General features: G+C 35.6%; 49 protein-coding genes (2 of these 49 running past the window's edge). 29 read left to right on the top strand and 20 right to left on the bottom strand.

Translation table 11 applies throughout. The features are described from left to right. From SJY30_RS15170 to SJY30_RS15090, 17 genes are all read left to right on the top strand, one after another. A protein-coding gene (locus SJY30_RS15170; protein ID WP_036157390.1) for a MoxR family ATPase crosses the window boundary here: on the top strand, positions 1-872 show its 3' portion. 130 nt of this gene lie to the left of the window's left edge; 872 of the gene's 1,002 nt are visible here — the last part of the coding sequence; its start codon lies beyond the left edge, outside the window; it ends in the stop codon at positions 870-872. Positions 873-1,010: 138 nt separating this feature from the next. Further along, positions 1,011-1,877: a DUF58 domain-containing protein gene (locus tag SJY30_RS15165; protein WP_036157393.1), complete on the top strand. Its 867-nt coding sequence runs from the start codon at positions 1,011-1,013 to the stop codon at positions 1,875-1,877. Between the two features lie 5 nt (positions 1,878-1,882). After that, positions 1,883-3,544 (top strand): hypothetical protein, encoded by a 1,662-nt coding sequence (locus SJY30_RS15160; protein WP_396632975.1) that lies wholly within the window; start codon positions 1,883-1,885, stop codon positions 3,542-3,544. After that, positions 3,545-4,543 (top strand): vWA domain-containing protein, encoded by a 999-nt coding sequence (locus tag SJY30_RS15155; protein ID WP_396632974.1) that lies wholly within the window; start codon positions 3,545-3,547, stop codon positions 4,541-4,543. It abuts the gene before it with no gap. Position 4,544: 1 nt separating this feature from the next. Continuing rightward, positions 4,545-5,591, top strand: coding sequence for a VWA domain-containing protein (locus SJY30_RS15150; RefSeq protein WP_396632973.1), 1,047 nt, complete (start codon positions 4,545-4,547; stop codon positions 5,589-5,591). Continuing rightward, positions 5,584-6,423, top strand: coding sequence for a tetratricopeptide repeat protein (locus SJY30_RS15145; protein WP_396632972.1), 840 nt, complete (start codon positions 5,584-5,586; stop codon positions 6,421-6,423). The genes SJY30_RS15150 and SJY30_RS15145 overlap by 8 nt, the downstream gene beginning before the upstream one ends. A gap of 59 nt (positions 6,424-6,482) precedes the next feature. Further along, a complete protein-coding gene (locus SJY30_RS15140) occupies positions 6,483-8,207 on the top strand; it encodes a BatD family protein (protein ID WP_396635337.1) in 1,725 nt (574 codons plus the stop codon). Positions 8,208-8,209: 2 nt separating this feature from the next. Next, the gene (locus SJY30_RS15135) at positions 8,210-8,971 is read left to right on the top strand and encodes a tetratricopeptide repeat protein (RefSeq protein WP_396632971.1); all 762 of its coding nucleotides are present in this window, start codon (positions 8,210-8,212) and stop codon (positions 8,969-8,971) included. Between the two features lie 56 nt (positions 8,972-9,027). Then, positions 9,028-9,321, top strand: a complete 294-nt coding sequence (locus SJY30_RS15130; protein WP_396632970.1) for a hypothetical protein — start codon at positions 9,028-9,030, stop codon at positions 9,319-9,321. A 68-nt stretch (positions 9,322-9,389) separates the two neighbouring features. Continuing rightward, complete coding sequence (locus tag SJY30_RS15125) at positions 9,390-10,979, top strand: SulP family inorganic anion transporter (RefSeq protein WP_396632969.1); 1,590 nt, start codon at positions 9,390-9,392, stop codon at positions 10,977-10,979. Between the two features lie 85 nt (positions 10,980-11,064). Then, complete coding sequence (locus SJY30_RS15120; protein ID WP_396632968.1) at positions 11,065-11,694, top strand: carbonic anhydrase family protein; 630 nt, start codon at positions 11,065-11,067, stop codon at positions 11,692-11,694. Between the two features lie 250 nt (positions 11,695-11,944). After that, complete coding sequence (gene pheS, locus SJY30_RS15115) at positions 11,945-12,964, top strand: phenylalanine--tRNA ligase subunit alpha (protein WP_396632967.1); 1,020 nt, start codon at positions 11,945-11,947, stop codon at positions 12,962-12,964. 9 nt (positions 12,965-12,973) lie between these two features. Beyond that, positions 12,974-13,369, top strand: coding sequence for a hypothetical protein (locus SJY30_RS15110; RefSeq protein WP_396632966.1), 396 nt, complete (start codon positions 12,974-12,976; stop codon positions 13,367-13,369). A 241-nt stretch (positions 13,370-13,610) separates the two neighbouring features. Beyond that, positions 13,611-14,102, top strand: a complete 492-nt coding sequence (locus SJY30_RS15105; protein ID WP_396632965.1) for a GbsR/MarR family transcriptional regulator — start codon at positions 13,611-13,613, stop codon at positions 14,100-14,102. Positions 14,103-14,189: 87 nt separating this feature from the next. Continuing rightward, entirely contained in the window at positions 14,190-15,278 is a 1,089-nt protein-coding gene (locus SJY30_RS15100; RefSeq protein WP_396632964.1) for an efflux RND transporter periplasmic adaptor subunit, read from the top strand. Between the two features lie 33 nt (positions 15,279-15,311). Beyond that, a complete protein-coding gene (locus SJY30_RS15095) occupies positions 15,312-18,449 on the top strand; it encodes an efflux RND transporter permease subunit (RefSeq protein ID WP_396632963.1) in 3,138 nt (1,045 codons plus the stop codon). 16 nt (positions 18,450-18,465) lie between these two features. Further along, the gene (locus tag SJY30_RS15090; RefSeq protein ID WP_396632962.1) at positions 18,466-19,869 is read left to right on the top strand and encodes a TolC family protein; all 1,404 of its coding nucleotides are present in this window, start codon (positions 18,466-18,468) and stop codon (positions 19,867-19,869) included. A gap of 95 nt (positions 19,870-19,964) precedes the next feature. Here the strand turns inward: SJY30_RS15090 and SJY30_RS15085 are convergent, their stop codons facing one another. After that, positions 19,965-20,432, bottom strand: a complete 468-nt coding sequence (locus SJY30_RS15085; RefSeq protein WP_396632961.1) for a CYTH domain-containing protein — start codon at positions 20,430-20,432, stop codon at positions 19,965-19,967. Positions 20,433-20,484: 52 nt separating this feature from the next. On the opposite strand from SJY30_RS15085, the gene dinB reads away from it, so the two are divergent. Together dinB and SJY30_RS15075 are read left to right on the top strand one after the other, a co-directional pair. Continuing rightward, on the top strand, positions 20,485-21,588 hold the full coding sequence (dinB, locus tag SJY30_RS15080; RefSeq protein WP_396632960.1) for a DNA polymerase IV: 1,104 nt from the start codon (positions 20,485-20,487) through the stop codon (positions 21,586-21,588). A gap of 322 nt (positions 21,589-21,910) precedes the next feature. After that, the gene (locus SJY30_RS15075) at positions 21,911-22,435 is read left to right on the top strand and encodes a PAS domain-containing protein (protein ID WP_396632959.1); all 525 of its coding nucleotides are present in this window, start codon (positions 21,911-21,913) and stop codon (positions 22,433-22,435) included. 72 nt (positions 22,436-22,507) lie between these two features. On the opposite strand, the gene pyk is transcribed toward SJY30_RS15075, so the two are convergent. The 5 genes from pyk to SJY30_RS15050 form a co-directional block, all read right to left on the bottom strand. Then, positions 22,508-23,950: a pyruvate kinase gene (pyk, locus tag SJY30_RS15070; RefSeq protein WP_396632958.1), complete on the bottom strand. Its 1,443-nt coding sequence runs from the start codon at positions 23,948-23,950 to the stop codon at positions 22,508-22,510. A gap of 2 nt (positions 23,951-23,952) precedes the next feature. Beyond that, the gene (locus SJY30_RS15065) at positions 23,953-24,417 is read right to left on the bottom strand and encodes an IPExxxVDY family protein (protein ID WP_396632957.1); all 465 of its coding nucleotides are present in this window, start codon (positions 24,415-24,417) and stop codon (positions 23,953-23,955) included. Positions 24,418-24,532: 115 nt separating this feature from the next. Further along, positions 24,533-25,267, bottom strand: a complete 735-nt coding sequence (rnc, locus tag SJY30_RS15060) for a ribonuclease III (protein WP_396632956.1) — start codon at positions 25,265-25,267, stop codon at positions 24,533-24,535. A gap of 8 nt (positions 25,268-25,275) precedes the next feature. After that, on the bottom strand, positions 25,276-26,526 hold the full coding sequence (gene fabF / locus SJY30_RS15055; RefSeq protein WP_396632955.1) for a beta-ketoacyl-ACP synthase II: 1,251 nt from the start codon (positions 26,524-26,526) through the stop codon (positions 25,276-25,278). A 106-nt stretch (positions 26,527-26,632) separates the two neighbouring features. After that, positions 26,633-26,866 (bottom strand): acyl carrier protein, encoded by a 234-nt coding sequence (locus SJY30_RS15050; protein WP_008269813.1) that lies wholly within the window; start codon positions 26,864-26,866, stop codon positions 26,633-26,635. Between the two features lie 289 nt (positions 26,867-27,155). Here SJY30_RS15050 and SJY30_RS15045 point away from each other — a divergent pair, with 289 nt between their 5' ends. From SJY30_RS15045 to SJY30_RS15030, 4 genes are all read left to right on the top strand, one after another. Then, a complete protein-coding gene (locus tag SJY30_RS15045; RefSeq protein WP_396632954.1) occupies positions 27,156-27,731 on the top strand; it encodes a phosphoribosylglycinamide formyltransferase in 576 nt (191 codons plus the stop codon). Next, entirely contained in the window at positions 27,731-28,366 is a 636-nt protein-coding gene (locus tag SJY30_RS15040) for a viroplasmin family protein (RefSeq protein ID WP_396632953.1), read from the top strand. The genes SJY30_RS15045 and SJY30_RS15040 overlap by 1 nt, the downstream gene beginning before the upstream one ends. Before the next feature lie 114 nt (positions 28,367-28,480). Next, positions 28,481-29,407, top strand: coding sequence for a PfkB family carbohydrate kinase (locus SJY30_RS15035; RefSeq protein ID WP_300024097.1), 927 nt, complete (start codon positions 28,481-28,483; stop codon positions 29,405-29,407). Positions 29,408-29,454: 47 nt separating this feature from the next. Further along, positions 29,455-31,353 (top strand): amidophosphoribosyltransferase, encoded by a 1,899-nt coding sequence (locus SJY30_RS15030; protein ID WP_300024100.1) that lies wholly within the window; start codon positions 29,455-29,457, stop codon positions 31,351-31,353. 864 nt (positions 31,354-32,217) lie between these two features. Here SJY30_RS15030 and SJY30_RS15025 read toward each other — a convergent pair. Further along, positions 32,218-32,826, bottom strand: a complete 609-nt coding sequence (locus SJY30_RS15025; protein ID WP_396632952.1) for a superoxide dismutase — start codon at positions 32,824-32,826, stop codon at positions 32,218-32,220. Positions 32,827-32,945: 119 nt separating this feature from the next. On the opposite strand from SJY30_RS15025, the gene SJY30_RS15020 reads away from it, so the two are divergent. The 4 genes from SJY30_RS15020 (at position 32,946) to SJY30_RS15005 (ending at position 41,511) form a co-directional block, all read left to right on the top strand. After that, on the top strand, positions 32,946-36,041 hold the full coding sequence (locus tag SJY30_RS15020) for a UvrD-helicase domain-containing protein (RefSeq protein WP_396632951.1): 3,096 nt from the start codon (positions 32,946-32,948) through the stop codon (positions 36,039-36,041). A gap of 6 nt (positions 36,042-36,047) precedes the next feature. Next, positions 36,048-37,241 (top strand): glycine C-acetyltransferase, encoded by a 1,194-nt coding sequence (gene kbl / locus SJY30_RS15015; protein ID WP_396632950.1) that lies wholly within the window; start codon positions 36,048-36,050, stop codon positions 37,239-37,241. A 113-nt stretch (positions 37,242-37,354) separates the two neighbouring features. Beyond that, positions 37,355-38,698 carry an OmpA family protein gene (locus tag SJY30_RS15010; protein WP_396632949.1) on the top strand — a complete coding sequence of 448 codons (1,344 nt, stop codon included), beginning with the start codon at positions 37,355-37,357 and terminating at the stop codon, positions 38,696-38,698. Between the two features lie 71 nt (positions 38,699-38,769). Beyond that, positions 38,770-41,511, top strand: a complete 2,742-nt coding sequence (locus SJY30_RS15005) for a PD-(D/E)XK nuclease family protein (protein WP_396632948.1) — start codon at positions 38,770-38,772, stop codon at positions 41,509-41,511. 2 nt (positions 41,512-41,513) lie between these two features. On the opposite strand, the gene SJY30_RS15000 is transcribed toward SJY30_RS15005, so the two are convergent. After that, positions 41,514-42,224, bottom strand: a complete 711-nt coding sequence (locus SJY30_RS15000) for an SDR family oxidoreductase (RefSeq protein WP_396632947.1) — start codon at positions 42,222-42,224, stop codon at positions 41,514-41,516. A gap of 116 nt (positions 42,225-42,340) precedes the next feature. Between SJY30_RS15000 and SJY30_RS14995 the strand changes: the two genes are divergently transcribed. Next, positions 42,341-43,681, top strand: coding sequence for a sugar porter family MFS transporter (locus SJY30_RS14995; protein WP_396632946.1), 1,341 nt, complete (start codon positions 42,341-42,343; stop codon positions 43,679-43,681). A 1-nt stretch (position 43,682) separates the two neighbouring features. On the opposite strand, the gene SJY30_RS14990 is transcribed toward SJY30_RS14995, so the two are convergent. The 12 genes from SJY30_RS14990 to SJY30_RS14935 all read right to left on the bottom strand — a co-directional run bounded on the left by SJY30_RS14990 (position 43,683) and on the right by SJY30_RS14935 (position 54,999). Continuing rightward, the gene (locus SJY30_RS14990; RefSeq protein ID WP_396632945.1) at positions 43,683-44,765 is read right to left on the bottom strand and encodes a Fic family protein; all 1,083 of its coding nucleotides are present in this window, start codon (positions 44,763-44,765) and stop codon (positions 43,683-43,685) included. A 322-nt stretch (positions 44,766-45,087) separates the two neighbouring features. Next, positions 45,088-45,999: a helix-turn-helix domain-containing protein gene (locus SJY30_RS14985; RefSeq protein WP_396632944.1), complete on the bottom strand. Its 912-nt coding sequence runs from the start codon at positions 45,997-45,999 to the stop codon at positions 45,088-45,090. Position 46,000: 1 nt separating this feature from the next. Beyond that, entirely contained in the window at positions 46,001-46,513 is a 513-nt protein-coding gene (locus SJY30_RS14980; protein ID WP_396632943.1) for a hypothetical protein, read from the bottom strand. Between the two features lie 41 nt (positions 46,514-46,554). Further along, a complete protein-coding gene (locus SJY30_RS14975) occupies positions 46,555-47,505 on the bottom strand; it encodes an SDR family oxidoreductase (RefSeq protein WP_396632942.1) in 951 nt (316 codons plus the stop codon). A 263-nt stretch (positions 47,506-47,768) separates the two neighbouring features. After that, positions 47,769-48,341 (bottom strand): hypothetical protein, encoded by a 573-nt coding sequence (locus tag SJY30_RS14970; RefSeq protein WP_396632941.1) that lies wholly within the window; start codon positions 48,339-48,341, stop codon positions 47,769-47,771. Between the two features lie 53 nt (positions 48,342-48,394). After that, the gene (locus tag SJY30_RS14965) at positions 48,395-48,931 is read right to left on the bottom strand and encodes a hypothetical protein (RefSeq protein WP_396632940.1); all 537 of its coding nucleotides are present in this window, start codon (positions 48,929-48,931) and stop codon (positions 48,395-48,397) included. Between the two features lie 87 nt (positions 48,932-49,018). Beyond that, complete coding sequence (locus tag SJY30_RS14960; RefSeq protein WP_396632939.1) at positions 49,019-50,863, bottom strand: hypothetical protein; 1,845 nt, start codon at positions 50,861-50,863, stop codon at positions 49,019-49,021. A gap of 239 nt (positions 50,864-51,102) precedes the next feature. After that, a complete protein-coding gene (locus SJY30_RS14955; RefSeq protein WP_396632938.1) occupies positions 51,103-51,459 on the bottom strand; it encodes a hypothetical protein in 357 nt (118 codons plus the stop codon). 242 nt (positions 51,460-51,701) lie between these two features. Then, positions 51,702-52,232 carry a nuclear transport factor 2 family protein gene (locus SJY30_RS14950; RefSeq protein ID WP_396632937.1) on the bottom strand — a complete coding sequence of 177 codons (531 nt, stop codon included), beginning with the start codon at positions 52,230-52,232 and terminating at the stop codon, positions 51,702-51,704. Positions 52,233-52,540: 308 nt separating this feature from the next. Further along, entirely contained in the window at positions 52,541-53,422 is an 882-nt protein-coding gene (locus SJY30_RS14945) for a PhzF family phenazine biosynthesis protein (RefSeq protein WP_396632936.1), read from the bottom strand. Between the two features lie 55 nt (positions 53,423-53,477). Further along, entirely contained in the window at positions 53,478-54,023 is a 546-nt protein-coding gene (locus SJY30_RS14940; RefSeq protein ID WP_396632935.1) for a sigma-70 family RNA polymerase sigma factor, read from the bottom strand. A gap of 241 nt (positions 54,024-54,264) precedes the next feature. Further along, on the bottom strand, positions 54,265-54,999 hold the full coding sequence (locus tag SJY30_RS14935) for a flavodoxin family protein (protein WP_396632934.1): 735 nt from the start codon (positions 54,997-54,999) through the stop codon (positions 54,265-54,267). Between the two features lie 834 nt (positions 55,000-55,833). On the opposite strand from SJY30_RS14935, the gene SJY30_RS14930 reads away from it, so the two are divergent. Next, positions 55,834-57,671, top strand: partial view of a SusC/RagA family TonB-linked outer membrane protein gene (locus tag SJY30_RS14930; protein ID WP_396632933.1) — the 5' portion only. Its footprint extends 1,252 nt past the window's final position; only the first 1,838 of its 3,090 coding nucleotides appear in the window; it begins with the start codon at positions 55,834-55,836; the stop codon falls past the right edge of the window.

The following is a 57,671-nucleotide window of genomic DNA, read 5'->3' as shown; positions in this document are numbered from 1 at the left end:
TATTGATCGGACTCTTAGGCCAAGGTCATATATTGCTGGAAGGTGTACCTGGTTTGGCAAAAACCTTAGCGATAAACACTCTTTCTAAAGCTGTAAAAGGTAGTTTCAGCAGAATTCAGTTTACACCAGATTTACTTCCGGCAGATGTTGTGGGTACATTGATCTACAACATGAAACTTAACGATTTCTCTATAAAGAAAGGTCCAATATTCGCAAACTTTGTTCTTGCAGATGAGATTAACCGTGCACCTGCCAAAGTACAATCTGCACTTTTAGAGGCAATGCAAGAAAAGCAAGTGACCATTGGTGACGAAACTTTTATTCTTGACAAACCTTTCTTGGTAATGGCAACACAAAACCCTGTTGAACAAGAAGGTACCTATCCGTTACCTGAAGCACAAGTGGATCGTTTTATGCTGAAGACCGTTATAGATTATCCAAAAATAAACGAGGAGCAGTTGATTATGCGCCAAAATTTAAAAGGTAGCTACGAAACTGTAAACGCCGTTGTATCCATAGAACAAATACTTAGCGCACAGAAAGCTGTTCGTGAAGTTTACATGGATGAAAAAATTGAAAAATATATTCTTGACCTTGTTTTTGCTACAAGATATCCTGAGAAATATAACTTAGAAAGCTTAAAACCATTGATCAGCTTTGGCGCATCGCCAAGGGGTAGTATCAACTTAGGTACCGCTGCCAAATGTTATGCTTTCATAAAAAGAAGAGGTTATGTTGTACCAGAAGATGTACGTGCCGTTGTTCTAGATGTTTTAAGACACAGAATAGGTATTACATATGAGGCAGAAGCAGAGAATATTACTTCTGTTGATATCATCAACAAAATTGTAAACGAGATAGAAGTACCTTAAACGCCCACTAATCTCCAAAGAGGGGAATATTTACTCATTTATTCTTAGGGGTGTAATAAAGAACAATGCTTAAAATTACCGTTTCACATATATTTTTAACCGCAATCAAATCTCCTATAGGGGCTAGAGCGCTGTATTATGGATACTAAAGAGCTACTCAAAAAAGTACGGAAAATTGAAATAAAGACAAGACGTCTTTCCGACCATATATTTGGTGGGGAATACCACTCTACTTTTAAGGGTCGTGGTATGACTTTTAGTGAAGTACGACAGTATCAATTTGGCGATGATGTTAGAAATATAGACTGGAACGTTACCGCCCGTTATAACGAACCTTATATAAAGGTTTTTGAGGAGGAACGAGAATTGACCATGATGCTAATGGTAGATATTAGCGGCTCTGAATTATTCGGCACCACTAATCAGTTTAAAAATGAAATCGTTACTGAAATATCGGCTACACTTGCTTTTAGTGCCTTACAAAACAATGATAAAGTAGGTGTTATTCTGTTCTCTGACCAAATAGAACTTTTTATTCCTCCTAAAAAAGGAAAGACCCACGTTCTACGTATCATTAGAGAATTATTGGAATTTAAACCAAAAAGCAACAAAACAGATATTGCTCAAGCCATGAAATTTTTGAGTAGTGTCATGAAAAAGAAAGCTATTGTTTTTGTTTTATCTGATTTTATTGACGACGGATATGAAAAAACACTCAAGATTACGGGTAGCAAGCATGATTTAACCGGAATTCGTGTTTATGACGAACGTGAAGAATCTATACCAAATTTGGGTATGGTACAGGTAGAGGATGCTGAAACAGGAAAATTACAATTGGTAAACACCAAGTCTAAAAAAGTACGTAACGCTTATGCTGAATATCATAAAAACCGTGTTACTTACTTTAAGGAGTCTTTTACAAAATCTGGATGCGGAGTTTTAGATTGTAGGGTAGATGAAAGCTATGTAAAGAAATTATTGGGCTATTTTAAAAGAAGAGGTTGATACGAATGATTATTACTAATAAAACAAATGAAAAATGTGTTTCGTGGTGTAAACGAATTTCACCTCTATTCGTATTCCTACTATTCATCTTTGAACTTTCTGCACAAGAAACACCAAACATTACAACTGAGGTTGATACAACTTTTATAAAAATTGGTGAGCAGGTTCAATGGAAAGTTACTGTGAATATCGACTCCACAGATTTTGTTATTTTCCCTGAAGGGCAAACGTTTTCTCCTCTAGAAACTGTAGAGGCTTTTGCTACGGACAGCACTAGAAAAAAAGATAGACTAACGCTTCAAAAAATATACGCCCTTACCCAGTTTGATTCTGGAGCTTACAAATTACCTGCACAAAGAATCGATATTAACGGAGTAGGTTTTATGACAGATTCCTCAATGATCAATGTAGCTACTGTACCTGTAGATACATTGAATCAGAAAATGTATGATATTAAACCCTTAATCAATGTAGATAAAAGCAATTATGCTCTTTGGAAGTACTTGCTAATAGGTCTGTTGGTATTATTAATTTTTGGTGGACTCCTTTATTGGTTTGTATTCCGAAAAAAGCCACTTACCGAAGAAGAAAAAGTAGCACTTTTACCACCATATGACAGAGCGTTACTAGAATTAAAACGATTAGAAAATTCTAGATACCTAATACAAGACGAATACAAAGAGTACTATTCTGAATTGACCACCATTGTACGTTCATACTTAGAGGAAGATGCTCACGTAACCGCAATGGAAAGTACTACCGGACAACTCATTGAAAAATTAGAGCTTTTAAAGGATGCCGGCGAGTTAAATTTAGAAGACGATACTATAAAGCAGTTTCAACAAATACTACAGACGGCAGATTTAGTGAAATTCGCTAAGAACAAACCTTCTACCTCAGTTGCTGAACATGATAGAAAGCTGGTTGAACAGATTGTTGAAAAAACGCACGAAGCGCTACCAGAACCCACAGAAGAAGAGTTATTAGAACAAGCGGAATACCAAGAAGAACTTGAACGTAAGGCAAAAAAGAAGAAAATTAAAATAGCGGTAATTTCCACTGTTGCACTAATTTTAATTGGCATTACCATTGCAGGAGTTAAATTCGGATTCGGCTATTTAAAAGACACCGTTTTAGGCCACCCTACCAAAGAACTTTTAGAGAGCGAATGGGTTCGTAGCAGCTACGGTTTTCCACCAATACAGTTAGAGTCTCCGCAAGTTTTGGTACGACAAGAAATAAAACTACCTCCAGAAGCCAAAGCTACCATAGAAGACGTGCAGGCCTTTGAGTACAGAAGTCCTATCGCGCTATTTAACATGGGCACCACTAGTATTACGTTAGCACAAAAAGAAACAGAGCCAGAGTTTGACAAGACCATTGAAAAAATTCTATCCAATTTTGAGGATCAGGGAGCAAAAAACATTATCACCAAGCAAGAAGAATTTAGTACCATAAGCGGTGTTAAAGGAGTGAAAGTTTTTGGTAGTGGCAATTTTCCAATGCCTGGGTCAGAAGAGTTATTAGAAGGAGAATATACAGTACTACTTTTTGGAGGTAAAGGATTTCAACAATACGTAATTCTTACTTGGCTTAAAGACGACACGTACGCACAAGAAATAGTTGACCGAATCTTAGCATCGGTAGAAGTAAAAACAGAAGCATAAATGTTAGAGAATATATCATTTGCAAATCCTGATTTCTTTTGGCTGTTCTTATTACTGCCATTGGCAATTGTGTGGTATATCTTTAAACAAAAAGAGCAAACCGCATCATTACGTATATCAAGTGTAAAAGGGTTTAGCTACAATAGCATTTTACCTAAATTTAAACCTGCGTTATTCATTCTACGCTTGTTGGCTTTGGCTGCAATTATCACAGCTCTGGCAAGACCACAGACAGAAGATATTTCTACCCGCTCTAAAACTACAAAGGGTATAGATATTGTCATGGCCATAGATGTTTCTTCTAGTATGCTGGCAAGAGATTTAAAACCAAACCGACTTTCTGCACTTAAAGACGTGGCGGCAGATTTTATTAAAAATAGACCTAATGATCGTATAGGTATTGTTGCTTATGCAGGTGAAGGTTATACCAAAACACCTATAACCACAGACAAAGCTATTGTACTTAATGCGCTTTCAGAAATCTCATACGGACAATTAGATGACGGTACTGCCATTGGTATGGGACTAGCAACTTCCGTAAACCGCTTAAAAGACAGTAAGGCAAAAAGTAAAATCATCATATTATTGACCGATGGGGTAAATAATTCTGGTTTTATAGAACCGCAAACCGCATCTGACCTGGCACTAGAATTCGGTATTAAAACCTACACTATTGGTCTTGGTACAAATGGCAATGCCCTTTCACCTGTTTCATACAATCCTGATGGTTCTTTTAGATTTGGAATGAGACAGGTAGAAATAGACGAAGAGTTATTAAAAGATATTGCCAATACAACCGGAGGTAGATATTTTAGAGCTACCGATAATGAGTCTTTAGAGGAAATCTACGAAGAGATCAACAAACTAGAAAAAACCGAGGTAGAAGAATTTAAATACTACCGCTACGAAGAAAAATTTAGAATTTGGATATTGTTAGCAGGAGGATTGCTTTTGTTAGAATGGATTTTAAGAAACACGCTTTTTAGAAGCTTTGTATAATATGATACAGTACGACGAAAAAATATATTTTTATTTACTCTTTATCATACCGGTGATAATAGTGCTGTTCCTTTTGTTATTGATATGGAAAAAAAGAACGCAAAAGAAATTTGCAGATGCTGACCTTTTAAAAAGGTTAACACCTAACCGTTCCTATAACAAAGGGGGTTTAAAACTGGTCGTTTTCATACTTGCATTGGCATTATTGATTATAGGTTTGGTCAACCCAAAAATTGGAACAAAATTAGAAACAGTAAAGAGAGAAGGTGTAGATATCGTATTTGCGGTAGATGTTAGTAAAAGTATGCTAGCGGAAGATATTGCACCTAACAGAATTGAGAAAGCCAAAAGATTAGTTTCTGAAATTATAAATCAATTGGCAAGTGACCGTATAGGAATTATAGCCTACGCCGGTCAAGCATACCCACAACTACCCATTACAACTGATTACGGCGCAGCAAAAATGTTCTTACAAGGTATGAATACAGACATGCTTACGTCTCAAGGTACCGCTATTGATCAAGCTATTGAATTGGCTACTACATATTATGACGATGTAGAGCAGACCAACCGTGTATTGTTCATTATTTCTGATGGGGAAGACCATTCTGAAGGGTCTACATTAGATGCCGTAGAAGATGCCGTTGATGAAGGTATTATCATTTATACTATTGGTGTAGGTAAGGAAAAAGGAGCACCAATACCTATCAAAAGAAACGGAATTTTAGAAAGCCTGAAAAAAGATAGTCAAGGTGAAACCGTAATCACAAGATTAAACGAAAGTGTTTTAGCGGATATTGCAAGTGAAGGAAATGGTGAATATATAGATGGCTCTAACACAGATACCGCAGTAGAGTATATAAAAGAAGAATTGTTGAAAATGGACAAGAAGGAATTTGAAGCCAAACAATTCGCAGAATATAAAGATCAGTTTCAGTGGTTTATTGGCGGGGCATTGTTGCTTCTCTTTTTAGATATTTTTATCTTGGACCGCAAGACAAGCTGGTTAAAGAAACTCAATTTGTTCAATGAGAAAAGAAATGAATAAAATAAGCACAGTACTATTATTGTTTTTTGTTTGCTTGTCATCTTTTGCTCAAGAGGTTGACGAGAAAGAAAAAGAGAAAGCCCTAAGGTCATCTACGAACTATACATGGGATGCCAATAAGGCATTATCAGAAGATGATTTTATTGCGGCAGAGGTGGATTATAGAAAAGCAATTTCCAAAAGTGCTGATAATAGTGCAGCTCCTTATAATTTAGGGAATGCATATTACCAAAATGAAACGTATAATGAAGCCTTTGGCAGGTTCAAGGAAGCCGGGGAAGCTTCTACCTCTAAAGCTGACAAGCATAAGGCTTACCATAATATGGGTAATGTTTTTATGAAGCGTAAAGATTATGCAAAAGCGGTTGAAGCCTATAAAGAGGCCTTACGCAATAATCCTACCGACGAAGAAACCCGTTACAATTTAGCTTTGGCCAAAGAGCTTTTGAAAAAAGACAAAGACGATAAGGATAAAGACAAAGACGACAAGGACGAAAACAAAGACCAAGATCAAAAGGACGAAGGGGAAAACGAGGATAAAAAAGATCAAGGCGAAGACGGTGACAAGGGAGACGAAGGTGATAAAGATGAGGAGAAAAAAGACGATGGTAAAGATGGTGAAGGTGATAATGAATCTGACCAAAAGAAAAAACCTGAACAAGGAGAAGGAGATAACGAGCAAAATCAACAACAACCTAAACCTAATCAACTATCTAAGCAGCAGGTAGAGAATTTATTGAGAGCCATGCAAAATGCAGAGAAAAAGGTTCAAGATAAAATAGATGCCAAAAAGGTAAAAGGTGCTAAAATTAAAACCGAAAAAGATTGGTAGACTTTAAATCCATAACAAAACTTGGGTTAGTATTAACCGTTTTTCTATCATCTATATGGATGATGGGCCAAAATAACAACGGAGTAACTTTTGAAATGAAACTGAGCAAACCAAAGCTTGGCCTAAACGAAAGATTACGTGTTGATTTTGTCATGAACCGTGATGGCGATAATTTTAGTCCGCCAGATTTCAACGGATTCAAAGTAGTTATGGGACCTTCTCAATCTATTAGTTCTTCATGGATCAATGGTGTAAGAAGCTATTCTAAATCATATTCCTATACACTGGCACCGACTGCAAAAGGTAAATTTTCTATAAAACAGGCTTCTATTGTTATTGATAGTGAGACCTATAAATCTCTAGCGCAAGATGTTGTAGTTACTGCAGCCGTTGACAAACCTAGTGATCAAATGACCGCAGATGATGTAGCCGATGAAAATCTACATTTGGTTGCCGAGGTTTCAAAAACTAATCCGTATTTGAACGAAGCTATAACCGTCATTTATAAACTATATGTGAGTCCAAATATCAGCGTATCCAATTACCAGCCTTTAGATAACCCTACCTATAATAATTTTTGGAGTCAAGATATTAAGGTAAACGGGCTTAGCGCACAAAATGGCACTTATAAAGGAAAGCCATACAGGTATGCTATCTTAAAACGCGTTGTTCTTTACCCACAAAAATCTGGGAAATTAAATATTGAACCCCTTTCTCTTGATGTTACGGTAGACGTACCTACCGGAAGAAGAGATTTCTTTGGTCAAAAAATGTATGCCCAAACAAACAAAACCGTTTCTGCCGGTAATAGAACGATTAATGTAAAGCCTTTGCCATTAGATAACCAGCCTGCAGATTTTAATGGTGCCGTTGGTGATTTTGATTTTGCAGTAACCACAAGTAAGACGAGCTTGAATGCAACAGAATCTTTGCAAGCTACCGTAGAGGTAAGCGGTAAAGGAAATTTGAAATTATTTAAACTACCGGAACTTGAATTACCAAGCGCATTGGAGGTTTATGAACCTGAGTTCACAGAAGGCGTAAGAACCAATTTGGCAGGTATGCAGGGTAAGGTGAGCAATCAATATACCATTGTACCTTCTTTTAGAGGAAAGTACCCAATCTCACCTTTGAGCTTTAGTTATTTTAATCCGTCCACCGGAAAATATACCACGTTAACATCCGATGAAATCGTTATTAATGTCTTAGAAGGTCCGTTAAACGCATCATCCAGTACCAATGTAAGTTCCAATAGTAACAAACAAGCTGTGGTAAGTAGCGGCAATGAATTCAACTTTATAAAATTAAAACCTAATTTAACAGGTAAAACAATTTCATATTTCTTTGGCTCAACATCCTTTTATATATGGTTATTATGCCCTTTACTTCTTATTCCTATAGCAATAATCTTTAGAAAGAAAAGAGATGCCATTGCAGGTGATGTAGTAGGCAATAAAATTAGAAAGGCAAACAAGCTTGCACGAAAATATTTATCTGCAGCAAAAAAACAATTAGGTAATAAAGATTCTTTTTACGTAGCACTTGATCGCGCACTTCATAACTATTTAAAAGCAAAATTAAAGATTGAAACCTCTGAGTTCAGCAAAGATAAAATTACAGAATTACTCACAGCGAAACAGGTAGACGAGACTACCGTAGAAAGTTTTATTGCACTTTTAAAGAATTGCGAAGCGGCTAGATATAGCCCTTTCTCTAATGTACAAATGCAAGCCGACTATGACAAAGCTAGTGAGGTGATCTCTATAATGGATAAACAATTATAAGTATGTTCAAAAAGCTAGTTACCCTTATCGGCCTTTTTATGGTGCTAATGTGTACCGCTCAGAACGAACAATTGTTTGATAAGGCAACAGAATCCTATAACGCGGGCGAATACGAAAAAGCTACCGAGTATTATTTGAATATACTTGAAAATGGAAAACATTCGTCTGCCTTATACTACAATCTCGGCAACTCGTATTACAAGCAAAATAGAATAGCCGAAAGTATTTATTACTATGAAAAAGCACTGCTTTTATCTCCTAATGACCAAGAGATAAAAACAAACCTAAGCTACGCCCAGAACATGACTATCGATGCCATAGATATTATGCCAGAAACCGGTCTATCTAAATTATACAAGAACATTACCGGCAAATTAACTTTTGATGAATGGGCATATATCGCTGTAGCTTTTATGTTTCTTTTTGTGCTATTGTACATTCTGTTCTATAACTCTGATTATTCTTCAAGAAAGAGGTTGACGTTTATTGGAAGCATTTTAGCTTTATTCTTTTGTATTTTATCTGTTACGTTCGCATATGTACAACGTAACGATTTTGATAAACACAGGCCTGCTATAATTTTTGCGGAAGAAAGTACTGTAAAATCAGAACCGAATAGTAATAGCGAAGAAATATTCGTAATTCATGCAGGAACCAAGGTCAATGTAACGGATGATTTGAATAATTGGAAAAAAATTAAACTTACAGACGGTAAATCGGGATGGATAAAAGAACAAAATCTAAAATTATTAAAGGATTTTTAGCCAATAATTAAGGTTTATTAACTATTTCCGATATCTTTAACCGCATAGTATTTAATATGATATCGGTAGCCCGCGTAACTTTAATTTTATTATGGCTTTTTGCAGTTACTGCTCCAAGCATAATAACGCTATGCGATATTGACAACCCAATTGTAATCACCAATCTTAGCGAAGAAGAACAAGAGTCTGGAAAAAAATCATTTGGCGAAGAAAAATTCGTAAAAGAAAATTCTTTGTTATTCTCCATTGTTTCCGCCTTTGAAAATACTATCATCGACAATACTAATAAGTTGGGCCATCTAGACCTGTATTTAGAAGTATTATCCCCTCCCCCAGATGAAAATGCCTAATAATCCATATTTTCTAATTAACTAAACTAAATGTCCTAAATTGATTAGGACCAAATAATTTTATACACATGTTTAAACATATCAAAAGCGATATTCCATCGAGTATCGTTGTATTTTTCGTCGCATTACCATTATGTCTAGGTATAGCTTTAGCTAGTGGCGCACCCTTGTTTTCTGGATTAATTGCCGGTATTATAGGTGGTATCGTTTTAGGTGCCATGAGTGGCTCAAAAATTGGCGTAAGTGGTCCTGCAGCAGGTTTGGCCGCTATTGTTTTGACCGCCATTGGCACACTGGGTGGTTATGAAAACTTTTTAGTCGCTGTTGTACTAGGTGGTATCATACAAATTGTATTTGGAGTTTTAAAAGCCGGAGTTATTGGCTATTACTTTCCTTCTTCTGTAATTAAGGGAATGCTTACCGGTATCGGTATTATTATTATCCTCAAGCAAATACCCCATTTTTTTGGATACGACTCCGATCCTGAAGGTGATTGGGCATTTTTTCAGGTAGATGGTGAAAATACTTTTTCAGAAATTCTAAATACCGTAAATAATATAAGCCCGGGCGCAACGCTTATCGCTATTATAGGCTTGGCTATACTTTTACTATGGGACAAGGTACTTTCTAAAAAAGGAAAAATATTTCAGTTAATACAAGGCCCGTTGGTCGCAGTTGTTACAGGTATTTTATTTTATGTTTTTACACAAGGCCATGAAGTATTGGGTATATCTGCCGACCATTTGGTAAAAGTACCTGTACCAGATGACCTATCTTCTTTTATCGGCCAGTTCAGCTTTCCAAATTTTGGTGCAATTACAAATCCGCAGGTATGGATTACAGGGTTCACCATTGCATTGGTAGCAAGTCTTGAAACGTTACTTTGTGTAGAAGCTACAGACAAGTTGGATCCTCATAAAAACGTAACTCCTACAAACAGGGAATTATTGGCCCAAGGTGTAGGTAACATTATTTCTGGTATGATAGGTGGTCTTCCTATTACACAAGTTATAGTTAGAAGTTCTGCCAATATACAATCTGGTGGTAGAACAAAATTATCTGCCATAATCCACGGATTCTTATTATTGATTTCCGTTATACTTATACCAACTTTATTGAATATGATTCCGTTATCGGTTTTAGCCGCTATTCTATTTATTGTAGGGTATAAACTAGCAAAGCCAGCTTTATTCATTAAAATGTACAAGCTTGGCTGGAAACAATCCATTCCATTTTTTGTTACCGTTTTAGGTATTGTCTTTACTGATCTTTTAATCGGTATTAGCTTGGGTCTGGCTGTGGGCATCATAGTTATTCTTCTAAAAAACTACCAAAACTCACACTTTCTACATATTGAAGACAAAAGTGATGGTAAACATAAAATTAAAATGACTTTAGCTGAAGAGGTAACCTTCATAAACAAAGGTGCTATTTTAAAAGAATTAGATAGTTTACCGAACGACACTCATTTAACCATAGATATTTTAAAGACAAAATACTTAGATTATGATATTATTGAAATTTTAGAAGACTTTAGCTTAAAAGCCAAAGAAAGAAATATTGACATTAAAATAATTTCAAATAGAGGTGTAGTTGAAAACCCACCTAGTTACATAGAATTTTTTCAACAACCAGAAAAGACAAGTCTAAGTTTATAAAACAAAATTTTATTTATGAGACCTTAAGCATTTGTAAAACATTTATTGCTGCTTAAGAATCATTTTAAAGATAAATACAATATATATGAAAGCACATACTAAAGAAACCCAGGCAACAATGACCCCTTCTAAATCATTGGATTTTTTAAAAGAAGGAAATAAAAGATTTCAAAATAACCTTAAAGCTAACAGAAATCTTTTAGAGCAGGTTAACGACACCAGCGACGGTCAATTTCCGTTTGCAACGATCTTAAGCTGTATAGACTCAAGGGTCTCTGCAGAACTGGTTTTTGACCAAGGACTGGGTGATATTTTTAGCGTTAGAATTGCAGGTAATTTCGTTAATGAAGATATACTTGGCAGCATGGAGTTTGGCTGTAAATTGGCAGGCACTAAGTTAATAGTGGTTTTGGGCCATACTAGTTGTGGTGCCATTAAAGGTGCATGTGACCATGCAAGATTAGGTAATCTAACTGCTTTGATCAACAAAATAGAGCCAGCGGTAGATGCAGTTAAAGAACCTACGGATGAAAGCCAAAGAAATTCTAAGAATCTAGAGTTTGTAGATAGGGTATCAGCGAAAAATGTTGAAATGACCATAGAAAATATTAGAAAGAAAAGTTCGGTTTTGGCTGAAATGGAAGAAAATGGAGAAATTATGATTGTAGGCGCTATGTACGATATTGCATCTGGCGGTGTTGAATTCTATAGCTAAAATAAAATTATTTACACAGTTAAAAACCGGCACATTCAGCCGGTTTTTTAATTTTAAAACACACTATAAATAGTTAATACTTCCTTAGATTTCATTCTTGATATTATCGATAAAATAGTTCACCAGCCCTATTTTTCTTTTTACACGCTACCTAGTAAAACATAATTTATACTTGCATCTCCATCAAAACCAACAAAAACATATCATACCTGTTTTAAAAGTTTTAAATTTGTGCCTTTAATCAACATTCATGATTGATAAGATAAAAGAAGAAATAGCTACAGTAGCATCGTTCACAGCTGACAACTTGGAAGCCGTTGAAACGTTCCGTATTAAATATTTAGGTAAAAAAGGTATTCTTAACGACTTCTTTGCGGAGTTTAAAAATGTACCAAACGAGCAAAAGAAAGAGTTCGGTCAAACTATTAACCAACTTAAAAATGCAGCTACAGAAAAAGTAGAATCTTTAAAACAAACTTTAGAAAGTAACCAGACTGAAGAAAAGGTTTATGGAGATTTAACCAGACCTGGAAATCCTATTGAGCTAGGTTCACGTCATCCTATTTCTATAGTAAAGAATAAGATTATCGATATTTTTTCGAGAATCGGTTTCAATGTATCCGAAGGACCGGAGATTGAAGATGATTGGCATAATTTTACGGCGTTGAACTTACCAGAATATCATCCTGCAAGAGATATGCAAGATACGTTCTTTGTTCAAACAGATCCAGATATACTTTTACGTACACACACTTCTTCTGTGCAAGTGCGTTATATGGAAAACAATCAACCTCCTATTCGTACTATATCTCCAGGTAGGGTATATAGAAACGAAGCTATTTCAGCAAGATCTCATTGTTTCTTTCATCAAGTAGAGGGTTTATATATTGATAAAGATGTTTCTTTTGCCGATTTGAAACAAACCCTACAATACTTCACAGCAGAGCTTTTTGGAAAATCTAAAATTAGACTAAGACCTTCTTACTTTCCTTTTACAGAACCAAGTGCAGAAGTCGATGTTTACTGGGGACTAGAAACGGAAACAGACTATAAAATCACTAAAGGTACTGGTTGGTTAGAGATTGGTGGGTGTGGTATGGTAGATCCAAATGTGCTTACTAATTGTGGCCTAGATCCTGAAATTTATTCTGGCTTTGCTTTTGGTGTCGGTATTGATCGTATTGCTATGCTACTACATCAAATAACAGATATTCGTTTGTTAAGTGAAAATGATTTGCGCTTTTTAGAGCAATTTAAAAGTGCCCTTTAACAATATTTCGTGAAAAAAGATATTGAAATACCCGTTGTAAAAGATGTATATGTTGCCATTATTCGTGAATGGAACGAAGAATTTTTGGACAAAGATTGGAATGCATACATCATTAACGATAGAGATACTACGATTGAAATGACCATGGCCGTATCAAAAGGTTATGACGGTGAACGTAAAACTTCTATTATGAGACATGGTATTGGTATTTTAGAGCCAAAATCCTTTAAAAAAATTGAAGTGGTTCAAGATGACGTGTTAACCTTAAACAATGAATTTTTTATTACCTTCTATGCCGATAACAAATTGTATGACAAACGATTTGTCTTCGAAAAGAATACAGTAAAAGAATCTAACCTTACCACTATTCCTCTAATCGAAAAAGAAGGGATTTACGCAAAATAATCATTTACCATCACTGAAAGTGCTACCTATTTACCGATTAAGGTAATTAGTATCTTATTTAATTGTATCAATCTACATTTTTCTTCTTGATTGTACATCATGTTAATTATCTGTATAACAGTATTCTAAATATTCTTTTCTAATATACTAACATAAACTTAACAAGCTTTAACAAAATTTAAGTTCTTTAAGTTTGCTTACAACCGAACTAACCGTACTTTTGTATCTTCAAAAAAGTTACATGAGTAAAGAAGAGATAAAAAATAAGCTAATTGAGGAGTTCGGAGTTCATTTCGAGTCTGAATATGATCTTCCACCATTGGCCGCAAGAATATTCGCAAATTTAGTTCTCACAGATGAAGATGGTCTAACGTTCGAAGATTGTATAAATAAAAGAGGGGCCAGCAAAAGTTCTATATCAACCTCATTAAATCTTTTATTGCAGATGGATTTCGTAAAATACTTTACAAAATCAGGCGACAGAAAAAGATATTTCAAAGTGGCTGAAAAAAATACATTCTTTATCAAGAAGCTAAATCGTTCTTTAAAAAAACTGGAAAGAGAAAGTGTAATGATTCGTAAGATTTCAGAGTACAACGAACAATTTCGTCCAGAAAGACATGAGGAAAATAAAAATAAGATTACCGTATACAGAAAGTGTATCGATAGCATGTCTGACAATTTGAAAACAACAATTGCTGAATTAAAATTACAACAGAAACAACAAGAATAATTTCTTGTGCCATTTTGGTTCGTTTTTAACAGAACATTCTGAAATAACAAGAAAACAACTATTTAAACAAGTTAACATCCAATTACAATGAAAAAGTTATCAATTATAGGAATACTAAGTGTTATACTCCTTATGAGTTCCTGCTTTGGAACATCAGAAAAACCTGTACCAGGGGCAGCGGCACCACCGCCACCAAGTTTAGCAATTACGACACTTACACCTAAAACGGTTACCATATATAACGAGTTTTCTACCACCCTAGAAGGTAAACAGAATGTAGAAATTTGGCCAAAGGTTTCTGGTTTCGTGCAAAAGGTATTTGTAGAAGAAGGGCAAAAAATTAAAAAGGGTCAGCTGCTTTTTAAATTAGAGACGCAAACTTTAAACCAAGATGCTAACGCTGCAAAAGCTTCTGTTAATGTAGCGCAAGTGGAAGTTGATAAGTTAAAGCCTTTGGTAGATAAGAATATCATTAGCCCAGTGCAATTAGAAACTGCGAAAGCACAACTTGCACAAGCACAAGCAAATTACCAAAGTGTTACCTCTAACATTGGTTATTCTAGAATAACGAGTCCGGTTGATGGATACATTGGCGAAATACCTTTTAAAGTGGGTGCATTGGTAAGTTCAAATATGGGCAAACCTTTAACTACCGTTTCTGATATCAGCGAAGTTCGTGCCTATTTTTCATTGAACGAGAAAGAGCTTTTAAAATTAAACGAGTCTATGCCAAAAAGCGACAATAACTTAATGGACCTTGACAATGCCCCCAAGGTAAATCTTATTATGATCAACGGAGAAGAATACTCAGAGCCTGGAAAAATTGCTATGATCAATACCATTATCAATAGCACCACTGGTAGTGTTACCGCAAGGGCCGACTTTGATAACAAGAACAATTTACTAAGTAGTGGTAGTACAGGTAAAATAAAGTTACCCATTGTATATGACAATGCTTTTGAAATACCACAAACCGCTACCGTAGACCTACAAGGCAAGAAACTTGTCTACGCATTAAAAGATGATAATACGGTCACCACTATACCATTAAAAATAGTTGCCAACACACAACAAGGTTTTCTTGTACAAAATGGGATTGAACCAGGTACAAAAATTGTTATTGAAGGTGTTTCCAAATTAAAAGACGGCATGACCATTGACCCGGTCAAAAAATAATCCGCCATATAAATAACGTATAAAAAAAGAACAATGTTTCAAAGATTTATAGATCGACCCGTACTCTCTACGGTAATCTCGATCATTATAGTCATACTCGGTATTTTAGGTTTAACCACCTTACCTATAGAAGAATATCCAGAAATTGCGCCACCAACGGTACAAGTAACCAGTACCTATACCGGTGCAAATGCAGAGACGGTATTAAAGAGTGTCGTTATACCTTTAGAGGAACAGATCAACGGTGTTGAGAATATGTTATATATGACATCTACCGCAAGTAACGACGGTGCTTCTACCATTAATGTCTTCTTTAAATTAGGTACAGACCCAGATATTGCAGCGGTAAACGTTCAAAACAGGGTTGCAAGGGCAAATAGTGTATTACCCCAAACCGTAGTTCAGACCGGTGTAATTACCCAAAAATCTCAAACCAGTGCATTACTTTTCTTCTCATTATTTTCTGATAATGATGAGTATGACGCAACATTCGTAGAGAACTATGCCAGAATTAATCTTGTACCCAAACTACAACGTATAGAGGGTGTTGGTAATGTTACCGTATTCGGCGCTAAAGATTATTCGATGCGTATTTGGTTGAACCCTGAGAAAATGGCAGCCTACAAGCTTATGCCTTCTGATATTCAAGCAGCATTACGTGAACAAAACCTTGAAGCGGCAACTGGTAAAATCGGCGAGAATGCCGACGGGGTCTATGAGTATGTTTTAAAATACAAAGGCCGTCTTTCTAAAGAGGCAGAATATGAAGATATTATTATTAGAGCTCAAGAAAATGGTCAATTTCTACGTCTTAAAGATGTTGCAGAAGTTGAATTAGGTGCTTTTAATTACGGTACCAAAAACGAAGGTATGGGTAAACCTGGTACCGCAGTTGGTATTTTTCAAACTTCTGGGTCTAATGCAAACGCTATTATTGATGAAATACAAACTATTCTTGATGAGAGTAAAGCAGATTTTCCCAAAGGTTTAGATTATGTTATTCCTTATAACACTAAAGATTTCTTAAGCGCTTCTATTGAGCACGTTATACAGACATTGATTGAGGCATTCCTATTAGTTTTCTTAGTGGTTTTCATCTTTTTACAAGATTTTAGATCTACATTAATTCCTGCTATAGCCGTACCGGTGGCTATTGTTGGTACGTTTTTCTTTTTGTCACTTTTTGGTTACTCGATTAATATGTTGACCTTATTCGCGATGATTCTCGCCATTGGTATCGTAGTTGATGATGCCATTGTAGTAGTCGAAGCGGTACACGCAAAAATGGAGGACGGTGCCACCAATGCTAAAACAGCAACCAAATCGGCCATGTCAGAAATATCAGGTGCCATTATTTCTATCACTTTGGTGATGTCGGCAGTATTTATACCGGTATCTTTCATTAGCGGGTCTTCTGGTGTGTTCTATCAGCAATTTGGTATTACATTGGCCATTGCTATTCTTATTTCTGCAGTGAACGCATTAACATTGAGTCCGGCTTTGGCTGCACTTTTATTAAAGCCACACTATACATCCGAAGGAAAGAAAAAAGGTATTACCAAACGTTTTTTTTCTGCTTTTAATACCGGTTTTGATGCCGTAACCGACAAGTATGTAGGTTCAGTTAAATTCATAGCCAAAAGAAAATGGCTTACATGGATCTCTATTGCCGTGTTTGGTGTCATAGCATATTTGTTGTTCCAATCTACACCTACCGGATTTATTCCGAATGAAGATAAAGCAATTGTATTTGCCGATGTTACCATGCCCCCCGGTACTACTTTAGAACAGACTCAGAAAACGGTTAAAAAATTAGATTCTATTTATCAATCTATGGATATCATAGAGGCTAGAATGAATATTACAGGTTTCAGTATTTTAAATAGTGTAAACGGTGGCTCTTATGGTTTTTCTGTACTTCGCCTTAAAGATTGGGGCGAAAGAAAGGGAGAAGGAGAATCTGTACAAGAAGTTGTTGGTAGTTTATTCGCTAAAACAGCCGGATTGAAAGATGCTAAAATATTCTTTTTTACGCCGCCAAGTGTGCGTGGTTTTGGTAACTCTACCGGATTTGAAATGAATTTACAAAGTAAAGATGCGGATGATTGGCAAACTGTGAACAAAGTGACTAATGACTTTTTGGCCGCTATAAACGATAGACCAGAGGTACAGTATGCCATTACGAACTTCAACGCCAATTTCCCTCAATATGAGTTGGAGATTGATGCGGAAAAAACCAAAATGGCCGGCTTAGCGGTTACAGATATCTTCAGTGCAATGCAAGGATATTACGGTGGATTATATACTACGGATTTTAACAAATTTGGGAAACAATACCGTGTAATGATCCAAGCAAAACCAGAGGATAGAGCAGACGAAAATTCATTGAACCATATTTTTGTTACAAATGCAAATAGGGAATCTGTGGCTGTGTCACAATTTGTATCGCTCAATAAAATTTATGGTCCAGAAGTAGTAAGCAGATTTAACTTATTAAGTTCTGTAAAAGTTAACGGCGCCATGAACCCCGGGTATTCGACTGGTGATGCGATCAAAGCCATTGAAGAGGTCGCTGCAGAGGTTTTACCTAATAACTATACGTATGAATACTCTGGTTTGACCAAAGAGGAAAACAGTGCGGGTAGCCAAACGATTATCATTTTCATGTTGAGTTTAGTATTTGTTTACTTCTTGTTGAGTGCCCAATATGAATCATATATTCTACCATTATCAATCTTACTTTCATTACCTATAGGTATTGCAGGTGCTATTGGTTTTGTTAGCTTGGCAGGTCTAGAAAATAATATCTATTTCCAAATTGCATTGATCATGCTTATTGGCCTACTTTCTAAAAATGCCATTCTTATCGTAGAGTTAGCATTGCAGCGTAGAAGAGATGGTATGTCTATTATTGACTCGGCCATAGATGGTGCAAAAGCACGACTTAGACCTATACTAATGACCTCTTTTGCCTTTATTCTTGGTTTAATGCCATTGGCATTGTCAACAGGTATTGGAGCAGTAGGCAACCGGTCTATTGGTATGAGTGCCGTTGGTGGTATGTTAATAGGTACCATTTTTGGGGTATTCGTTATACCGGCACTATATGTTATTTTCCAAACTATTCAAGAGCGTATTACAGGTACGCCACAAGATGTTATCGAAGAATAAAAGAACTATAGAAATCATGAACAAATTAGTAACTAATAAACTTCTACTGGTAGCGATACTTCCGCTTTTTTTGCAGTCTTGTTTTACTGCAAAAACGTACGAACGCCCCAGTCTAGAAACAGAAAATCTGTACAGAACAGATAACTTGCCAAAAGACAGTGTCTCTTTTGCGTCAATTTCATACAAGGATCTTTTTACAGATACCTACTTAAAAACCTATATTGAAAGAGGACTGCAAAACAATCTTGATATTAGAATTGCCTTGCAGAATATCGCTGCCGCAGAAGCATATGTAAAACAGGGTAAGGCAGGTTATCTGCCCACCTTGAACGGTGCTGCTAGCGCTACAAGAACTGCCAGAACCAGTGAAAACGGACAGTTTGGTAGTTTTTTCACAGAACCTTTCAATCAATTTGAAATGTCGGGCTCCGTTTCATGGGAAGCCGATATTTGGGGCAAAATAAGAAGTACAAAGCGTGCTAGTGATGCAAGCTACCTACAGACGGTAGCTGCCCATAGGGCGGTAAAAACAAGGTTGGTCGCACAAATTGCCACTACCTATTATCAATTATTGGCTTTAGATAAACAGATTGCGGTAACCGAAGAAACTATTGAGACACGTTCCAAGAGTTTAGAAACCATTACTGCATTAAAGGAAGCAGGGCAAGAAAACCAAGTTGGGGTAGACCAAACTGCAGCACAATTGTATAGTGCGCAAAGTCAATTATTAGATCTTAAGAATCTACAATACCAAGCTGAGAATACATTGAGTATTTTGCTAAGTGAAGAACCGAAAGATTATACTCGCGGCACGTTAGATGAGCAGACACTACCTAGTGATTTAAAACTTGGTGTACCTGCTTTATTATTGAGCAATAGGCCAGATTTAATGCAAGCTGAATATAGCCTGGTAAATAGTTTTGAACTCACCAATGTTGCCCGAAGTAATTTTTATCCTTCAATTACACTTTCTGCCCAAGGTGGCTTTCAAAGTTTAGAAATTGATAATTGGATAGATTCTAGTTCTATTTTCGCAAATTTAATAGGTGGCTTAACTCAACCTATTTTTAATGGTAGAAATATAAGAACTGCTTACGAGGTTGCCAAAGCACAACAGGAACAAACGTTATTAAACTTTAAAAAAATACTATTAACCGCTGGTAAAGAAGTCTCTGAAGCTTTATATGATTACAATATTTCTGTTGAAAAAGAAGTGTTCGTGAGTAAACAAGTGGTTGCCCTAAAAAGAGCTGAAACCAATTCTGAAGAATTATTGAACAGTGGTTATCTAACTTATTTAGATCTTTTAACGGCTAGAGAAAATTCTTTGAACGCCGAACTCAACTTAGTGGACAATAAATTTTCTCAACTATCGGCTACTGTTGAGCTTTATCGTTCTCTTGGTGGCGGCTGGCAATAGCACTTTTAAAAATCAGTACTTATTATAAAAGGGTCGATATTTATATATCGACCCTTTTGTAATACTAAATATCACTACCAATTAGAAGGTAGATTTTACCAGTTTTTATACGGATTTCCGCTTAGTTGAGAATTGTAATATTTAATCTCGCCTGTTACCTCAGCACCCAACCAAATAGGTTTCTTAAACGCTTCATTTTCATCGTTAAGTTCTATTTCGGCGATAGTCAATCCTATATTATCACCAAAGAATTCATCAACTTCATAAACATGGTTTCCAACGGTAATTTCATATCTAAATTTATCTAGAATTCCTTTTTCACATAATTTCAAAAGAGCATCGGCTTCTTCTACAGTAATTTCTTTTTCCCATTCAAACCTAGAAGTGCCAGAGGTATTCGATTTTCCTTTTACGGTTAAGAAACCAGTATCTCCTTTAATTCTAACCCTAACCGTTCTACTAGGATCCGTATTTAAAAAACCTTGAACAATGCGTGTTTTAGATGTTGCTTCAGACTTATAATCGACTGATTTCACCAAAAATTTACGCTCTATTTCTATCATATGAATGGTTAAAACTACTATCTAAAAACTAAGATAAGTCTTAAATTTGCTTATGCCCAATGAAATGCCCCTTCGAAAAATTATTCATGTTGATATGGATGCTTTTTATGCATCTGTTGAAGAGTTGGATAATCCCGATTTAAAAGGGAAACCCCTGGCAGTAGGTGGCAGTGAAAAAAGAGGTGTAGTATCCGCAGCCAATTATGAAGCTCGCAAGTTTGGGGTACGAAGTGCCATGAGCGGATTTCAAGCTAAAAAAAACTGCCCACACTTGACCTTTGTTAAACCTAGGTTTGAACGGTACAAGGAAATTTCAAAACAAATACGAGCTATTTTCTTTGAGTATACAGATTTGGTTGAGCCTCTATCTTTAGATGAAGCTTATCTTGATGTTACGGTCAATAAAAAAGGAAATCCCTCGGCTACTATGTTGGCCACTGAAATACGACAAAGTATATTAGAGAAAACAGGCTTAAATGCATCCGCAGGTATATCAATCAATAAGTTTATTGCTAAAGTTGCCAGCGATATCAATAAACCAAACGGACAAAAAACAGTAAACCCGGAAGAGGTAATTCCTTTCTTAGAAGAATTAGATATACGTAAGTTCTATGGTGTAGGTAAAGTAACTGCCGAAAAAATGTATAAGCTGGGTATTTTTACCGGTAGTGACCTAAAATCAAAATCAATCGAATTTCTAGCAGAGCATTTTGGTAAGAGCGGTCCTTACTATTACCACGTAGTTCGTGGTATTCATAATAGCAAAGTTAAACCACATCGCATACCAAAATCAGTTGGTGCAGAACGTACTTTCAATGAAAACCTCAGCAGCGAGGTTTTTATGCTAGAGCGTTTAGAGCATATTGCAAAAGAACTTGAAAGAAGATTGACGAAATCTAAGGTAGCAGGTAAAACTATAACGCTGAAAATAAAATACAGCGATTTCACCTTGAACACAAGAAGTAAAACAATGCCCTATTTTATTGCCGATAAAGACCTTATATTAGAAACTGCAAGAGACCTTTTGTATCAAGAGGAGCTACAAAACTCGGTTAGACTATTAGGAATCTCATTATCTAATTTAAATACAGAAGATAAGAAAACTAAAAAAGTTGATGATAAATCAATTTTGGTACAATTAAAATTTGATTTTTAATTACTGTCATACATAAGTAAAACAATTTCTTTAATCCAGCTTGTTATACCCATATTAAGTCTTTTGTGCACGATAAAATTGGCATATCTACAAACTAAAAATGACTTTCGCATACACGTATTTCTTATAAAATGATACATTTTTGGAGAAAAACAACCTCATTAATGTTCAACATTTTCATTCCATTTTAATACTATAGTTATTATAATTTAAACATTTTTACTAATCCTCTCTTAAAATTATAGCCCTTTAAAGTAATTTTTTAGCTTTATAACAAATTGCTACGAAAAAGAAAATTTAATTAAAATCTAAACTACAGAGAATGATAGATTTAAAAGATTACGACAATGCTGTAATCAAGTTTAGAAAAAGCTTGAACTTTGCTATGTTACCCGTTCTTTCTTGGGACTTCTATTCTTCTAGTTACGAAGAAATAAAACAAACCGAAGAAGATGCCGCTACCTTATTAAGGTTGGTTTCTTCCAATTCTTGGAATATTGACACCGAAATTCTTGACACTAAATTAAAGGCCGATAAGAATGTTGTGGTTGTCACAGACGCCAAATTGAATATTGTTTTTGCCACCCAAAATATGTGGAACATGAGTCAATACCACCCAGAAGAAATTATAGGTAAAAATCCAAAAATGTTTCAGGGCAATTTGACAAACACCTCAACTTTAAAGATCGTCTCAGATGCTGTTAAAGAGAAGAGACCTTTTGAAGTTACCGTTGTAAATTATAAAAAAGATGGGTCTACTTATAAGTGCTGGATTCAAGGACAGCCAATTTTTAACAAGAAAGGCGATGTTGTCAATTTTATAGCTTTTGAAAAAGAGGTTGCTTAATCTACATATTATAAATATAAAAAAGGGTCGCTAAATAGCGACCCTTTTTTTCTTCTATATATTAAAACACGATTAGATATCGCCAGACTCTATTTCGCTTACCCTTAATGTATTCACCATACCTTTATCTTTAATAGGCATTGCGGCAAGACTAATGATCATATCACCTACCTGTAGATAACCTTTATTGAAAGCTATGCGGTTTACATCATCTACCGTATCATCAGTAGATACAAATTTATCATAGTAGAAAGCTTTTACGCCCCAAAGTAAATTCAATTGTGTAAGTATTCTTCTGTTCGAAGTAAATACTAGAATATGTGCACTTGGTCTCCAAGCTGAAATTTGAAAAGCAGTATAGCCACTGTTCGTTAAAGTAGAAATCGCTTTTGCCTTAATATCGTTTGCCATTGTAGCTGCATGATAACAAATCGACTTGGTAATAAATCTTTTTGTACGAATATGTGGTGGATCATGCGGTACGTGAATTAAGTCTGATCCCTCTACACTTTCTAAAATGCTCGACATTTTTTCAATAACCTGTACAGGATAATTACCAACAGAGGTTTCCCCAGATAACATTACCGCATCTGCACCATCCATTACTGAATTTGCAACATCATTTACTTCTGCTCTTGTTGGCGTAAGACTAGTGATCATTGTCTCCATCATTTGAGTAGCAATAATTACCGGTATTCTAGCTTTTTTAGCTCTTAGTACCAATTGCTTTTGAATCAATGGAACCTCTTGAGCAGGAACTTCAACACCCAAATCTCCACGAGCTACCATTAAGCCATCACAATACGCAACAATTTTATCTATATTCTCTACAGCCTCTGGCTTTTCTATTTTAGCAATGATCGGAATTTTATGCTCAGAATGCTTATTGATGATATTTTGAAGATCAATTAAATCTTGACTGAAACGAACAAAAGAAAGTGCGATCCAATCTACCTCTAAAGAAATAGCGAATTCAGCATCTTTAATATCCTTCGGAGTAAGTGCCGGTAAAGAGATATTAGTATTCGGTAAGTTTACACCCTTCTTAGATTTCAACGGACCACCTTGTATTACTTTGGCAAGAACCTCATCTTCTCCATTTGTTTTTACAACCTCGAACATTAATTTACCATCATCTAAAAGAATACGCTCCCCAGCTTTTACATCTCTCGGGAATTCTTTGTAATTCATGTAAACTCGTTCGGCAGAACCTTCAAAAGGCTCACCAGTTACAAATGTTATTTCATCACCTGGGCTAACTACAACGTCACCTGCCATTACGCCTACACGTAATTTTGGTCCTTGTAAATCTGCTAAAATAGATGTGTACGTATCCATTTCATCATTTAGCTCACGTATCATAGTTACGCGTTCTTTTACGTCATCGTAATCTGCATGAGAAAAGTTAATTCTGAATACATCTACTCCTGCATCAATCATGCTCCTGAGTACCTCTTTCTTGCTAGTTGCAGGACCTAATGTCGCTACAATTTTCGTCTTTTTTACAGTTGGCATATTTAAAAAATTAGATTGTTCTTTGATTTTAGTTTGTCAGTACTTATTTCATATGCTGCCATAACCCTGGGCAACATTAATATGTTCTTTATTAAGGCGTTGATATCAACATCCTTCTCTGTTTCTATTTTTAATAGATAGTCAACATCCTTATACTCAGGTATGAGCCTAGGCATTTTATATGTTGTTTCATTCTTAAATAAATCGTCATGGACTATGAGCTCTTTTTCAGTACTATGATTGGCAATCAATACCCAATACATATCATTATACTCATCTTCCCAATCAAAAATGGGAAACGATTTATTCTCGTCAAGAATAAAATTTTTTTTTGCTCTTACAAATTTTGCCTTAATAGTTTTATTTAAGCCGTAGGCCAATGCAAAATCTTCCAAGGTAGTGTGTAAAGCTATAAGGCTAAAAGATTCATCATAAAAATCATCATTTATTTTATAAGTCGTAGCCATACTTCAACAAAAGGGTAAATATAGAACTTCTAAGCTATAAAGCCTAGTTAGATAAATTGATAAAAACACATTAAAAGTTATTAAAATGTTAGCTTTTTATCATTTTGTTAAGTGATTAGTTCCCCATTTTATCCTGCAGGGCAAAAAAGGCTCTTTTTGAGGCTCTTTCTTCAGCTTTCTTTTTTGAGGTAGCCCTTGCCTTTGCAACGACATCGCCCCCTATTGAAAGTTTAACGGCAAAATGCTTTAAAGGATCATTGCCCGTGTCTTCGTAAACATCAAAATCAAAAGATTTCTTTTTCTTCTGACACCATTCGATTACCAAGCTTTTATAGCTTATAACCCTACCTTCTAATTGCTCAATATCAACATAAGGATCTACGACTCGCTTATAGATGAATTTTTCGCAATATTTATAACCGCGATCCAAATAAATGGCCCCTACCAAGGCTTCAAATACATTACCATGTATATTTTGACCAAAGTGAGATTTAGGAATCCTACTTTCCACAAAATTAATCAACCCAAGGTCTTTGCCCAATTCATTTAAGTGCTCTCTACTTACAATTTTAGATCGCATTTTAGTAAGGTAACCCTCATCACCCTCTGGCACTTCATTATAAAGGTGTTTAGATATTATGGTACCTAGCATAGAATCTCCTAAAAATTCTAAGCGTTCATAATTCATTGCATTACCCTCTTCATCTTTTTTATTCATCGACCTATGAAGAAAGGCTTTTTTGTAAAAAGATAAAGTTTTGGGCTTAAAACCTAAGATTTTGGTTATTCCCAAAAAAAAATCCCCATCCTCTTTTGGATGGGAATTAAATAAGTTTGCGGGAAACGACATAAAACTAATTAATCGATTTTCTTAAAAACCACACATGCATTATGTCCTCCAAAACCGAATGTGTTGCTCATAGCAACCTTTACATCTCGTTTTTGAGCTTTGTTCAATGTAAGGTTTAAACTAGGGTCTATATTTTCGTCTACCGTTGTATGGTTAATTGTTGGTGGTACCATACCATGCTCCATTGCCAATATCGATGCAATTGCCTCGATAGCGCCCGCCGCACCTAATAAGTGACCGGTCATAGACTTGGTAGAATTGATATTTATTTTCTTTGCATGGTCACCAAATACCTTAGTAATTGCCTTAAGTTCAGCAACATCACCTAAAGGTGTAGAAGTACCATGTGTATTAATGGCATCTACGTCTTCAATTGACATTCCTGCATCTCTTAAACAGTTTTCCATTACCCTGACTACACCAATACCATCTGGGTGTGGTGCCGTCATATGGTAAGCATCACTTGACATACCGCCACCTGCTACTTCTGCATATATCTTTGCTCCTCTAGCAACAGCATGCTCATATTCTTCAAGAACCAAAGCTCCTGCTCCTTCTCCTAAAACAAAACCGTCTCTGGTCGCATCAAAAGGTCTTGAAGCCGTTTCTGGGCTATCGTTTCTTGTAGATAATGCATGCATTGCTCCAAAACCACCCATACCAGCAATAGTCACAGCTGCTTCACTACCACCTGTTACAATAACATCGCAATGACCTAATCGTATATAGTTCAAGGCATCTATCATTGCATTGGCCGAAGAGGCACATGCTGAAACCGTTGTATAGTTAGGCCCCATAAAACCATGTTTTATAGATATGTTACCCGGTGCTATATCGGCAATCATCTTTGGTATAAAGAATGGATTGAATCTTGGTGTACCGTCACCGTTGGCAAAATTCATGACCTCGTTCTGGAAAGTTTCCAATCCTCCGATGCCTGCTCCCCAAATTACACCAACACGAAATTTATCTACTTTTTCTAAATCTAATTTAGAATCAAGAATAGCTTCATCAGAAGATACAAGTGCATACTGTGCAAATCTATCTAACTTACGGCCTTCTTTTCTTTCAAAGTGATCTTCGGTCTTGTAATTCTTTAGCTCACATGCGAATTTTACCTTGAATTTTTCTGTATCGTAATAAGTAATTGGAGCTGAGCCACTTTTACCGTTGACTAGTGCATTCCAATACTCTTCAATATTATTACCTATTGGGGTAAGTGCCCCCAAACCTGTAACTACAACTCGCTTTAACTGCATTTAACTTTTATTTGTTTAAATCTAAACCAAGCGTAAATTAAAAAAAATTATCCATGCGGAGCGTTTACCACATGGATAATTTGAATTCTATTTAAGAAAACATGCTTTACTTCGCTTCTTCTATATAGCTGATCGCTTGACCAACAGTTGCGATATTCTCAGCTTGATCGTCTGGAATTTGAATATCAAATTCTTTTTCGAACTCCATTATCAACTCTACTGTGTCTAATGAATCTGCGCCTAAATCGTTAGTAAAGCTAGCCTCGGTTACCACTTCGTTCTCATCAACTCCTAATTTATCAACGATGATAGCTTTAACTCTTGATGCAATGTCTGACATAATAATATTTGTTTTAAAAATTTAAATTGAAGGCAAAAATAAAAAACTTTGGTTTAATTACACTAATTGTCGTTAAAATGTATGGTAATTTAATAAAATTAAAGACATGTGCTGTAATTTTACCATATTAATATTTTGTTTCGGTAACGTTGATAAAAGGTATTGAAAAGTAGTGAGGTATTAGAACTGTAAATGATAATCGTTTTTTTCTAAATTCTGACAAGCTTTAAATTTGCTTTATTTGCCGAACTTAATTTTATTGTACGCTCTCTAAAAAAGACCACTTCTATTGAAAACCAAAAAAATTATTCTTTTTGCCTCAGGTTCTGGATCTAATGTTGAAAACATTGCCAACTATTTTAAACTCCGCAAAGATGTTACTATATGCTGTGTATTAACTAACAAAAGCGATGCCAAAGTCATTGAACGCTGTAACAGACTTGAAATAAACGCTCTATTTTTTAACAGACAGGCATTCTCTAAAAGCGACTTTATTCTAAATATGTTGCAATCTTTAGAACCCGACCTTATAGTGTTGGCCGGCTTTTTATGGAAAATTCCTGAATCTATCACCAAAGCTTTCCCTAAGCAGATCATAAATATACATCCTGCGTTATTACCTAAATATGGCGGTAAGGGTATGTACGGCATGAACGTTCATAACGCAGTTAAGGAACATAAAGAGACTGAAACCGGTATTACTATACATTATGTAAATGCACATTATGATGAAGGTGCTATAATTAAACAGGCAAAAGCGAACATTGATCAAGACGACACCGCAAATGATATTGCCGCTAAAGTCCACCAATTAGAATATGAATACTTCCCAAAAGTTATTGACGAAATTTTATCGAAACAATAATGGCGAAAAAGGGAAAATTCTATGTGGTTTGGAAAGGCAAAAAGCCAGGTATTTTTGATTCTTGGAAAGAATGCAAAAAATCTATTTCAAATTATGCCGGTGCAGAATATAAATCTTTTGAATCTTTTGAGGTCGCCAAAAAAGCCTACAATGGCAATTATGCCGATTTCAAAGGAAATAAAAAAACAACTTCTACCTTATCTAAAGAAGAACTGGCAAAAATAGGTTTACCAAATTACCATTCTATTTCTGTTGATGCGGCATCTAGTGGAAATCCCGGAGTTATGGAATACCAAGGTGTTGATACCAAAACGGGCAAAAAATTGTTCAAACAAGGTCCCTTTACTCAAGGCACCAACAATATCGGTGAATTTTTAGCTTTGGTTCACGGACTAGCGTTTTTAAAAGAGCGTAATAGCGACCGTATCATATACACAGATTCTAGAACCGCCATGAGTTGGGTTAGAAAAAAGAAATGCAACACTAAACTGACATCATCTGCCAAAAACAAAAACCTTTTTGAACTTATAGCGAGAGCTGAAGATTGGTTAAAGAAAAATAAATACACTACGGTTATCGTAAAATGGGAAACAAAGGCTTGGGGAGAAATTCCTGCTGATTTTGGTAGGAAATAATTGGCATTTTATATCAACAATTCGCCTTTGATAACTATTACAATTTGTATTTGAAAAACCATTTTAATTAGCCCCTCAAAATCGTATATTTGCAGCTTAAATTTTTACAATTTTATGGGCAAGCTTTTAATAGTAGGTACTGTCGCTTTTGACGCCATCGAAACTCCTTTTGGCAAAACAGATAAAATTTTGGGCGGCGCAGCTACCTATATTGGATTAGCAGCATCTCAATTTGAGGTTGATTCAGCCATCATTTCTATAGTTGGCGATGATCTACCTCAAGAATACCTAGACCTTTTAACCGATAGAAATATTGACATTTCTGCATTAGAAATCGTAAAAGGCGGTAAAACGTTCTTCTGGAGCGGTAAATACCATAACGATCTAAATTCTAGAGATACGTTAGCTACAGAACTAAACACTTTAGAAGACTTTAACCCTGTTGTTCCTGAAAATTACAATGATGCCGATGTAGTAATGCTAGGTAATCTTCACCCAATTGTACAATTAGGTGTCATCAACCAAATGAAAAAACGACCGAAATTAATCATATTGGACACCATGAATTTTTGGATGGACAATGCGCTGAATGATTTAATGGAAGTTATTAAACATATAGATGTATTAACTATTAATGATGAAGAGGCCAGACAATTGACCGGTGAATACTCTTTAGTTAAAGCTGCGCAAAAGATTTTTACCATGGGTCCTAAATATGTGGTGATTAAAAAAGGGGAACACGGCGCTTTATTATTTAATGAAGACCAAATCTTTTTTGCACCGGCATTACCTTTAGAAGAAGTATTTGACCCTACAGGCGCTGGTGATACATTTGCCGGTGGCTTTTCAGGATACCTGGCGGCAACCAACGATAGTTCTTTTGAGAATATGAAGAAAGCTATCATTCACGGATCTAACTTAGCATCTTTCAGTGTTGAGAAATTTGGAACAGAAAGAATGATCGATTTAGATCGAAAAGAAATTAGAGAAAGACTGCATCAGTTTAAAAAACTGACTCAGTTCGACATAGAATTACAATAATCCCCCTAGCCCCAAAATATTTTGGGGTTTTTTTAATACCAAAAACAATGAGTGACGCAATTAAGCATGAGTGTGGTATTTCTGTAATACGGTTGTTAAAACCTTTAGAGTATTACAAGGAAAAGTATGGAACAGCATTTTATGGTGTAAATAAAATGTATCTAATGATGGAAAAACAGCACAATCGTGGTCAAGATGGTGCAGGTTTTGCCAGTATTAAATTAGATGTAAAAGCAGGGGAACGCTACATGAGCCGCGTACGTTCTTGTCAGCAACAACCTATACAGGATATTTTTGCCCAAATCAACGATCGTATTAACGCAGAACTTAAAGAGCACCCTGAATACGAAGATGATGTTGCATTGCAAAAAAAGCACATACCATATATAGGAGAACTACTTTTAGGGCATGTACGTTACGGTACTTTTGGCAAAAATAGTATTGAAAGTGTTCACCCGTTCTTGAGACAGAACAACTGGATGCATCGTAACCTTATCGTTGCCGGTAACTTCAACATGACCAATGTTCATGAGCTATTCGACAATTTGGTTCAGTTAGGGCAGCACCCAAAAGAAATGGCCGACACCGTTACCGTAATGGAGAAAATAGGTCATTTTCTTGATGACGCTGTTGCTAAATTATACAAGCAAATAAAAAAAGAAGGATACACCAAACAAGAAGCTTCCCCACTTATTGCAGAACGCTTAAAGGTGTATAAAATATTAAAGAGAGCCGCCAAAAATTTTGATGGTGGTTATGCCATGGCTGGCTTATTAGGTCATGGTGATGCTTTTGTATTAAGAGATCCTAGTGGAATCAGACCTGCATATTATTATAGGGATGATGAAGTAGTTGTTGTAGCATCAGAGCGACCGGCAATACAAACGGTATTCAACGTACCTTATGATGAAGTAAAAGAATTAGACCCTGGTGCAGCTATCATCATTAAAAAGAACGGTACAAGTGCCATCAAGCAAATACAAGAACCTAAAGAACGTAAAGCTTGTTCTTTTGAGCGTATTTATTTCTCTAGGGGTAGCGATAAAGAAATCTACCAAGAGCGTAAAGCCTTAGGCAAATTGGTTTTTCCACAGATATTGGAATCTATTAATGAGGACATTAAGAATACTGTATTCTCTTATATACCAAATACAGCAGAAACTTCTTTCTACGGTATGGTTAAGGAAGCTCAAAATTATCTGAACAAGAAAAAAGAAGAGCAAATTTTGGCTTTGGGTACAGGTATTACCGGCGATCAACTTCATGAAATCTTAGATGTTAGACCTAGAATAGAGAAAGTGGCCATTAAAGATGCCAAGCTTAGAACATTCATTACCCAAGATAGCAGTAGAGATGATCTTGTAGCCCATGTATATGATATTTCTTATGGTTCAGTTAAAGAGGGCGACAATCTAGTTATCATAGACGATAGTATTGTTCGTGGCACCACACTAAAAAAGAGTATTCTAAGAATATTGGATAGGTTATCGCCTAAGAAAATTATCGTAGTATCATCTGCACCGCAAATTAGGTATCCAGATTGTTATGGTATCGATATGGCTAAACTAGAAGACTTTATTGCTTTTAAAGCAGCATTGGCTTTACACGAGGATAATAATACTATGCACATTGTAGAAGAAATCTATAAGAAGTGCTTGACGCAAGTTGATAGTCATGATGACGATGTGATCAACTACGTTAAAGAATTCTATGCTCCTTTTACAGCGAAAGAAATTTCCAAGAAAACAGGAGAGCTACTAAGTCCTGAAGGGATAAAAGCAGAAGTTTCTATTATTTATCAGACTATTGAAAACCTTCACGAGGCATGCCCTAAGAATTTAGGAGATTGGTATTTTACCGGAAACTACCCAACACCAGGTGGAAATAGAGTGGTAAATAGAGCATTCATCAACTTCTACGAAGGAAACAATGAACGTGCATATTAAATAATATTTCGATGAAATACACTCGTTTTGTGTATTTCATCGACAAATATGGTATTTTATCGACTGAATGGTCGTATTGACTTAACCCTAGTTACTTTTAAAGCTACCATAGCATAAGTAGGTTAAGTTCATGGTAAGATTTGGGGCAAAAAAGGTGGAGACTTCTCCGCCTTTTTTATTTTCATACTTTTCATCCTATAAGAGCTGTAATACAATTCTTAACAAAACTCCCTTTAACGTTTTAACGAGACGTTCAACCATTACCTTTCTAAAACATTAATAAGCGCATTACCTTTACAGAACCATAGCATAAGTAGGTTAAGTTCATGGTAAGATTTGGGGAAAAAGGCGGAGCATTGCTCCGTCTTTTTATTTTACGGTCATTTCTAACTTTCCTATTCCTATAAAAATATCCTCAATTATTAATTCTAGTAGTACAACCTAAGTTTGTGAATTACAACGATTAGCTTTTAGTATGACAGTATATGCCTATATATTTACAGAACCATAGCATAAGTAGGTTAAGTTCATGGTAAGATTTGGGGAAAAGACGGAGCAATGCTCCGTCTTTTTATTTTATACCAATTGGCTTATAATACAGCGAGTTACCCCTTATAATACACCCCCAGCAAAACATCTTCCAAGAAATAAAAGTTTATTTTTTTCTTAAAAATCCTTTTTTTATTTACTCAATACCAGTAATTTAGTATCGCCATAGCATAAGTAGGTTAAGTTTATGGTAAGATTTGGGACGAAAAGGGTGGAGACTTCTCCGCCCTTTTCTATTTTAAAAACAAAAAAACCACCCATGAAAATTTCATAAGTGGTTTCTTACAAGTTAGTTAAGAATAATTCTATCCTTTCTTATTTGTTACTTGCGTATCTTTTTGATACTTCATCCCAATTAATGATATTGAAAAATGCTTCAATATAATCTGGTCTCTTATTTTGGTAATTCAAATAATATGCGTGTTCCCAAACGTCTAAACCTAATATTGGCTGACCTCCACATTCAACACCTGGCATTAACGGGTTGTCTTGATTTGGTGTAGAACATACTTCTACTTTACCACCCTTATGAACACACAACCATGCCCAACCAGAACCAAATCTAGTTCCTGCAGCAGTTGTAAACTTACTTTTGAATTCTTCAAAAGAACCAAAAGCGCTATCAATTGCAGTTGCTAATTCACCACTTGGCTTTCCGCCTCCGTTTGGTGATAAGATTGTCCAGAATAAAGAGTGATTGTAAAATCCCCCACCATTATTTCTAACAGCACCGTTACTCATATCCAAACCAGTTAGTATATCTTCTATAGACTTCCCATCAAGGTCTGTACCTTCTATAGCAGTATTTAACTTCGTTGTATATCCGTTATGATGTTTTGTATGATGTATTTCCATTGTCCTTGCATCGAAATGAGGCTCAAGAGCATCATAAGCGTAAGGCAATTTTGGTAGTTCAAAAGCCATAATTTATGTGTTTTTAGATTAATATTAATAGTATTTCAAAGTTACGGATTTTAACATTTATATTCACGTAATAATTTGTTAAGAACTGTACAGGAATCCTTAATTTGCAGTAAAAATCTGTGTCAAGTAATTCTTTTACCATATACAATGCTTCTGCGGGATCGGGCAAAACCTATGCCCTTGCCAAGGTATATTTAAAAATAATACTGGCTTCTCCTCAGAATTTTAGAAAAATATTGGCTATCACATTTACCAATAAAGCGGTAAACGAGATGAAACATAGAATTTTGAACAGCTTGTTCGAATTTGCCAATACCACTACACTTGAAGGCGCCAATCCGTTATTCATAGACATCATTAACGAAACTGACCATACGTTTGAAGAATTACCTGCATTAAGTAAGCTTCGATTAAAACAAATTTTACACAACTACGCTTTTTTCGATATTTCAACCATTGATAAGTTTACACACCGCCTAATTAGAACATTTGCGAAAGATTTAAAGATTCCGCAAAACTTTGAAGTGGTGCTTGACGTAGACCTACTTTTACAAGAAGCCGTTGAGCGGGTAATCAGTAAAGCCGGTGAAGACCCTGAGTTTACCAAGGTACTTTTAGATTTTGCTCTAGAAAAAATTGAGGACGACAGAAGTTGGGATATTGGCTTCGATCTTTTAAAAATAGGTAAACTAATATTCGATGAAAATAATGCCGAACACCTAAAGCAACTGAAAGATGTTGAATTAGCTGACTTCTTAAAATTACAAGGTCATCTAAAAAAACAAACCAAAAACCTAGAGAAGCGTATCGTTGAAATTGCAACTGCAGCTATCGACACTATTACTGCATCAGGCTTAGACCAAAAAGATTTCCCTAGAGAGACATTACCTAAACACTTTAAGAGAATTATTGCCGGCAACTTTACACCTACACAGTTATACAATAATAAACTAGAGGATAATTTAATTGAAGGTAAAGTAGTAAAAGCTACCGTTAAACATGCGCCAGAAGATTTGGCTCCACGACTTCTTCAGCATTACCAAGCCATAAAGCAACTGATTTACAAAAGGGGGTTGTATGCAAACATCAATAGAAACATTATTCCCTTTGCACTGTTAAATGCAATTCAAAAAGAGCTAAAGATTATTCAAGAAGAAAAAGACCAATTGTCAATTTCTGAATTTAACACCTTAATTGCAAAAGAAGTAAAAAATCAACCCGCTCCGTTTATTTATGAAAGACTTGGGGAAAAATACCGCCATTACTTCATAGACGAATTTCAAGACACCTCACAAATGCAATGGGAAAACCTCATTCCTTTAATAGGGAGTGCCATGGAAGGTGAAGATGAATTAGGCAGCACTGGATCTTTATTTTTGGTAGGTGACCCTAAACAAGCCATTTATAGATGGCGCGGTGGTAAAGCCGAACAGTTTCTAGAATTGGCCACACAACAAACACACCCGTTTACCATACAATCAGACCTGGTAACCTTACCAAAGAATTATAGAAGTTATGCGGAAGTCATCAACTTCAACAACAACTTCTTTCAAAGCATAAGTCCGTTTTTAGAGAATGATATCTATCAAGAATTCTTTAAAATTGGAAATACACAAGAAACCAACCATAAAGAAGGTGGCTATGTTCATATCTCATTGTTAGAAGAAGACAATGATGAGGAGTACGCAGCTAGTACATTAGCAACTATTCAACAATGTCTGGACCAAGGCTATACCTATAGTGATATCTGTATTATCATAAGAAAGAAAAAGCATGGTCTTCTGTTGGCAGATTTTTTAATGCAGCATAACATACCTGTTGTTTCCTCAGATTCTTTATTGTTAAGCGAAAGTACCAAAGCAAATTTCTTGGTACAGCTAATAAGATATATGGTTCAACCCACAGAACAAGAGATACAATATGAGATTTTGAATTTCTTGTCTGAAGGAAAAAAAGATAAACATGCGTATATCTATGAGAATCTAGGCAAGCTAGACGCCCACCTATTAGAAACTTATGGCTTTGATGCCTCTAAGCTAAGACAAACTTCGGTTTTTGACGGATTGGCATATGCCATAAAAACCTTTGACCTTATCCCAACTTCAGACGCGCACCTTTCCGCTTTTATGGATCTTATTTTTGACGTTGAGCAGAAATATGGGTCAGACATGCAGTCTTTCTTGGATTATTGGGACAAGAAAGGTAATTCGGCAAGCATAAGTACACCAGAAAATATGGAATCGGTACAGATTATGACCATCCATAAATCGAAAGGTTTGGAATTTCCGGTGGTTATCTTCCCGTATGCAGATTCTAATGTGTACGAAGAAATCGACCCAAAATTATGGCTTCCGGTAAACAAAGAGGAATTCCTTGGCTTTTCAGAAGTGCTTATCAATAAAAAGCAAGAAGTTCAACAATACGGCGAATTAGAATCTCTACTCTATGAAATTGATCATCAGAAATTACAGCTAGATGCCTTCAATCTTTTATACGTAGTACTTACCAGAGCGGTTAAAGCTTTGTTCATTATAAGCGCCAACAAACTAGATAAAAAAGGGGAACACAATACCAATTACTATTCTGGTCTGTTCATTCATTTCTTAAAGAGCATTGGTGCATATCAACAAGATAAACTATCGTATGATTTTGGTGAACTAATGCCACAAACCATTAAAGAACAAACTAATACCGATCAACTAACTATACCTTATATATATACCAATAAAGATAGACCCGATTTTAAGATACTTGCCTTGGCAGGTACTTTATGGGACGAAGGGTTAGACGTTGCCATAAACCAAGGTAATATCATACATTATATATTAGGGGCTATTTACACGACTTCCAATTTAGATAGAGCCGTACAAATGGCACTGCAAAAAGGATTAATCAAAGAGCAAGAAGTAAACGGGATAAAGGAAATTGTAAAAAAGGTCATCTTTCACAAAGATTTGACGCAATTTTACCAAAATGATGTAGAGGTACTAAATGAACGCGACTTGTTATTAGCGGATGGAACCGTTCAAAGACCGGACAGGGTAGTTTTAAAAAACAACCATGCCACAATTATAGATTATAAAACAGGTGAACAGAATGCTAAATACAAACATCAAATAAATGCATATGCCCAAAGTTTTTCAAATATGGGCTATACGATCGATCACAAAATCATCGTATACATTAATACAGAAATAGAATTAGATTATATATAAAGGAATATGTACGGAAAAATCAAAGAGCATTTACAGCAAGAAATCGAGAACATTAAAAATGACGGACTCTTTAAAGAGGAGCGTATTATTGTTTCTCCTCAAGATGCCGTTATTAAACTTGATACAGGGCAAGAGGTCATAAACTTTTGTGCCAATAATTATCTGGGACTTTCATCTCACCCAGAAGTTATTCAAGCTGCTAAAGATGCTATGGATACGCATGGCTTTGGCATGTCTTCTGTTCGATTTATTTGTGGTACACAAGATATACACAAAACCCTAGAGCAAAAGATCGCACATTTCTATGGTACGGAAGACACCATATTATATGCAGCAGCCTTTGATGCCAATGGTGGGGTTTTTGAGCCTTTGCTTACTGCCGAAGATGCTATTATTTCAGATTCTTTAAATCACGCCTCTATTATTGACGGTGTTCGTCTATGTAAAGCAAAGCGTTACCGTTATGCCAACAGCGATATGGCAGATTTGGAAGCACAACTGATCAAAGCAAATGAAGACGGAGCACGTTTTAAAATCATTGTTACAGATGGTGTATTCTCTATGGACGGTATTGTAGCTCCGTTAGATAAAATATGTGATCTAGCCGATAAGTATGATGCTTTAGTGATGATCGATGAATGCCATGCCACCGGATTTATCGGTGAAAAAGGAAAAGGAACCCTAGAGGAAAAAGGAGTAATGGGCAGAATTGATATCATTACCGGAACCCTAGGTAAGGCATTAGGTGGCGCCATGGGCGGATACACTACCGGTAAAAAAGAAATTATCACCTTATTAAGACAGCGCTCTAGACCTTACTTATTCTCCAACTCCTTAGCACCAGCTATTGTTGGCGCATCGATAAAGGTATTTGACATGCTTGAAAACGACACTTCTTTACGAGATAAGTTGCAAGAAAATACTGCATACTTTAAAGAAGGTATTAAAAATGCCGGTTTCGATATTGTTGACGGAGACTCTGCCATTGTGCCCGTAATGCTATACGACGCAAAACTATCACAAGAAATGGCTAACAAATTGTTGGAAAAGGGGATTTACGTTATCGGATTTTTCTATCCAGTGGTACCAAAAGATAAGGCGCGTATTAGAGTTCAGTTATCGGCAGCACATTCTAAAAAACATTTAGATGCTGCTATAAAGGCGTTTACCGAAGTCGGAAAAGATTTAAAAATCGTTTAAATGCAGTATTTAATCTATTAAATGCGCTAAAAAAAATAGGAAATTGATTTTGTTAATAATATTTAACAAGTTACATTTGCAGCTAATAAACACTTAAACTTAAAATTTAATACATGAAACATCTTAGCAAATTATTGGCGGTTGCCCTACTTGTAGTAGGTATCAACAGCATACAAGCGCAAGACGAGAATAACCCTTGGCAAGTGCAATTTGGGGTTAATGCCATTGACGTATATCCAACTGGGGATGTAAGTTCTTTCGGTAATGAATTCTTCAATGTGAACGATCACTGGAACATTTTACCTTCTATTTCTTATGTAGGAGTATCTAAATCAATTGGAGATGGTTTCTCTGTTGGTGCAAGAGGTTCTCTTAACAAAATCAGCAAATTAGGTGATACTAGCGTTGACGATTTATCTCACTACGCTATAGATGGTACAATAAAATATGATTTAATCAAAAGACAAACTGTTCTTGATCCTTTCGTAGAGATCGGTGGTGGTTACACTTGGGTTGATGAAATCGGTGCTGGTACTGTAAACGGTGGTCTTGGTTTGAACATTTGGTTCTCTGAGAACTTAGGTCTTACATTACAATCTACTTACAAGCATGCTTTCGAAGATTACGGTGTAAAACATTTCCAACACTTAGCTGGTATCTCAGTTAAATTTGGTGGTACTGATACTGACGGTGATGGTATCTACGATAAAGATGATGCTTGTCCAGAAGTTGCTGGTCTTGAAGCATTCAACGGTTGTCCTGATTCTGACGGTGATGGCATCGAAGACAGCAAAGATGCTTGTCCTAACGAAGCTGGTTCTAAAGAAATGAACGGATGTCCTGATGCTGACGGTGACGGTGTTGCCGATAAAGATGATGCTTGTCCTAACGAAGCTGGTCTTCCTGCTTTAGCTGGTTGTCCTGATGCTGATGGTGACGGTGTTGCTGATAAAGATGACGCTTGTCCTTCTGAGGCTGGTCCTGCTGAAAACAAAGGTTGTCCTTGGGCTGATAAAGACAGCGATGGTGTACTTGATAAAGATGATCAATGTCCAGATGTTGCTGGTACAGTAGCTAACGCTGGTTGTCCTGAAGTAACTGAAGAAGTTCAAAAGCAATTGAACGATTACGCTAGAACTATCTTATTTGATACTGGTAAATCTTCTATCAAAGCTGAGTCTACTTCTGTAATGGTTGATATTATCACAATCCTTAAAGAATACCCTAACGCTAAGTTTACTGTTGAAGGTCATACTGATAGCGTAGGTAGCGAAAAATTAAACCAAAGCCTTTCTGAGTCAAGAGCTCTTTCTGTAAAAGAATTCTTAGTAGACAAAGGAATCGAAGAGTTTAGATTATCTGCTGTAGGTTACGGTGAGTCTAAGCCAATGGCTACAAACAATACAAGAGCTGGTAGAGCTCAAAACAGAAGGGTAGAAATTAACTTAGTAAAATAAGTTAGAAAAAACCTAAGTGTTTTAATAAATAAAAGCTCCGCAATATTGCGGAGCTTTTTTATTTTTACACCATGCAGAGCTTTATAAAAGATGTAGTACAAGAAGTAATAAAGAATAACCCAGATACTGGTAACGTAGTTTTTATACTACCCAGTAAACGTGCAGGTGTTTTTCTCAAAAAAATACTAGCACAATCTCTAACCAAAACAGTACTAGCCCCAGAAATCTACAGTATTGAAGATTTCATTGAAAAGGCCTCTAACCTAGTTACCGCAAATACGACCACACAATTATTTGAACTCTATAACGCTTATTTGAAAGTGGGCGATTATGAAAAGGAATCCTTTGATTCTTTTTTAAAATGGGGACAAATACTTTTACAGGATTTTAATGAAGTAGACCGTTACTTAGTTGACGCATCTACACTTTACCAAAATGTTGCCGCTATACAAGAGGTCAACCACTGGTCATTGAACCCTGATAATTCTGAGATGATAGAAAACTATCTTCATTTCTGGAGATATTTAGAAGGTATATACAATCAATTCAATAACAGCTTACTTGAACAAGGTTTAGGGCACCAAGGTCTTATTTACAAGACTTCTGTTTCCGAATTGCCCAACTACCTCAACAATACTAATAAGAAACATATATTCTTAGGTTTCAATGCACTTAATACCGCAGAGAGTATACTGATCCAAACCATTCTTGAAAAAACAGATGCTTCTATTTATTGGGATATTGATCCTTACTTTTTAAAAGACAATATTCATGATGCTGGTTTCTTTATAAGAAACTATCAAAGCACATGGAACGTTTTAAAAGGAAAACCTCTTGCGGGACTTACGAATTACTACAACACCGAAAAAAACATTGAGATAATCGGTGTACCTAAAAATATCTCGCAAGTAAATTATGTGGGCGATTTGCTATATAAAATTCAGAACGAATCTCCAGACTCTTTACGTAACGCCGCCATTGTTCTGGGTAATGAAGAATTACTGAACCCGCTATTGAATTCTATTCCTGATAATATTCCGGCTACGAACATTACTATGGGGCAAAAGCTAGAGTCTACTACATTGGCCAGCTTTTTCACCAACCTTATTGAGTTTCACGAACAAAAAACCGAAAAAGGATGGTTCTACAAGCATTTACTAAATCTTTTGACACATTCATATGCCGTATTGTTATTTGATGCCAACGAGGTCTCAACAGAGCGTTTAGTTTCAAAAATCAAAATAAATAATTGGTCATATATTACAAATACCCAAATACGTGAGCTATTACCGGAACATGCGGCTATTCATTTACTTTTTGAAGATGTAAAGGATAATCCGAATAAGCTTATAGATAACTTTCTAGCACTTATTCAATCTATCAGAACTATAGAAGTTGTAAAACAGAACTCTCTTTTATTAGAACAGCTTTATAAATTCTTTACGCTATTTAATCAGCTAAAAGATTTATGTACAAGTTTTACGTACATCAACACTCTTAAAAGTCTTAAACATTTATTTAGCCAATTATTGAGTTCAGAAACTTTAGATTTTCAAGGAAACCCTATTGAAGGCATTCAAATTATGGGAATGTTAGAAAGTAGACTGTTAGATTTTGAAACTATTATCATCACTTCTGTAAACGAGGGCGTATTACCATCGGGGAAATCCAATAATTCGTTTATTCCGTTCGACCTAAAAATTAAAAACGGATTACCAACCTATAAAGAGAAAGACGCGGTTTATACCTATCACTTCTACCGTCTGTTACAACGTGCTAAAAACGTGTATGTTCTTTACAATACGGAACCAGATGCCTTGGAAGGTGGCGAACGTAGTAGGTTAATTACGCAGCTGCTAACCGACGATAATAGAACCGACATTAAGTCTTTTATTGCGACGCCAACCATTCAGCCCATTACCAAAGAAATAGAGCAGGTTGAAAAGACAAGTAGCTTAGTAGCTCTTATCCAAGAGAAAGCTAAAAAAGGGTTCTCACCAAGTTCATTGAGCAATTACATTAGAAACCCAATAGATTTTTACAAGCAGAACTTATTAAATATCAATGAGGTTATGCAAGTAGAGGAAACGTTGGCACCCAATACCTTTGGCACCATTGTACATGATAGTTTAGAAGAACTATACACCCCGCTTGTTGGCAAAACACTTACTGAAGAATCATTAAACGACATACGAAAGAACGTATCTACTTCCGTAGCCCGAAATTTTGAAAAAACATATAAGGAAGGAAATATCAGTTCAGGTAAAAACTATATTTCTTTTCATGTTATTCTAAAATATATACAAACATTTATTGATGCTGAAATAACCGTTATAAAAGATCATAGCATAAAAATCATTGCCCTAGAACAAGAACTATCCGTACCGCTCACAGTACCAGGTTTAGATTTCCCTATTATTTTAAAAGGAAAGTTAGATCGTGTAGATGAATACGATGGAATAACACGCATCATAGATTACAAAACCGGAAAAGTAGAACGCCGTAATGTTGAAGTGATGGATTGGGACATATTGACCGATGAATATCAATTTAGCAAAGCGTTTCAACTACTTTGCTACGGATTGATGTTTTTTAAGACCCATCCCGCAGAAAACCTATCTATACAGGCCGGAATTATATCCCTTAAGAATTTTGCTGACGGAACTTTGCTATTCGCACAAAAAGAATCTGCCCGAGGTCCAAAAAATCACATGATAAACAATGAGGTCATTTCTGATTTCGAGCAGATACTTGGTCAGTTGATTACAGAAATATGCAACCCTGACATTCCGTTTACAGAGAAAGAAGTGTAATACTACTTCTTATCTGGTCTTGTTGGCCTTACCTCAATTTTACTAGGTAAGGTTCTTTCGTTCATTTGTAATAAGTCCAACACCAATTCACCTATATCTTCCGGTTGAATTTTCCAAGTATCTTTTTCATCTGGCTCATTATTATTAAAATGTGTGGACACCGATCCTGGCATTATGGTAGAAACTTTAATTCCATATTGTCTTAAATCTAACATTGCGGCTTGTGTAAAACCTACCACTCCGAATTTAGAAGCATTATACCCTGCGCCTTTTGCAAAGAAGTTGGTGCCTGCTAAACTAGCCAACGTTATGTAATAACCTTCAGTTGTTTTTAAACCCTCCACTGATGCTTTTAAGGTATGAAAAGCACCGTTTAAGTTAGTATCTATCATTTGGTGCCATTCATCATCTGTCATTTTATCTATTGGCGCGAAATTACCCACACCTGCATTTGCCAAGACCACATCTAATTGACCCCATTTATCCATTATTTTTGAAACGGCATTCTTCTCATCTGCCATTTTTGCTACGTCAGACACAATGCCCAAGACAGCGTCGTTGTCAAAATCTTTTAAAGCTTCATCTACACTTTCTTGAGAACGCCCACTAATGGCAACTCTCATGCCTTGTTTCAATAATGTTTGTGCTACTGCAAATCCTATTCCCTTGGTGCCTCCTGTGATATAGGCCACTTTATTTTTTAAATCTTTCATCGTTCAATTTTTAATAATACCACAAGTTAGCGATTCTCTATTTTTTTTGTTGTCCTTTAAGATTAAGATTTAACGGTTTTGATTCGTTATATTTAACTACAACTTAATACTCAACAATGAACAGAATTATCGTTTGGTCTATCACCGTAGCGCTTGCAGGTTTTTTATTTGGATTTGATACCGTAGTCATATCAGGTGCAAACGAACCCATAAAAGAATTATGGAATACATCTCCCCTATTTCATGGTACTTTCATTATGAGCATGGCATTATGGGGTACTGTTGTAGGCTCTCTTTTTGGCGGTATACCTACCAAAAACTTAGGTCGTAAAAAGACCTTACTCTGGGTCGGTGTTCTATTCTTGGTTTCTGCACTAGGTTCAGCATTGGCCCAAGACCCATATTCGTTCTCTGTATTTCGTTTTATTGGTGGTGTGGGTGTTGGTATCTCATCTGTTGCAGCACCTATCTATATCTCTGAGATTACATCAAAAGAGAATCGTGGTAAACTTGGCGGACTCTACCAGTTCTGGTTGGTTTTCGGTATTCTACTTGCTTTTGTTTCTAACTGGTTGCTTAAAGGATTCGACGGCGAAAATGACTGGCGTTGGATGTTGGGCGTAGAAGCCATACCCGCATTTATATATACCTTAATGGTATTTACCGTACCAGAAAGCCCAAGATGGTTGGCGCTACACAAAAAAGATGATGCCAGTGCATTGAACATATTAGAGATCATTTACTCAAAAGAAAAAGCGGCACAGCAGCTGACAGAGATAAAAATGAACCTTAAAAATATTACCAAAAGCGAAAAACTATTTCAGAAGAAATATTCTAAAGTTCTTTGGCTGGCTTTTTTTATCGCTTTTTTTAATCAGCTTTCGGGTATTAATTTTGTACTGTACTACGCACCCGAAATTTTAGAACAGGCAGGGCTGGGAGGCAAAGAATCGCTATTCAATTCCATCGCCATTGGTATTGTAAATCTCGTATTCACCTTTATTGGAATACGCTTGTTAGATAAATTGGGCAGGCGCCAATTGATTATCATTGGGTCTATTGGATACATTATAAGCCTGGTTATGGTAGGACTCTGTTTTCAGATGGATTTAGGGTCTACACTAACACTAACCTTTATCTGTACTTTTGTTGCCTCTCATGCCATTGGGCAAGGTGCCGTAATATGGGTGTTTATCTCAGAAATCTTCCCTAACAGTGTGCGTGCATACGGGCAATCTTGGGGTGTTAGCGTTCATTGGGTATTTGCAGCGATCATTACGTTGATCACTCCGTTTTTCTTGGATGCTTCGGAGGGAGTATTAAAAGACCAAGTGTGGTATATCTACTACTTCTTCTGCGCCATGATGGTATTGCAACTTATTTGGGCACTTACCAAAATGCCGGAAACCAAAGGGGTTTCTTTAGAGGAATTGAGTAAGGAGTTGGTGAAGGAGTGATTTAATGAACCAGTATGCGCATTAACTTTTCATTTAAATATAGTTTTTCTTTTCCAACTCTTATAGAAGTTAGAAATCCTTTATCTTCAAGTGCACTTAAATAGTTACCAACTGTTTTTGGTGTTCCTAAACCTATATCAATTAGATTTTGCCTTTTTGTATAAGGTAGTCTAAAAATTACCTCTACTAAATCTTTAGAATAAACTTTTGGTAAAGTTTCCTTGACTCTATGTCCTGTTAAATCCATAAGTTTTGTAATAGATTCAAGTCTATTTAGTCCATCAATTGCTGTTTTCTCAACCATATCTAGCATATAAATAATGAATTTTGACCAATCATTTTTCTCTGTTATATTTCTCAAACCTTTATAATATTCATTTTTATACTTTATAATATACCCGCTAAGAAACAAGGCGGGAACATCTAGAAGTTTTTCAAGTTTAAGTTGAAGTAAAAGAATAATTCTTCCTGTTCTTCCATTACCATCCGAAAAAGGATGAATCGCTTCAAATTGGTAATGCGATATTGCCATTTTAATTAAAGGGTCAATCGTACTATTGTCATTAATGAATGATTCCAAATTTGCCATTTTAGCTCTAATTACTTCTTCACCTGAAGGCGGTGTATAAATAGTTTCACCTTTTTTATTTGATAAGGTTGTCCCTGGAGTTGTTCTAATTCCTGCTGTATTTTGTTTTATACACTGAACTAATTCTACACATAAATTAGTAGTTATAAAAGGTTTTGTTTCAAGCTGACTTAATCCAATCCAAATAGCTTCTTTATAATTAATTACTTCTTTAGTTGCAGGGTTGTCATACTTTTTATCCGCAACAAATGCCTGGTATAAATCGTCATTTGTGGTAATAATATTTTCAATTTCCGAACTAGCTTTCGCTTCTTGTAAATGCAGAGCATCAATAAATAAACTCGGATTAGGCAGGTTTCTAATAGCTCCATTTAATTGGGCCAATGCTCTACTAGCAGAAATTGTTTTTATTAAAACCTCCTTTGTTTCTAATTCTGCTTTAGGGGGAAGTAGAGGAAGATTATTATACGGTTTATTCTTATTAAAGCTTTCCATTAACGAGGGTAAATTTTACATCTGTACAAACTACAAGGGTAAAAATAACGAAATTTTACCCTTGTTTGAATTTAAATAGTAAGTTTTACCCTTGTTTCTATTCACTTTTCTCTTTAAAACAATATTAAATTAGAAATAATGTCTCATACTTAATTAGTTCTTATCTATAAGTACTCACCAAAATGCCCGAAACCAAAGGGGTTTCATTAGAGGAATTGAGTAAGGAGCTGGTGAAGGAGTAAGCTCATAAGGCTAAAATATAACAGCCCTTATTACCTGCGTAATAAGGGCTGTTTACAACCTAAATAATACTAAAACCTGTTTAGTTCATTTTATATTTTTCTCTGTACTCCGTCGGACTAACACCTTCTTTCTTCTTGAACAACCTTGAGAAATAGTGCGGATATTCAAAACCCAATTCATAAGCAACCTCAGCAATACTCTTATGAGGTTGCAACAACATATTCTTGGCCTTGTCTATCAACAACAATTGCAAATGCTCGGTTGTGGTCTTACCGGTTTCCTTTTTTAAGGTGTCACTAAGGTAGCGCTGAGAAACGGACATATTATTTGCTATTTCCTCAATACTGGGAATACCGTTTTCCTGTAATTGACCTGTTTCAAAATACGTTGATAACTGTGCGTTAAATTGCTCTAACAAGTTGTTTGACAATTCCTTTCTGTTAAGAAACTGCCTTTCATAAAAACGATTGGCATATTTTAATAGCGTACTTAACTGCGAGATGATAATATCTTTACTGAACTCATCTTGATTGTTCTGATATTCTATATCGATATTTTCTACAATGGATTCCATCTGTTTTTCCTCCTTTGGCGAAAGGTGCAGTGCCTCGTTCACCGAATACGAAAAGAAACCATATTTTTTGATCTGATGCGCCAACTCGGTCCCTTTTAAAAAGTCTTCGTGAAAATTAATGGAGAATCCTTTTTGGTCATACACCACGCTACTGTCCCATTGCAATACTTGCCTAGGTGCTATACAAATCAAAGCGCCATTAGTGAAATCATAGGTTGTTCTCCCATAGTTTAAATCTCCTTTAACAATTTTCTTTAGACTTATAGAATAACAATCATTTGTGATTGGCGGCGAACTTTCTTTTGGGCAAGGCAAAAATCCTTCACCCTTTGCAGAAAACACACTGAACATAGGGTGCTCGGGACCTGGAAGTTCCAAATAATCTATGTATGCCGATAAAGTTTTAAAATGCTGCATTTTATGTATTCATTTCTTTTGCTGCCAGTTGTAACTGCTTATTATACCCGTCTATTCTTGCATGTGCCGTACCGTCTACTAACAGTATAACGACCAACATGGCAATGGTCGTTATCATGCTTGCTCTCCAAATTGGGCTGCTAACCAACAATAGAACCAATGCACAGGCAATAATAATTATCGGTATTGCGGTAAAGACTATAGTGTCATATTCTTTTAAGGTTGCTTGGGCTCTTTCTAATTCAGCATCTACAAAAGCAGCAGCATCTGTATGGTAGGCTTTTTCAAACTGTGTAATTCTTAATCTATTGGTAAAAAACAAACCCAGACCAATGATTAGAAGCAAGCAACCTGCTACCAATGTTGGTATCATATAGGCTCTTGCCATTTCTGTCTTTCCTAGTTGCCAGAACCCAATACTCGCCACTAAAAATGCCATGCCGAATAGCATGAAAAACGGAGTGGAAAAAAGTTCGGCCTTTGCCCAATCTGTTGCTTCTTTTAAAATATCCATAGCTGATGTTTTAAAGTGTTATATTGAGGTTGTTTACTAATTTACAAATTCCAAGTTATACCTGTTTCCTTTTCCGATAACTCCCAAAGCCTTTCCATTACCAGCTTATCTTTTGCATGTGGTTCTAGCTTGCACTCACCTACCGGACCTGTCCAATAATTTTTACCTGTTGGCCCGTAAAATGCTTCTTGATCTAAATCTGGTTCTGTAGCACACATAATTTCTGGGTACGCCCCCTTTTCTGCAGATTGTACCATGGGTGTCAATTTCATGATCTGCCAAATGAACCTGGTCAATAAACTTCCACTGGTTTTAATGAGCGATGTAGATGAAGCTCCTGGGTGGCAGGCATATGCTTTTACACTTGTTTTATCCGCCTTTTTCAATCTATCCTGTAATTCATAAACCGTCATCATTTGCGCCAGTTTGCTTTGACTGTACACTGCATTCGGATTATAATTTTTGTCCCAGTTCATATCATTGAATTGTATGGTCTTAATGCCCATATTATACCCCATACTGCCAACGGTTACCATACGCCCGTTTGATTCCACTATACGCGGGTATAGCAATGCCTGCAATAAGAAATTACCGTAGTGGTTTACCCCTAACTGACTTTCAAAACCATCTTCGGTAAAGGTTTGCTTGGGAACTTGAGCAATGGCGGCATTACATAACAATGCATCTATTTGTGGTACGGTTCTTAGCACCTCATCTGCCGCTTTTTTTACGGATGCCAAAGATGCCAAGTCCATTTCTATATTGGTCACCGGTATGGCACTACCCAATTCTTCTTGTAGGGTTGCTATGGTATCTGCAGCCTTTGTTGGGTTACGGTTCAACATCACCACTTTTGCGCCTTTAGACAGCAGTATTCTTGCTGCCTCAAAACCGGTACCACTGGTAGTACCTGTTATTACAAATGTTTTATCGGTAAGCATTTTTATTCTAGCAGGTGTCCACCCTTGTTTGCCAAATTGTGTTGTACTCATATCGCCTATTTTTTAAATGTCTAAAAGAATAGGACAAAGGTATGTGCGAAGATGCCGTTAAGACTTACACGCATTTTCGAATGTTGTGTACTTTTTGGTGGGGTTTTAGGTTATTATAATTTTCATGAAGTTCTCCATAGTATTTTGAGTTTAGTTTCCTGATGAAGATTTCAATTTTCTGCGCCATTCGTGCGAATGCAGTTCTTTTGGGTTTTCTATAAGCTTAGTAAGACCAACAAGAAATGTGGGTCCTAAAACGCCCACTACTTTATTTTTATTTGTTTTACCACAGAAGTAAGAGGTATTGCAAAAACACCTTGATCATTTAATAAGAAAACTATATCCTTGGTCTTTCCTATTAGTTTACCCTTCTTTATTTCATTATCCACTAGAGTAATAGAAATATCTCTTTGATTGGATATTTTTTTCTTAGTGTACTTACCATAGAAACCTGCAGATAAAAACAAATAAATTATAAAGCTCATTACTATAACGGTAATTCTGTATTCTTTAAACCACTTCTTTTTATCACGCCCAAAATTCATTTTTGAATATGATTTAGGCCATTTTTTTAGCCATAGATAATCAAGGTAAAACAGTATAGAAATAAACAGTGTAGATGCTGCTACAAAAAGGATGATGTATAAATCTGCAAAGGGAGCTATTAAAAAATCAAATACATCTGCGTAATCAAAAATGTTTATGCCAAATTCAGCATACTTTTTATAATTAAAAATCATACCTATACCAACAGCCAACAGATAACACACTGTAAGTACAGTTTGTATTTCCTTTATAATTAACTCATAGGTATCTTTTATTAAGCCTTCTTTCATTATCTAAAAATAAGGATTAAGGTTAAACCAAGTACTTTGAGACCTATAGAAACTCAATATTCATCACCATACCGTATTTGAAGATTTGGGTTTTCTTTTCTCCACTTTTCTAATTCTAGCTTATTTATTCTGTTGCCGAACAGCTCTACACATTTCAGTTTCTTTAGCTTATTCAGTTTGGCTATTTCTTTCGAGACGGTCAGTTTATTCATTGATAGGTCTAGATATTCTAGATTTTTGAGTCTGTGCAAATCTTCGGGTAAGGTTTTTATATCTAGGTCATATAAGGTTAGTTGTTCTAGACCTTCAAGTTCTAATAATTCTGGTGGTATTGTTCTAAACGGTGGTTCGTCTATATATTGATCCATTGCGCTCAGTGGAGGGTAAATAGTCCAACCTTCTAAACTATCAACGTGGATTTCTAATTTCTTTGCATTCTTTAATTGCCCAACCTCTTTGGGTATATTTTCTAACCCATATTTAGACAGCTCAATAAATACCTGTTCTTGATTTTCTATATTTTTAAAAAGGTGATTAGGCTCGCAGGAGAAAATAAAAATTAGTAGTGTAATTAGGGTTAGAATTTTCATTTTTCTTAGAAATTTAAAAAAGCAATCTATTACATCATAGTACGGCCCTTTTCGCTGTAGTTGGCGGTTTAGTTTTGTAAAGTCTAATTATTTACTCAATGCTTTTAAGATTCGTTCTTCGTTAATTACAATATCCCTAAATAAAACATGTGGAAATTCAGTGTAGTTGGATTCCTTAAACGATTCTAAAATATTTGATAATGTTGATGCCGTTAATAGTGATAAGTTCATCTCCGTATCCATTTCGCAATCTGTAACAAAATCGTCACTAAATTCTGGAGCAACCAATAAAATTTTAACAATTCGTAGATTATTTTTTAATGCTAGTTTTTGATAGGACTTTAATTGTCTTGAAACCGTGCTGAACTTATTATAACCTCTTTCCTTGCTAGTCTTGCATTCAACAATAATAATCTCATCATTTCCTAAATTTAAAAGAATATCTATCATATCCTTTTGGGTATTAATTTTACTTTTCAAAGCTTCATCGACATCAAAACCTAAACCTTTGAAAATTACTTTCGTCAATTCTTCAAACTTTAATCCTAATTCACTTTCTTTTACGGTGATGCCATTTTCCTTTAGAACATTCAAATCTCTAAAAGCTACATTAGAGTAGTTTTCCAAATAAAGATTTTCAACATCTTTGTAATGCTCTAAAATATTTAATATATCATCTCCTCTTTGTTTAATTCCATTATCCTTAATAAACATAGTTAAATCAGATTTAGTTATTAAGTCAAGAATATCTCTAGGTTTGATGTTATAGTCCAATAGGTAATCCCCTTTTAGAACAAACTCTTCTTGTAGTTCAAATTGAGTTCTAATTTCTTTATTTAATTTCGGTAATGATTGGTTTAGCTCTACCAGCATTTTATCAAATCCATCCAAAGATATACCTACTTTTTCGTCACGCTCTACATTTTCAAAATGTTGAATTAAACTACCTATTTTATCTTCTAAAACACTTCCTTTTAGATTTTCAATATTTAAGCCTTTCTCACACAATTCATTTAAAGTTTTCTTCTTTTCAGTCAAAGTGCTTCCCGGTTTATAAATATCTTCTGAAAGCAAATTGGTGAAAGAAATTCCCTCTTTTATAATTTCCTCTATTTTTTGTGCAGATGATAATTTTCTATCAATATTATGATTCCTTGCAATTTGATTTATAATAGGTTCTCGAAGCAATTTTAATGTTCTTCTATAAAACTTAGTAGCTACTTCTTTTTTCCTAATGTTTCTTAATAACCGAACCATTTCATCAGCTACATAAATGGTATTTTCTTTGTTAGAATAAAATATTACGCCAATATTTTTAAGACTTTTAATTACTTCCTGAATATCCAATTTCTTAATTGGGATAATGGAATAATTAATAAGTTTCACTTCTTCTTGAGAAAGACCTAGTTGTTTTCCTAAAGTTAATATTATAGAAAGTTCATCTGACGTTATTTTAGCATCTCTATTATTTTCTATATCATTCTGATAAGCTGTTTGTAAGCATGATTTATAAATTCTATAATCTCTTTTTCTAGCTGAACTCAAATCGGACTTCTCATCTTCAAAATCTGCATTTAAAACTTTGATTCTACCTTTTAAATTTTTTATTTCCGTTTCATATAATCTTGAGAGCCAATCTTGTTTCATAATACAATTACCATCACGAATTATTATATCTATTAAAATATCTAATTGTGATGTTATTTCTTGAAACTCACATTCTATGTAACTCCTAAATTCTAAAGACGTTAGATTAAATATCCTGGAAATATTTTGATTATCAACAGATTTCAAACCTTTATCCGAGGAGCTTAAAATCTTATCAATTTCCTTTGCGTTTGTTGGATTTTTAGATATGATATTGTCAATAATCTTAATAAATGAATTTTTTTCAATAGATCCTAACTTATCTAATATTTTCTCTAGTTTCATAATACTTGATACGTACTTGTTATAATTAATTCTGGACTAAATAATGCGACTGTATAAAATTTAAACTCTAAAACGGCAGGGGGAAGTAATGTTTTAGAACCGACTAGAAAGGTAGTATTTTTCTTCAATGTAGCATTACGGGTTACCGTAAAAGAAAAGTTCGAGGTGTAAAATAGTTAGGAGAATACATAGTATTAAGTAATGAGTACAAAGTATTAAGTACAATACATTCTTAGAGGCTACTCAAAACTACATTCTGAATTTTCTGGTAACCATAAAATTCTGTCTTGCGTGAATTCTGTTTTTAATTCGGCAGTATTACCTATGGTTTCACCCTCACAATTTCTGGTGAACGAAGCATAAGCAACAGTGGGGTCGCAATTCACATAATAAAAAACATCATTGCCCAGATACTTGGCTTTTCTTATATACTCGTGATCATCAGTCAATGAATTTACCCAATCATTAAGCCAAGAAAGTTCTTCTAAAGGGTTCTCTACATTACATGTGGAAGTATCATCATCATTACTACAAGAACTAAAAACCACTAAAGAGATTACACTACAAACGACCCAATTACGAACCCGAGTTTTCATTCCTTTACATATATAGTTGTATAGTAAAGATGCATTTAACATAATTGGTTGCTTCTTCTGTTTATATCTTAACTTCCAGTTCACGGACCACTACTCCTTTTCCCACCGCAATGAGTCCGGCATTCTTTTCATTTTCTATTTGCAATTGCTCCGAAATAGCACTTGGTGATGTCGGTAAAAAGATAAAAAGTAAAACCCAGAAAAAGCTTCTGGGTTTTACATGAATATTAAAGGTTTATTTATTATTCAGTAGGTGGTTGTAGCGTGTAGCCCATAGACGTCATAACGTTTAATTGATCGTAATAATGCGCCATCATTGTAATTTTATCGTTTTCAACAAGACACGTAACCTGTGCAGGAATCGCAATTTCTTGACCGGTTTTCTTATTTGAAATAGTGTCTGTAGTCCAAACCATAACCCATTCGCCCTCGTTTATGCCACCAGTTACCTTTATGGGCGCATAAGACGTGTTTGGGTCAATTGAATGTTTGGTAGCTGCAAAACTTTCTTTATAATATTCAGACAATTGGGATGGGTTCATTACGTTGGTAGGACCTCCGCTGAGACCATAAATTTTGGCGTCATCTGCCAATTGCGCTACCATCGTTTCCAAATCTCCGTTTTGCACTGCTTTTACGTAATTCGATACAACAGCTACATTGGCTTCTGCGTTCTCAAAATCCATAGTAGCGGTAGCTTCTTGTGCAGTATTGATAAATGGTGTTAAAAACACAGCAAGCATAAAAAACTTAGTCATCTTAATAGTTCTCATAATATATAATTATTGGTTAATATTCTACTCAATTGGTATTTTACCACTAGGGGGAATACTATTACCGGCAATACATACTAGGGGAACTTACTTGCTTCGTTAAATGCTTAAATAATAAACATTTTTGTGATACACAATATCTTAATATTGAGAAAGTTAGTGATTATTTTAATAAGTATATCTTTTAAGGTAAATTAATACAGTATTTCTTTTTTAAAGATGAAAATGCTTGAGAAATTCTATTGCAGTACAAAAGAGTTAGGAGAAAAAATAGTATTAAGTAAAGAGTAATTAGTTGGTTTTTCTGCTTATACATTAACTTCTAGTTTACGAGTCACTACTCCTTTTCCACCAGCCATGAGTCCGGTAATTTTTTCATTTTCCAGTTGCAATTGCACTTCAATCGCGCTTGATGATGGCGGTAACATATATTTGCCTTGCTGTATTTGAAAAGTGGTTTTTTTGATCTGCAAGACATCATACAAATAGCTAGCTAGCGGACCTGCAGCCATTCCTGTTCCTGCTTCTTCTAAAATACCATAGCGTGGCGCAAACATTCTTGTTGTCGCATCTATTTCATGTGCTAAAGCATCTGTAGTGAACACGTAATATCCTATTAAATCATAAGCTTCACTGATGTTTTCTATGGCATCAAAATGTGGTGTAATATCTTGTAGCGTTTTTACATCTTTCACAGGAATCAATAAAAAAGAGTTTCCGGTATTAACTACTTTAATTGGTGCGTTTGGCAGCAAATCTGCTTTTGTTAGTCCTAATGAATTTAAAATGTCGTTTTCTCGTTCAACTGGGTCTACATATGTTGGTGCCAATTGCTCCATAAATGCCAAAGCGCCCTGTATTTCTATTTTTCTGTTTCCATCTATGGTTTCTTTTGATGATGTGTTGCCCTTTAATTTTCCCAACTGTTTTAAGTACGAGAATGCTGCTATGGTAGCATGCCCACAATGAGCTATCTGCTTGGTGGGCGTATAGAAATCGAGCTTAAAATCCGCAGTATTGGATCTAGAAATAAAAGCGGTTTCAGAGAGCCCCACTTTTTTGGCAACATGTAATTTGTCGTTATGCGAGAGTGCATCTGCATCTAAAACTACACCTGCTGGGTTACCACCTTTATCATTTTCTGTAAAGGCATTTAGTATTTGTACGGTTACTTTTTTTAATTCGGTCATCTCAACTTTTTTTAGGTTATACCAGGTAGACGGCGAACTCTAAAAAAAGACGTAACTATTCTTCATTATTTTCAAAATCGAGCAATTTCCCTGTTCGGTCAGCTATTACATTGGGGCAAGAAAGCAGTTGTACCTTTAATATTTCCCTAGCTTTTTGTACCCTAGATTTTGTGCCCGAATACGAGATGTTTAAATGCTTTGCCAGCTCTTTTTGCGAGTATTCTTGAAAGGTGGTCAATACAATGGCTTCTTTATGTTGCGCTGATAACTCCCCTATTTTCTGATTAATGCAATTGGTGAGCTTGGCATAGTCAAAATCACCTGATTGTTCTTCTGCCAGCTCCAGACCTTCAATACTGGAAATGGTTTTACCCTGTTTTCTAAAATGATCTATGATGGTGTTTCTAGTAATTTGATACACCCAAGAAGTCAGTTTAGAGGTATGTTGAAGCTGATGGATTTTGGTCTGTATTTTTAAGAACACTTCTTGGTGAATGTCTTTTGACACTTGCTCATCTTTAATCTTACCCAAAATGAAATGATACAATTCTTCATTGAGGTCTAGCCAAATGGTATTGATTTCATTTTGTATCAATGGCAAACAATTTGTTTTTTGGATGAACTGGCTGTAAGTTAACGTTTTATCAGTAGAGTACTGTTGTGTGTTAAGTGAAAAAAGTATAAAATAATTAAGGAGTTAGGAGTTAGGAGTTAGGAGTTAGGAGAAAAAATAGTATTAAGTACTGAGTACAAAGTATTAAGTAAATTATTTTAAAAAGTAACTTCTAAGTACTTCGTACTTAATACTTGATACTTGATATTTATTGCTATAAACTAAACCACTACCTATATTCTGGGTTTTCGAACTCCCATCGCTTGCCATCATCCCATTCGGTACGGCTATTTCCGTAGTTGGGGTAACCGTTATTGTCTTTCATCATTCTAGCTAAATGCAACAGGTTGTAGGTCATAAAAGTGGTGTTTCTATTGGTAAAATCACTATCAAAACCTACGGGTTCTTTAAGGTCTTCGCCTTTCCATTTGGTATCGCCATAGCTTGGTCCTGGTCCTACTTTACCGATCCATCCGCTATCTGCTTGTGGCGGTATAGAATACCCAACATGTTGCATGGAGTATAAAATACCCATAGCGCAGTGCTTTACGCCATCTTCATTACCTGTTATTATACACCCACCTACTTTTCCATAAAAAATATACTGCCCCTTATCATTGGTCTGGCTGCTCATGGAATACAGGCGTTCTATAAGTTTTTGAGCTTCAGATGATTTTTCGCCCAACCAAATTGGTGTGCCAATAATAGTGATGTCGGCATCTAAAATACGTTCGGCAATTTTTGGCCACTCATCAACATCCCAACCATGTTCTGTCATATCTGGATATACTCCACTGGCCACTTCATGGTCTATAAACCGAACCTCATCAATTTTTACCTGCTCTTTGGTCATTATGGCTTTTGATACATCCATTAACTTTTGAGTGTGACTTTCTTGGGGCGATTTCTTTAGCGTACAATTAATATACATCACTTTTAAATCACTAAAATCTGTCTTTTTCATATCATTTTTATTAGAACTTTTAAGGTACTTGAACCTTTCTACAATGAAGTGATTTTATCGATGGGTTATTAGTTCGTTTGAGATTTAAATTACCCTGTATACCAAATAACATTGGCTACAAGTGATCATTTTTATAACGAAGATCATTCTATTGCATTTTTTCTAGTGACTATAGCAATACTCAAAAATGTAAGGTTTATGAAGAATTCGATGTTATTTTATACATGACAAGATTCTCAACAGGCAATGTTAAGCTGGTAATCTAGATTTTACATGCCTATATATTTTACTAACTGATTGATGCACTACGGGTAGCATAGAACTTTTTTAAACCTTAATATCTCAGATTATTAAAAGATGTACCTGTCCATTAGAAAATTAAAGAAGATTTTGATCATGAAATCTATATGTTAATTACTGTGGTAAAAGGTGCACTGAACGAGGCACGTAACATCTGAACAAAACCTGAACATCTGGCATATACTTACAAAATCTGTACTAATTACTGGTCAAAACAAGCCTATAGTAAAATACGTTTACACCCCCTATCTACGGTACTTTCAAGCAATATTAACATTTAACGAACACTAAAAAACCAAAATTTTACAATTTCATAAAATAGAAATCGCCAATTGTTCAAAAATATCTGATCAAAACAAATTAAAGATTAAAAAATCTAAAACGGTGTCTAGTTTTTATTGAGGGCGATTTTTATTACGTGAATTCATAATATGATAATTTCATGGCTGAATTTTTTACGATAATTAAATAATTAATCTATTTCAATGCCATATCAATATTGCTGTTGAAATACCAACTACCTAATTCATGATTATGAAAGGACAAAAACCAAAATTTATGAAAATGAGTGCCTTCATGCTCTTCTTATTCTTAGGAATAGGCTGGACATATGCACAAAAAACTGTTTCAGGTGTGGTAACAGACCAACAAAACACCCCATTGCCGGGCGTCTCAATAGTTGTTGAAGGATCTGGCAAAGGAGCCGTAACCGATTTTGACGGTAATTATACCATTAATACCAACGTAGGTGAAACATTAGTGTTCTCTTACCTAGGTTTTAAAAGTATAAAACAAGTGGTCTCTGCTAATACCAGTACCTTGAACCTAGCTTTAGAAGAAGATTCGCAACAACTTGAAGAGGTCGTTGTTGTGGGTTACGGTACACAAAAGAAGAAAGAAGTTACCGGTGCGGTTGCAAAAGTAGATTCTGACGAGCTTGTTAAAATACCTGTATCTGATATTGGAGCTGCCATTCAAGGTAAAGTTGCCGGGGTAAACATACAAGCAGCAAGTGGCCGACCTGGTGAAGCCGCGAACGTACAAATTCGTGGATTGGTTTCCTTGAACGGTGGAGAACCTTTATACGTAGTAGATAACATACCGCAAGAAAGCAATCCAAATCTTGCTCCTGAACAAATTGAGTCTATAGACATCTTAAAAGATGGTGCCTCTGCATCGGTATACGGTGTACGTGGTGCCGGTGGTGTAATCTTGATTACAACGAAACGTGGTAAAAAAGGTAAAATGAAGGTAGACGTAAATATGTTTACAGGTATTCAAAACATTACCTCTGGTACACCATTATCTAACACAACCGATTTTCTATACGTTACGGAGACCAGTGCAGAAGCTGGGGGCGATGAGCCTCTAACTTTTTTAATAGATGGCAATGTATTGGATTGGGATACGAACTTTGTTGACGAGGTACAAAACGATAATGCCGTTGTGCGAAATTTCAATGTAAACTTATCTGGTGGTGCTGAAAATTTAACGTATAACTACAATACTACCTTTTACGAACAAGAAGGGGTTTTGATCAATTCTGGTTTTGATCGTTTAACCAACCGACTTACAGGGCAGTTTACCAAAGGGAAATTCAAAGCTTTTGCTTCCGCCAGTTTAACTACTGAAAATCGTGAGCAAGAACCTTGGAACATTTTCGGTTTTGCTATTGGTAATGTACCCCATAGTGCACCTTTTAGCGTATTTCAACCTAATGGGGAAAATACCGTTCAGTTAAGTGTACAAAACGAAATATTTTATGGCTTTCTAGCGCGCCAGTTAGATAATATAGACGAAAGGGAAAACAAGAGCAATAGTATTGCCTTGAACTTGGAATACGAAATTTTAGATGGCTTAACTTATAAGGTTAATATCGGTCGTAACGAGAGTCAGTATTTCAGAAAGTTTTTTCAGCCTCAGTATTTAGCCTTAGATCGTAATGGAGAGTTGAGTTTATCCGCTTCAACACCAAATGCTATTCTACAATACAATCAATGGTTTTCTACAAGAGAAACCATTGAGCACATTTTAAATTATAAGAAATCTTTTGGAAAGCACAATTTAGATTTCTTGGCAGTTGCTTCTTATGAAAAGTACAAATACAGAACCTTGAACACAGGTACGGTTTTTGCCGATGATGCTTCAAATGATGTGCAAGTACTTAACGCAGGGGCCAACCCGACTACGCCAAGTGAATTTAGAAATGTGAACACCTTAGCTGGTAAATTAGGTAGGATCCAGTACAATTATGACAGTAAGTACCTTTTAAGTGCAAGTATTAGACGAGATGGTTCTTCTAAATTCGCTCCAGATAACAGAAATAATAACTTCTACGGTTTTTCAGCAGGTTGGAACGTAAGCGATGAAAA

Source organism: Maribacter sp. R86514 (assembly GCF_044597005.1).
Classification (GTDB): domain Bacteria; phylum Bacteroidota; class Bacteroidia; order Flavobacteriales; family Flavobacteriaceae; genus Maribacter.
This window is presented reverse-complemented; position numbering and strand designations above follow the sequence as displayed.

Bases quoted from the DNA above. Each gene is read 5' to 3' on its own strand.
- SJY30_RS15010 (WP_396632949.1), top strand. From the start codon at position 37,355: ATGAAACATCTTAGCAAATTATTGGCGGTTGCCCTACTTGTAGTAGGT.
- SJY30_RS15085 (WP_396632961.1), bottom strand. From the start codon at position 20,432: ATGATAGAAATAGAGCGTAAATTTTTGGTGAAATCAGTCGATTATAAG.
- SJY30_RS14990 (WP_396632945.1), bottom strand. From the start codon at position 44,765: ATGGAAAGCTTTAATAAGAATAAACCGTATAATAATCTTCCTCTACTT.
- pheS (WP_396632967.1), top strand. From the start codon at position 11,945: ATGATTGATAAGATAAAAGAAGAAATAGCTACAGTAGCATCGTTCACA.
- SJY30_RS15005 (WP_396632948.1), top strand. From the start codon at position 38,770: ATGCAGAGCTTTATAAAAGATGTAGTACAAGAAGTAATAAAGAATAAC.
- SJY30_RS15025 (WP_396632952.1), bottom strand. From the start codon at position 32,826: ATGGCTTTTGAACTACCAAAATTGCCTTACGCTTATGATGCTCTTGAG.
- SJY30_RS14950 (WP_396632937.1), bottom strand. From the start codon at position 52,232: ATGAGAACTATTAAGATGACTAAGTTTTTTATGCTTGCTGTGTTTTTA.
- dinB (WP_396632960.1), top strand. From the start codon at position 20,485: ATGCCCAATGAAATGCCCCTTCGAAAAATTATTCATGTTGATATGGAT.
- SJY30_RS15065 (WP_396632957.1), bottom strand. From the start codon at position 24,417: ATGGCTACGACTTATAAAATAAATGATGATTTTTATGATGAATCTTTT.
- SJY30_RS15035 (WP_300024097.1), top strand. From the start codon at position 28,481: ATGGGCAAGCTTTTAATAGTAGGTACTGTCGCTTTTGACGCCATCGAA.
- SJY30_RS14980 (WP_396632943.1), bottom strand. From the start codon at position 46,513: ATGGATATTTTAAAAGAAGCAACAGATTGGGCAAAGGCCGAACTTTTT.
- SJY30_RS15125 (WP_396632969.1), top strand. From the start codon at position 9,390: ATGTTTAAACATATCAAAAGCGATATTCCATCGAGTATCGTTGTATTT.
- SJY30_RS14960 (WP_396632939.1), bottom strand. From the start codon at position 50,863: ATGAAACTAGAGAAAATATTAGATAAGTTAGGATCTATTGAAAAAAAT.
- SJY30_RS14970 (WP_396632941.1), bottom strand. From the start codon at position 48,341: ATGAAAGAAGGCTTAATAAAAGATACCTATGAGTTAATTATAAAGGAA.
- SJY30_RS15075 (WP_396632959.1), top strand. From the start codon at position 21,911: ATGATAGATTTAAAAGATTACGACAATGCTGTAATCAAGTTTAGAAAA.
- SJY30_RS15140 (WP_396635337.1), top strand. From the start codon at position 6,483: ATGATGGGCCAAAATAACAACGGAGTAACTTTTGAAATGAAACTGAGC.
- SJY30_RS14955 (WP_396632938.1), bottom strand. From the start codon at position 51,459: ATGAAAACTCGGGTTCGTAATTGGGTCGTTTGTAGTGTAATCTCTTTA.
- SJY30_RS15160 (WP_396632975.1), top strand. From the start codon at position 1,883: ATGATTATTACTAATAAAACAAATGAAAAATGTGTTTCGTGGTGTAAA.
- SJY30_RS14965 (WP_396632940.1), bottom strand. From the start codon at position 48,931: ATGAAAATTCTAACCCTAATTACACTACTAATTTTTATTTTCTCCTGC.
- SJY30_RS14935 (WP_396632934.1), bottom strand. From the start codon at position 54,999: ATGAAAAAGACAGATTTTAGTGATTTAAAAGTGATGTATATTAATTGT.
- SJY30_RS15155 (WP_396632974.1), top strand. From the start codon at position 3,545: ATGTTAGAGAATATATCATTTGCAAATCCTGATTTCTTTTGGCTGTTC.
- pyk (WP_396632958.1), bottom strand. From the start codon at position 23,950: ATGCCAACTGTAAAAAAGACGAAAATTGTAGCGACATTAGGTCCTGCA.
- SJY30_RS15030 (WP_300024100.1), top strand. From the start codon at position 29,455: ATGAGTGACGCAATTAAGCATGAGTGTGGTATTTCTGTAATACGGTTG.
- SJY30_RS15135 (WP_396632971.1), top strand. From the start codon at position 8,210: ATGTTCAAAAAGCTAGTTACCCTTATCGGCCTTTTTATGGTGCTAATG.
- kbl (WP_396632950.1), top strand. From the start codon at position 36,048: ATGTACGGAAAAATCAAAGAGCATTTACAGCAAGAAATCGAGAACATT.
- SJY30_RS15130 (WP_396632970.1), top strand. From the start codon at position 9,028: ATGATATCGGTAGCCCGCGTAACTTTAATTTTATTATGGCTTTTTGCA.
- SJY30_RS15090 (WP_396632962.1), top strand. From the start codon at position 18,466: ATGAACAAATTAGTAACTAATAAACTTCTACTGGTAGCGATACTTCCG.
- fabF (WP_396632955.1), bottom strand. From the start codon at position 26,526: ATGCAGTTAAAGCGAGTTGTAGTTACAGGTTTGGGGGCACTTACCCCA.
- SJY30_RS15120 (WP_396632968.1), top strand. From the start codon at position 11,065: ATGAAAGCACATACTAAAGAAACCCAGGCAACAATGACCCCTTCTAAA.
- SJY30_RS15000 (WP_396632947.1), bottom strand. From the start codon at position 42,224: ATGAAAGATTTAAAAAATAAAGTGGCCTATATCACAGGAGGCACCAAG.
- SJY30_RS15100 (WP_396632964.1), top strand. From the start codon at position 14,190: ATGAAAAAGTTATCAATTATAGGAATACTAAGTGTTATACTCCTTATG.
- SJY30_RS14975 (WP_396632942.1), bottom strand. From the start codon at position 47,505: ATGAGTACAACACAATTTGGCAAACAAGGGTGGACACCTGCTAGAATA.
- SJY30_RS15095 (WP_396632963.1), top strand. From the start codon at position 15,312: ATGTTTCAAAGATTTATAGATCGACCCGTACTCTCTACGGTAATCTCG.
- SJY30_RS14995 (WP_396632946.1), top strand. From the start codon at position 42,341: ATGAACAGAATTATCGTTTGGTCTATCACCGTAGCGCTTGCAGGTTTT.
- SJY30_RS14945 (WP_396632936.1), bottom strand. From the start codon at position 53,422: ATGACCGAATTAAAAAAAGTAACCGTACAAATACTAAATGCCTTTACA.
- rnc (WP_396632956.1), bottom strand. From the start codon at position 25,267: ATGTCGTTTCCCGCAAACTTATTTAATTCCCATCCAAAAGAGGATGGG.
- SJY30_RS15145 (WP_396632972.1), top strand. From the start codon at position 5,584: ATGAATAAAATAAGCACAGTACTATTATTGTTTTTTGTTTGCTTGTCA.
- SJY30_RS15040 (WP_396632953.1), top strand. From the start codon at position 27,731: ATGGCGAAAAAGGGAAAATTCTATGTGGTTTGGAAAGGCAAAAAGCCA.
- SJY30_RS15165 (WP_036157393.1), top strand. From the start codon at position 1,011: ATGGATACTAAAGAGCTACTCAAAAAAGTACGGAAAATTGAAATAAAG.
- SJY30_RS15050 (WP_008269813.1), bottom strand. From the start codon at position 26,866: ATGTCAGACATTGCATCAAGAGTTAAAGCTATCATCGTTGATAAATTA.
- SJY30_RS15105 (WP_396632965.1), top strand. From the start codon at position 13,611: ATGAGTAAAGAAGAGATAAAAAATAAGCTAATTGAGGAGTTCGGAGTT.
- SJY30_RS14985 (WP_396632944.1), bottom strand. From the start codon at position 45,999: ATGCAGCATTTTAAAACTTTATCGGCATACATAGATTATTTGGAACTT.
- SJY30_RS15150 (WP_396632973.1), top strand. From the start codon at position 4,545: ATGATACAGTACGACGAAAAAATATATTTTTATTTACTCTTTATCATA.